This window comes from Shewanella sp. NIFS-20-20, assembly GCF_019209865.1.
Taxonomy (GTDB): Bacteria; Pseudomonadota; Gammaproteobacteria; order Enterobacterales; family Shewanellaceae; genus Shewanella.
In genome coordinates, this window is the sequence record NZ_JAHUTT010000007.1 from 57672 (window position 1) to 115342 (window position 57671).

The 57671-nt window shown below is 44.3% G+C and carries 55 protein-coding genes (2 of these 55 cut by a window edge); 45 read left to right on the plus strand and 10 right to left on the minus strand.

Annotated features, from left to right (window positions below):
• The 9 genes from KU855_RS03855 to KU855_RS03895 form a co-directional block, all read left to right on the plus strand.
• Positions 1-178: the final stretch of a chemotaxis protein CheA gene (locus tag KU855_RS03855; protein WP_218529037.1), read on the plus strand. 1952 nt of this gene lie to the left of the window's left edge; only the last 178 of its 2130 coding nucleotides appear in the window; its start codon lies off the left edge, out of view; it ends in the stop codon at positions 176-178.
• A 24-nt stretch (positions 179-202) separates the two neighbouring features.
• On the plus strand, positions 203-1336 hold the full coding sequence (locus KU855_RS03860) for a chemotaxis response regulator protein-glutamate methylesterase (protein ID WP_218529038.1): 1134 nt from the start codon (positions 203-205) through the stop codon (positions 1334-1336).
• Positions 1329-1967: a hypothetical protein gene (locus KU855_RS03865; protein WP_218529039.1), complete on the plus strand. Its 639-nt coding sequence runs from the start codon at positions 1329-1331 to the stop codon at positions 1965-1967. The genes KU855_RS03860 and KU855_RS03865 overlap by 8 nt, the downstream gene beginning before the upstream one ends.
• A gap of 22 nt (positions 1968-1989) precedes the next feature.
• Positions 1990-2781 (plus strand): ParA family protein, encoded by a 792-nt coding sequence (locus KU855_RS03870; RefSeq protein WP_218529040.1) that lies wholly within the window; start codon positions 1990-1992, stop codon positions 2779-2781.
• Positions 2765-3766, plus strand: coding sequence for a chemotaxis protein CheW (locus KU855_RS03875; RefSeq protein WP_218529041.1), 1002 nt, complete (start codon positions 2765-2767; stop codon positions 3764-3766). The genes KU855_RS03870 and KU855_RS03875 overlap by 17 nt, the downstream gene beginning before the upstream one ends.
• A gap of 7 nt (positions 3767-3773) precedes the next feature.
• On the plus strand, positions 3774-4265 hold the full coding sequence (locus KU855_RS03880) for a chemotaxis protein CheW (RefSeq protein WP_218529042.1): 492 nt from the start codon (positions 3774-3776) through the stop codon (positions 4263-4265).
• Between the two features lie 192 nt (positions 4266-4457).
• Complete coding sequence (locus KU855_RS03885; RefSeq protein ID WP_218529043.1) at positions 4458-4859, plus strand: DUF2802 domain-containing protein; 402 nt, start codon at positions 4458-4460, stop codon at positions 4857-4859.
• Between the two features lie 569 nt (positions 4860-5428).
• Positions 5429-6154, plus strand: a complete 726-nt coding sequence (locus KU855_RS03890; protein ID WP_218529090.1) for a VacJ family lipoprotein — start codon at positions 5429-5431, stop codon at positions 6152-6154.
• 250 nt (positions 6155-6404) lie between these two features.
• Positions 6405-7505: a response regulator gene (locus KU855_RS03895; RefSeq protein WP_218529044.1), complete on the plus strand. Its 1101-nt coding sequence runs from the start codon at positions 6405-6407 to the stop codon at positions 7503-7505.
• 70 nt (positions 7506-7575) lie between these two features.
• Here the strand turns inward: KU855_RS03895 and KU855_RS03900 are convergent, their stop codons facing one another.
• On the minus strand, positions 7576-9081 hold the full coding sequence (locus tag KU855_RS03900; protein WP_218529045.1) for a peptide MFS transporter: 1506 nt from the start codon (positions 9079-9081) through the stop codon (positions 7576-7578).
• Positions 9082-9302: 221 nt separating this feature from the next.
• Between KU855_RS03900 and KU855_RS03905 the strand changes: the two genes are divergently transcribed.
• From KU855_RS03905 to KU855_RS04005, 21 genes are all read left to right on the plus strand, one after another.
• On the plus strand, positions 9303-9611 hold the full coding sequence (locus tag KU855_RS03905; protein ID WP_218529046.1) for a hypothetical protein: 309 nt from the start codon (positions 9303-9305) through the stop codon (positions 9609-9611).
• The gene (locus tag KU855_RS03910) at positions 9608-10183 is read left to right on the plus strand and encodes a transcription termination/antitermination NusG family protein (RefSeq protein ID WP_218529047.1); all 576 of its coding nucleotides are present in this window, start codon (positions 9608-9610) and stop codon (positions 10181-10183) included. The genes KU855_RS03905 and KU855_RS03910 overlap by 4 nt, the downstream gene beginning before the upstream one ends.
• A 901-nt stretch (positions 10184-11084) precedes the next feature.
• Positions 11085-13871, plus strand: a complete 2787-nt coding sequence (locus KU855_RS03915) for an SLBB domain-containing protein (protein WP_218529048.1) — start codon at positions 11085-11087, stop codon at positions 13869-13871.
• Positions 13872-14474: 603 nt separating this feature from the next.
• Entirely contained in the window at positions 14475-15446 is a 972-nt protein-coding gene (locus KU855_RS03920) for a Wzz/FepE/Etk N-terminal domain-containing protein (protein ID WP_218529049.1), read from the plus strand.
• A 107-nt stretch (positions 15447-15553) separates the two neighbouring features.
• Positions 15554-16669 (plus strand): dTDP-glucose 4,6-dehydratase, encoded by a 1116-nt coding sequence (gene rfbB, locus KU855_RS03925; protein ID WP_218529050.1) that lies wholly within the window; start codon positions 15554-15556, stop codon positions 16667-16669.
• A complete protein-coding gene (gene rfbA / locus KU855_RS03930) occupies positions 16669-17544 on the plus strand; it encodes a glucose-1-phosphate thymidylyltransferase RfbA (protein ID WP_218529051.1) in 876 nt (291 codons plus the stop codon). The genes rfbB and rfbA overlap by 1 nt, the downstream gene beginning before the upstream one ends.
• A gap of 7 nt (positions 17545-17551) precedes the next feature.
• Positions 17552-18433, plus strand: coding sequence for a dTDP-4-dehydrorhamnose reductase (gene rfbD / locus KU855_RS03935; RefSeq protein ID WP_218529052.1), 882 nt, complete (start codon positions 17552-17554; stop codon positions 18431-18433).
• Positions 18434-18437: 4 nt separating this feature from the next.
• Positions 18438-18983, plus strand: a complete 546-nt coding sequence (rfbC, locus tag KU855_RS03940) for a dTDP-4-dehydrorhamnose 3,5-epimerase (RefSeq protein WP_218529053.1) — start codon at positions 18438-18440, stop codon at positions 18981-18983.
• Between the two features lie 11 nt (positions 18984-18994).
• Positions 18995-19414: an FdtA/QdtA family cupin domain-containing protein gene (locus KU855_RS03945; RefSeq protein ID WP_218529054.1), complete on the plus strand. Its 420-nt coding sequence runs from the start codon at positions 18995-18997 to the stop codon at positions 19412-19414.
• Positions 19395-19862 carry an acyltransferase gene (locus KU855_RS03950; RefSeq protein ID WP_218529091.1) on the plus strand — a complete coding sequence of 156 codons (468 nt, stop codon included), beginning with the start codon at positions 19395-19397 and terminating at the stop codon, positions 19860-19862. Before KU855_RS03945 ends, KU855_RS03950 begins: the two co-directional genes overlap by 20 nt.
• Positions 19855-20967, plus strand: a complete 1113-nt coding sequence (locus tag KU855_RS03955) for a DegT/DnrJ/EryC1/StrS aminotransferase family protein (protein WP_218529055.1) — start codon at positions 19855-19857, stop codon at positions 20965-20967. Before KU855_RS03950 ends, KU855_RS03955 begins: the two co-directional genes overlap by 8 nt.
• Positions 20968-20981: 14 nt before the next feature.
• Positions 20982-21914 (plus strand): glycosyltransferase family A protein, encoded by a 933-nt coding sequence (locus KU855_RS03960; protein WP_218529056.1) that lies wholly within the window; start codon positions 20982-20984, stop codon positions 21912-21914.
• Positions 21911-23179, plus strand: coding sequence for an oligosaccharide flippase family protein (locus tag KU855_RS03965; RefSeq protein WP_218529057.1), 1269 nt, complete (start codon positions 21911-21913; stop codon positions 23177-23179). Before KU855_RS03960 ends, KU855_RS03965 begins: the two co-directional genes overlap by 4 nt.
• Positions 23139-24317 (plus strand): glycosyltransferase, encoded by a 1179-nt coding sequence (locus KU855_RS03970; protein WP_218529058.1) that lies wholly within the window; start codon positions 23139-23141, stop codon positions 24315-24317. The genes KU855_RS03965 and KU855_RS03970 overlap by 41 nt, the downstream gene beginning before the upstream one ends.
• Positions 24307-25182, plus strand: a complete 876-nt coding sequence (locus tag KU855_RS03975; RefSeq protein ID WP_218529059.1) for a glycosyltransferase — start codon at positions 24307-24309, stop codon at positions 25180-25182. Before KU855_RS03970 ends, KU855_RS03975 begins: the two co-directional genes overlap by 11 nt.
• Positions 25183-25549: 367 nt before the next feature.
• The gene (locus KU855_RS03980) at positions 25550-26368 is read left to right on the plus strand and encodes a hypothetical protein (RefSeq protein ID WP_218529060.1); all 819 of its coding nucleotides are present in this window, start codon (positions 25550-25552) and stop codon (positions 26366-26368) included.
• Positions 26365-27378, plus strand: coding sequence for an acyltransferase (locus tag KU855_RS03985; protein WP_256260866.1), 1014 nt, complete (start codon positions 26365-26367; stop codon positions 27376-27378). The genes KU855_RS03980 and KU855_RS03985 overlap by 4 nt, the downstream gene beginning before the upstream one ends.
• Before the next feature lie 28 nt (positions 27379-27406).
• The gene (locus KU855_RS03990; RefSeq protein WP_256260867.1) at positions 27407-28336 is read left to right on the plus strand and encodes a glycosyltransferase; all 930 of its coding nucleotides are present in this window, start codon (positions 27407-27409) and stop codon (positions 28334-28336) included.
• Positions 28324-29241 (plus strand): NAD-dependent epimerase/dehydratase family protein, encoded by a 918-nt coding sequence (locus tag KU855_RS03995; RefSeq protein WP_218529063.1) that lies wholly within the window; start codon positions 28324-28326, stop codon positions 29239-29241. Before KU855_RS03990 ends, KU855_RS03995 begins: the two co-directional genes overlap by 13 nt.
• Complete coding sequence (locus KU855_RS04000) at positions 29238-29786, plus strand: sugar transferase (RefSeq protein WP_218529064.1); 549 nt, start codon at positions 29238-29240, stop codon at positions 29784-29786. Before KU855_RS03995 ends, KU855_RS04000 begins: the two co-directional genes overlap by 4 nt.
• 165 nt (positions 29787-29951) lie before the next feature.
• Positions 29952-31886: a nucleoside-diphosphate sugar epimerase/dehydratase gene (locus KU855_RS04005; RefSeq protein ID WP_218529065.1), complete on the plus strand. Its 1935-nt coding sequence runs from the start codon at positions 29952-29954 to the stop codon at positions 31884-31886.
• Positions 31887-32339: 453 nt separating this feature from the next.
• On the opposite strand, the gene KU855_RS04010 is transcribed toward KU855_RS04005, so the two are convergent.
• Complete coding sequence (locus tag KU855_RS04010; RefSeq protein ID WP_218529066.1) at positions 32340-33800, minus strand: MBL fold metallo-hydrolase RNA specificity domain-containing protein; 1461 nt, start codon at positions 33798-33800, stop codon at positions 32340-32342.
• A gap of 304 nt (positions 33801-34104) precedes the next feature.
• Between KU855_RS04010 and KU855_RS04015 the strand changes: the two genes are divergently transcribed.
• The 3 genes from KU855_RS04015 (at position 34105) to KU855_RS04025 (ending at position 39861) form a co-directional block, all read left to right on the plus strand.
• A complete protein-coding gene (locus tag KU855_RS04015; RefSeq protein ID WP_218529067.1) occupies positions 34105-35271 on the plus strand; it encodes a nucleotide sugar dehydrogenase in 1167 nt (388 codons plus the stop codon).
• A gap of 111 nt (positions 35272-35382) precedes the next feature.
• On the plus strand, positions 35383-36387 hold the full coding sequence (locus tag KU855_RS04020) for an NAD-dependent epimerase (protein WP_218529092.1): 1005 nt from the start codon (positions 35383-35385) through the stop codon (positions 36385-36387).
• Positions 36388-36636: 249 nt separating this feature from the next.
• Positions 36637-39861 carry a DEAD/DEAH box helicase gene (locus KU855_RS04025; protein WP_256260868.1) on the plus strand — a complete coding sequence of 1075 codons (3225 nt, stop codon included), beginning with the start codon at positions 36637-36639 and terminating at the stop codon, positions 39859-39861.
• Between the two features lie 55 nt (positions 39862-39916).
• On the opposite strand, the gene KU855_RS04030 is transcribed toward KU855_RS04025, so the two are convergent.
• Positions 39917-40402 (minus strand): copper resistance protein NlpE, encoded by a 486-nt coding sequence (locus KU855_RS04030; protein ID WP_218529068.1) that lies wholly within the window; start codon positions 40400-40402, stop codon positions 39917-39919.
• 138 nt (positions 40403-40540) lie between these two features.
• Here KU855_RS04030 and KU855_RS04035 point away from each other — a divergent pair, with 138 nt between their 5' ends.
• Positions 40541-41287 carry a phosphatase gene (locus tag KU855_RS04035; RefSeq protein WP_218529069.1) on the plus strand — a complete coding sequence of 249 codons (747 nt, stop codon included), beginning with the start codon at positions 40541-40543 and terminating at the stop codon, positions 41285-41287.
• Positions 41288-41368: 81 nt separating this feature from the next.
• Here the strand turns inward: KU855_RS04035 and KU855_RS04040 are convergent, their stop codons facing one another.
• Entirely contained in the window at positions 41369-42832 is a 1464-nt protein-coding gene (locus KU855_RS04040; RefSeq protein ID WP_218529070.1) for a capsule assembly Wzi family protein, read from the minus strand.
• Positions 42833-42995: 163 nt separating this feature from the next.
• Here KU855_RS04040 and cysQ point away from each other — a divergent pair, with 163 nt between their 5' ends.
• The 4 genes from cysQ to KU855_RS04060 are packed head-to-tail and all read left to right on the plus strand — an operon-like array spanning position 42996 to position 46168.
• Positions 42996-43814, plus strand: coding sequence for a 3'(2'),5'-bisphosphate nucleotidase CysQ (gene cysQ / locus KU855_RS04045; protein WP_371316320.1), 819 nt, complete (start codon positions 42996-42998; stop codon positions 43812-43814).
• Positions 43814-44704: an ROK family protein gene (locus tag KU855_RS04050; protein WP_218529071.1), complete on the plus strand. Its 891-nt coding sequence runs from the start codon at positions 43814-43816 to the stop codon at positions 44702-44704. The genes cysQ and KU855_RS04050 overlap by 1 nt, the downstream gene beginning before the upstream one ends.
• A gap of 27 nt (positions 44705-44731) precedes the next feature.
• Positions 44732-45472 carry a YdcF family protein gene (locus tag KU855_RS04055; RefSeq protein ID WP_218529072.1) on the plus strand — a complete coding sequence of 247 codons (741 nt, stop codon included), beginning with the start codon at positions 44732-44734 and terminating at the stop codon, positions 45470-45472.
• Positions 45473-45499: 27 nt separating this feature from the next.
• A complete protein-coding gene (locus KU855_RS04060) occupies positions 45500-46168 on the plus strand; it encodes a DUF2982 domain-containing protein (protein WP_218529073.1) in 669 nt (222 codons plus the stop codon).
• A 134-nt stretch (positions 46169-46302) separates the two neighbouring features.
• Here KU855_RS04060 and KU855_RS04065 read toward each other — a convergent pair whose 3' ends face one another.
• The 4 genes from KU855_RS04065 to galU form a co-directional block, all read right to left on the minus strand.
• Positions 46303-46710 carry a polymer-forming cytoskeletal protein gene (locus KU855_RS04065; RefSeq protein WP_218529074.1) on the minus strand — a complete coding sequence of 136 codons (408 nt, stop codon included), beginning with the start codon at positions 46708-46710 and terminating at the stop codon, positions 46303-46305.
• Between the two features lie 131 nt (positions 46711-46841).
• Positions 46842-47324 (minus strand): ferredoxin-type protein NapF, encoded by a 483-nt coding sequence (napF, locus tag KU855_RS04070; RefSeq protein ID WP_218529075.1) that lies wholly within the window; start codon positions 47322-47324, stop codon positions 46842-46844.
• Between the two features lie 46 nt (positions 47325-47370).
• A complete protein-coding gene (gene galE / locus KU855_RS04075) occupies positions 47371-48381 on the minus strand; it encodes a UDP-glucose 4-epimerase GalE (RefSeq protein ID WP_218529076.1) in 1011 nt (336 codons plus the stop codon).
• A complete protein-coding gene (gene galU, locus KU855_RS04080) occupies positions 48381-49289 on the minus strand; it encodes a UTP--glucose-1-phosphate uridylyltransferase GalU (protein WP_218529077.1) in 909 nt (302 codons plus the stop codon). The genes galE and galU overlap by 1 nt, the downstream gene beginning before the upstream one ends.
• A gap of 321 nt (positions 49290-49610) precedes the next feature.
• Between galU and phhA the strand changes: the two genes are divergently transcribed.
• The 5 genes from phhA (at position 49611) to maiA (ending at position 54328) form a co-directional block, all read left to right on the plus strand.
• On the plus strand, positions 49611-50405 hold the full coding sequence (gene phhA, locus KU855_RS04085; protein WP_218529095.1) for a phenylalanine 4-monooxygenase: 795 nt from the start codon (positions 49611-49613) through the stop codon (positions 50403-50405).
• Positions 50406-50417: 12 nt separating this feature from the next.
• Positions 50418-50756, plus strand: coding sequence for a 4a-hydroxytetrahydrobiopterin dehydratase (locus KU855_RS04090; RefSeq protein ID WP_218529078.1), 339 nt, complete (start codon positions 50418-50420; stop codon positions 50754-50756).
• 162 nt (positions 50757-50918) lie between these two features.
• Positions 50919-52460 carry a transcriptional regulator TyrR gene (gene tyrR / locus KU855_RS04095; protein WP_218529079.1) on the plus strand — a complete coding sequence of 514 codons (1542 nt, stop codon included), beginning with the start codon at positions 50919-50921 and terminating at the stop codon, positions 52458-52460.
• 167 nt (positions 52461-52627) lie between these two features.
• Entirely contained in the window at positions 52628-53614 is a 987-nt protein-coding gene (locus tag KU855_RS04100) for a fumarylacetoacetate hydrolase family protein (RefSeq protein WP_218529080.1), read from the plus strand.
• 57 nt (positions 53615-53671) lie between these two features.
• Positions 53672-54328 (plus strand): maleylacetoacetate isomerase, encoded by a 657-nt coding sequence (gene maiA, locus KU855_RS04105; RefSeq protein ID WP_218529081.1) that lies wholly within the window; start codon positions 53672-53674, stop codon positions 54326-54328.
• A gap of 1 nt (position 54329) precedes the next feature.
• On the opposite strand, the gene KU855_RS04110 is transcribed toward maiA, so the two are convergent.
• Positions 54330-55214 (minus strand): LysR family transcriptional regulator, encoded by an 885-nt coding sequence (locus tag KU855_RS04110; RefSeq protein WP_218529082.1) that lies wholly within the window; start codon positions 55212-55214, stop codon positions 54330-54332.
• A 98-nt stretch (positions 55215-55312) separates the two neighbouring features.
• Between KU855_RS04110 and KU855_RS04115 the strand changes: the two genes are divergently transcribed.
• A complete protein-coding gene (locus KU855_RS04115) occupies positions 55313-56515 on the plus strand; it encodes an MFS transporter (RefSeq protein ID WP_218529083.1) in 1203 nt (400 codons plus the stop codon).
• On the opposite strand, the gene KU855_RS04120 is transcribed toward KU855_RS04115, so the two are convergent.
• The gene (locus tag KU855_RS04120; RefSeq protein WP_218529084.1) at positions 56516-56743 is read right to left on the minus strand and encodes a hypothetical protein; all 228 of its coding nucleotides are present in this window, start codon (positions 56741-56743) and stop codon (positions 56516-56518) included. It abuts the gene before it with no gap.
• Positions 56744-57029: 286 nt separating this feature from the next.
• Here KU855_RS04120 and gltX point away from each other — a divergent pair, with 286 nt between their 5' ends.
• Positions 57030-57671 carry the beginning of a glutamate--tRNA ligase gene (gltX, locus tag KU855_RS04125; protein WP_218529085.1) on the plus strand. Its footprint extends 768 nt past the window's final position, so only the first 642 of its 1410 coding nucleotides appear in the window; it begins with the start codon at positions 57030-57032; its stop codon lies off the right edge, out of view.

The following is a 57671-nucleotide window of genomic DNA, read 5'->3' on the forward strand; positions in this document are numbered from 1 at the left end:
GCTGATTGGCTTTGTTGTCGATGCGCTTATCGGTCAAGAGGAAGTGGTGATTAAGCCGCTTGGCAAGTTATTACAAGGAACACCTGGGATGTCGGGGGCCACAATCACCTCGGATGGCGGTATTGCTTTAATTCTCGATGTGCCAAGTATGTTGACTCATTACGCCAAGAAGAATTAAAAAAAATGCCAAATAAGGACTTAAATGGCTATCAAAGTATTAGTGGTCGATGACTCAAGCTTTTTTCGTCGTCGCGTAAGTGAAATTGTCAATCAAGATCCTAGTTTAACCGTTATTGGCACCGCCAATAACGGGGTAGAAGCCATCAAAATGGCTAAAGAACTGCAGCCTGATGTGATAACGATGGACGTTGAAATGCCAGTGATGGATGGCATAACCGCAGTGCGTCAAATTATGAGCACGCAGCCCATGCCAATTTTGATGTTTTCGTCGTTAACCCATGACGGAGCAAGAGCGACCCTCGATGCCTTGGAAGCTGGAGCATTGGATTTCCTGCCGAAGCGTTTTGAGGATATTGCCACTAATAAAGACGATGCAGTGTTATTACTGCAGCAACGGATTAAAGCCATTAGTCGGCGGCGGGTGACTCGCACTATGCCAGCGCACTCGGCTGTCCCCGCGGTGGCTCGGCCTGTCGAACGTCCCAATGTCAGTAGTGAGCCGCGCAATGCTCAAATGCCGGTGAAAGCCCCCAGCCGCGAACCCGCGGTGCGCTCGTCGACCGTTCGGGCCTCAGGTAAGCAGTATCGCTTGTTATTGATTGGGACTTCTACCGGTGGGCCTGTGGCCTTGCAACAAGTGCTAAGCTGTTTACCGGCCGATTATCCGCACCCGATTTTGCTGATCCAGCATATGCCGGCCGCGTTTACCCCTGCGTTTGCTTCCCGCTTAAACGGCTTATGTAAAATTGAAGTCAAAGAAGCAGAAAATGGCGATGTGCTGCGCCCAGGTTGTGCATATTTAGCCCCAGGTGGCATGCAAATGTTATTGGAGCGGGGTGGCACTTGTGGCCGTCTCAAAGTCATGCCCGGGCCGAGTGAGCTCAATTATAAGCCCAGTGTCGATATCACCTTTGCCTCTGTGGCTAAATTATTCGGTCGAGACTGTTTGGCGGTGGTGTTGACGGGCATGGGCGCTGATGGCCGCGATGGTTCACGGCTGATCAAAGAGGCCGGTGGTGAGATTTGGGCTCAAGATGAAGCCTCTTGTGTGGTGTATGGCATGCCGCAAGCTGTTACGAGTGCGGGTTTATCCAGTCATTCACTGTCGTTAAATGACATGGGGCCGGCGATCTTAAAAGAGACGTACCGTGGCTAATGCACATCGAAGTTTGATCTTGTGGTCTGTGATTGGCTTACAGCTATTTGCTCTATTGGTACTGCTGGCTTTTGGTTGGCAGCAATGGCAATTAAGTCAACAACTTGCGCAAGAAGTACAACAGTTAAAAGCGTCGCAAACCTTGATTGTCGTCGGCGATGAACAAGCGCAAGATTTTGCCGATTGGTTGACTGCCAATCCCCAGCAGCTAGACGAGTTGCTCGCCAGTAGTCAACAGCTGCCGGCAGAGGCGCGCCGTGACGCTAATCATTCCCTGCTGGCGGGGGATAGCGCCCGCATTCATCCGCTGACTGAACAAGCCATGTTAGCTGGTGAGCAGCAAGATACCGTTGGCGCCAATGACCCTAGGGCGGCGCAGCTGTTAGCGGCGGATACACCTGAGTTAACGCAGCAAGCACAAGGCCACACTCAAGCAGATATAACCACCTTGAAAACTATTGAAGCCGCGAGGGATGACGGCGCGGTAGTGGCACGCAATCCATTGAGGCAACCTATCGCTGCGTCGCAGCTACCGACTCAGCCTGTGGTGATGTCACAGGATGAACAAGGGGTAAAAGTGATTTTGCTGCCTCATGGTGGCATTCGAGTTACCACTCGACAAGATAACTAAAATAACACTGTTGGGAGATAGCGTGAAAGTTTGGACTATTGCCAATCAAAAAGGGGGGGTGGGTAAAACCACCACAGTGGCTACCCTTGCCGGTTTACTCAATAAGCGCCAACGACGGGTGTTATTGATTGATACCGATCCCCATGCCTCTCTTGGATATTATCTGGGGATTGATCCCGAACAGGTGCCGGGTTCTCTGTACGATATTTTTATGGCGCATAAAGAGTTAACTCATGATCTTGTGCGGCAGTATATCGTGCCCACGTCAGTGGAAGGATTAGATTTATTACCCTCGACCATGGCATTGGCCACTTTAGATCGCTCCTTAGGGCACCAAGAAGGCATGGGCTTAGTGTTACGCAATGTCTGCCGGTTATGTGAGGCTGATTATGACTATGTCTTAATTGACTGCTCACCGGTGCTGGGGGTATTGATGGTCAATGCTCTAGCGGCCAGTGAGCATATTGTGATCCCAGTGCAAACAGAATTTTTGGCCATAAAAGGGCTGGAGCGGATGATCAAAACCATGGAAATCATGGGGCGTTCTAAAGCCACCCAGTATAGCTACACCATAGTTGCTACCATGTACGATAGAAGAACAAAAGCGTCGCCCTTAGCGTTGCAAGCCTTGAGCGAGCAATATCCGCAACACTTATGGCCAGATGTTATCCCTGTAGATACTAAATTTCGTGACGCAAGCTTAGCTCATTTGCCTGCGCCTCATTATGCTGCCTCTTGCCGTGGGGTTAAAGCTTATGAGAGATTAGTTGAATACCTTTTTGCTGGAAATTTAAAACATGCGAAAGTCAGTTGACGACACAGTATTTGACTATTTCAATCTGCTGTTAACCGAACCCAAAAACGCGACACCCGCCAGCATAACCGAACGCCCCTTTGAGCGTCAGCGCGCCGCAAACCCCATTCATGAGGAGGTGATCGCCCTCGCTGACGGCGATGAGCCGAATGCACCCCCCCGCCACTATCGGCCTGATGTGAGCGTTAAGCGCCGTGAAAGCCCAAAGGAAGCCTCAAAAACGCCTTTTGCCGTCGACTTTAACGATGAGGTCATGGATAAAGCGGCATTAGAAAAATTATTGGCCCCTTTGCTTATGCCTGAGGTGCCAGCACCGGTACCAGTAGCAAAACCTGAACCCACAATGATGCCTGAGCCTGAGCCTGAGCCTGAGCCTGAGCCTGAGCCTGAGCCTGAGCCTGAGCCTGAGGCGCGAGTCGACTCGCCTGACGCAAAGGTGATAGTCAATACCGAGACAATGATTGCGACCTCATTAGCGACCCAAACCGGGATGTCTCCCCCTAACGATATAAAAGATTTAGCAGAATTACTCGAAAATGAATTTCAGGTACTATTCTTTAAAGTAGCCGGTCTAACGTTAGCAGTACCTTTAGTGAATTTAGGGGGTATAGTTCGGTTAGAGCGAATTAATCATATTTTCGGCCGTCCGGATTGGTATCTTGGGGTGCAAGCTCAACGGGGTAGTCAGTTGAATGTGGTCAATACCTGTGCGTGGGTGATGCCTGAAAAGTATGATGATAATTTAGCTCAAAGCACAAACTATCAATATGTTGTATTATTAGAGGACAGTAACTGGGGATTAGCGTGTGAATCACTGGTTAATGCTTTAAAAATTGATAAGTCACAAATCAATTGGCGCAACAAGCCGGGTAAGCGGCCATGGTTGGCTGGTGTAGTGAAGGAGCAAATGTGTGGCATTTTAAATGTGCCAGTATTAATACAAATGCTCGATGCAGGTTTAGGTTGTCAGGATCCGTTAGGCTGAGGTAATTATGTCAGAAACAAGTAATGTAGCAGCCATTGCTGCCAAGGATGATGCAGTTTTACAGTGGGTCACCTTTCATTTAGATAATGAAACTTATGGCATTAATGTCATGCAGGTGCAGGAAGTGCTGCGTTACACTGAAATCGCTCCCGTACCAGGTGCTCCGCATTATGTGCTCGGTATCATTAATTTGCGTGGCAATGTTGTGACCGTCATTGACACGCGTTCGCGGTTTGGATTGCAGTCATCTGATGTTGATGATTCTACGCGGATTGTGATTATTGAAGCTGAAAAGCAAGTGATTGGTATTTTGGTGGACAGTGTGGCTGAGGTGGTCTATTTGCGCCGTAGTGAAATCGACAATGCACCCAATGTCGGCACTGAAGAAAGCTCTAAGTTCATTCAAGGGGTAAGCAATCGCGACAATGAACTACTCATCTTGGTCGATTTAGATAAGTTATTATCGGAAGATGAATGGAGTGAAGTGCAGGAAATTTAATTCGCCCGTTCGGATATTTTTACGCACACTAACGACACATAAACCGCGAGTTTATGTGTCGTTTTTTTTGCCAAATTCCTGGAAATACTCAACCCAGCAAATGAGATGTTGGCTTGATTATTGCTTTAAATGAGTTACTTAGATTTTTTTGACAGTACGAGTCGTATTGTAAACTGGTGTTGAGAGGTAAACATGGAGGATCTACTCCAAATAATCACCCTGACGTTGAGCATCACTGCCATCGGTATCGCAGTAATTTTGTGTTGGTATGTCAAGCGGCTGACTGTTCGTGTCGATGCGCTCGCGAAGGTATTAAAAGCCAGTGACAAGCAAAAAGATGACATGAAACGCGATGTCTCTGAATTACGCAGTGGCACCATCGGTGTTGGTCGCAGAGTGCTAGAGTTAGAAAATACCCTCAGTCAACAAGCCATGAAATTAGCCGAAACTCAAGAACATGATCCACAGGCGAGATTATATAGTCGCGCCACTAAAATGGTGTCATTAGGGGCCGACATCACGGAATTAATGGCTGAATGCGAACTTCCGCGTGCAGAAGCCGAATTATTACTGCGCTTACACCGACAAGCCTAAATGACCGCGCTGGTGTCCCGGTCGTGTAAGGTCGGGTGCCAAGTCTTGGAAGCGGTAATTCCCTCGACTCATTTGAGTCAACTCAACGTGCGTCAGTTACCGATAAACGCTGCTGTGCTCATCACGGTGAGCGCGCAACAAAAGGGGGCAGGCAGAAACGTTAGCCTATTTTGTTAACAAGTATAAGCAGCAACAGCCGGCCCATAATGGCCGGTGGCAATGACGTTTGGTTTGATAACAACTGTAAAATTAATGGGTTAAAAATAGCTGAGACAACAAGAGTTAAGGCCATTTTGATAAATATAAGAATTATATTTGGCTGGCAAGCAATAATTCACCTTTTATCACTGTTTTTATGTTGCTAACCGCTAGCGCATTGGTATTCTATTTCGTCATTATTTTGGCGTTGCTTGAACTAAGTCGCAAAATCCCCCGTATACTTAGATTTTAGACATCGCGCTAATACCTATTTTTGAATTCAAATAGATGGTTGAGAGATAACAATGAAAGGACTGGCTATTAGGTGTAACCCTGTGTGGATTTTAGCTTGCGTGAGCTCGCTGACGGCGATGGCAGCCGACGAGCCTGTGAGTAATGAAACCAAGGCGCCGATGACGGCCACAGTGACCTACAATGATCCCCGCGATCCATTTGAGTCTTTTAACCGTTCGATGTGGCATTTTAATTACCAGATCTTAGATCAATATCTGTATCGTCCGGTATCGCACGGCTATAAAGAGCATGTTCCTTCGCCAGTGAAAACCGGCATAAGTAATTTTGTGCATAATCTAGAAGAACCCGCTAGCCTAGTCAATAATACCTTGCAGGGTAAATTTGGTTGGGCGGCTAATGCGGGCGGCCGCTTTATTGTTAACTCAACCATTGGTTTGCTCGGTTTAATCGATGTTGCAGATATGATGGGGATGCCGCGTAAGCAAGATAGTTTTAATGAAGTGCTTGGTTTTTATGGCGTCCCTGATGGTCCTTACCTCATGGTGCCAGTATTAGGGCCTTATAGTACGCGTAAGATAACGACAGACTGGGTAGATGATCTATACTTTCCTTTATCTGAGCTAACTTTAATACAGTCAGCCATGAAATGGGGATTAAAAAATCTTGATGCTCGTGCCCAAGCCATTGATCAAGAACGCTTAGTGGATAATGCACTGGATCCTTATACATTTGTCAAAGATGCCTACTTCCAACATATGAGCTATAGGGTGTATGATGGAAATGTTCAAAAAAATCAGGATGATGATGAACTTCTCAATGAGTATTTGCAGGAGCTAGATTAATTGCTAATCGGCTTGGTTACCTAGATTTAATGATTGTTTTCGGCTGGTGGTACCGCTAAACCCATAGCGTGATGACTTTTTTATAGCGATTGTCATGGTTAAGTCAATGTCACCCTTGGGTGAGTTAGAGTAGGGGGATGCGCGGTTTTAGGTTGTTAGCCTTGGGCTTTCATCCCTGAGTGAGCCTATTTAGACAACATCTACAACCCTTGCAGCTTGTTGAGAAGTCATAGGACTTAAGGGTAACTATATGTCGTTAAAAGATGTTTCAGTATTACTGGTGGAGGACGATCCAGTTTTTCGCAAGCTAGTTGCTGATTTTTTAGTGAAACGTGGCGCAACAGTGATTGAAGCCTGTGACGGCGCGCAAGGTCTATTTGCGTTTGACAAACACAGTATTGATATTGTTCTGGCTGATTTGAGTATGCCCAAAATGGGGGGGCTCGACATGCTGAGGGCAATGTTAAAAATAGACCCTGGTTTAAACTCTATCGTGATATCAGGCAATAATGTCATGGCCGATGTCGTCGATGCGCTGCGCATTGGCGCTAACGATTATTTAGTGAAACCCGTGGTTGATTTATTTGTGATTGAAGAGGCCATTCAGCAGTGTATTCGGCCACTGAGCAATACCAGTGAACTGGCCGAGCTCAATCAGTTGTCATACTTAGAACTCTCTGAAAATATGGCTTTATTACAAAAAAATACCGCCGCGGCGGTGCATGTCCAGCAACAACTCTTTCCTGCAAGTGAAATTGAATACCCTCATGCGAAGGTTGAATATAGCTTATTTAATCGTGGTGAAATCAGCCCTTATTTTATCGATTCCGCCTTGGTCGATAACCAGCATATGATCATGTATATGGCCCATTTTTATCCTGAGGATAATCCAGCCGCTTTTGCCAGTGTGTTACTGAGAAGCTTTATTAATCAAAAGCTCAAAGAATATCGCAACAACCATAATCAAACCGTGATCGCGCCCAATCAGATGCTTGTGTATTTGAATGAGCGATTACTGAATTCGGGCTTAGATATCGTGACTGACATCGTTTATATCAGCATCAATGTTGAAAATTACCGAGCGCAAGTCAGTCAGGCGGGCCATGGATTGCGCTGTTATTTACGTAACCAAGAGGGTTTAACACCGCTGGCGTTGGCTGACTCTATGTCGTTGGGTTTATTGGATTGGGGTAAGCCCACTGCGCAATACCGAACCTTATTACCGCATGAAAAATTGTGCATTGGCAGTACCGATCCCCGCCATCAACAGCTATTACTGGCGGATCAGTTTATGGGATTGCAAAGTGACCCCGACATCCCCGCTGGCGGTTTTATTCAGCTCAGTTGTTAAACAACGTTCACTGAAAAATAGCCATAAAAAAACCGACAATTGTCGGTTTTTTTAGCGTATTGAAACATGATTAACGTTTTATGGCTTCATGTTCCGCGGTGACAGCTATTTCTTGCTCTAACGCTTGTTCTTCGCTGTCTGATTTTGATTCAGCACCATGCATCCAATCGACAAGTTTGTCGGCCATAAAGTAAAGGATGACGGCTGACACTGTGGCCGTAATGGCAATACCAGCAAAGATAGACATCGCATTGGCGAGTTGTTCTTCTTTACCACCACCGTGACCGATAAACGAACCAACCACACCAGCAACCTTATTTGCCATCGCAATGAACAGGAACCAAGCCCCCATCATTAATGAGGCAATACGCAGAGGAGCCAGTTTAGTCACCATAGATAAGCCAATAGGAGATAAACATAACTCACCCATGGTATGGAAGAAGTATGCACCGACTAACCACCACATGCTTGATTTAGCATCAGGGCTACCGTCCATTTGCACCACAGCACCGATCATGAATAAGAAACCGATAGCCAATAAAAACAGACCTAAGGCAAATTTGACCGGTGAGTTGGGTTCACGCTTACCTAAACGGATCCAAATTGAGGCCACGACAGGGGCAAATAACACAATAAAGATTGCGTTAAGGGATTGGAAATAGGTGGTTGGCACTTCCCAAGTCCCGATATAGCGATCGGTAAACTCGTTAGTGAACAAATTCATCAAACCACCGGCTTGCTCAAAACCTGCCCAGAAAATAATAGTGAATAAACCGAGCACCATGATGACTTTAATGCGGTCACGTTCAATTTTGGTCAATGGTTCTTTACGCGTTTGTCCAAGTTCGGCTTGACGTTCGCGCTCAAGCTTGGCCGCAGGCACAGTACCAATATCGCCTAACAGCTTTTGAGCAAATAAGAACTGGATAATCAGTGATAAGATCATACCCACACCAGCACAGAAGAAACCGGCTTGCCAGTTGTTCACAAACACTTCTTGACCATTGATTATTTCAGTATGGCCAAAACTGGTATAGGCCCATGCGACCACAAAACCAGACAGTGCCGCACCTAAGTTAATACCCATATAGAAAATGGTGAAGGCGCCATCTCGTCTATGGTCGCCTTCTTCGTAAAGATCGCCCACCATAGTAGAGATATTTGGCTTAAACAGACCATTCCCTAAGATCAGAGTGCCTAAGCCAATATAGAATACAGTGGTTTCTGCCCCTGGAAACCAGGCATGGGGGGCCGCTAACATAAATTGTCCGGCAGCCATTAAGGCACCACCGAAATAAATGGCTTTGCGCTGGCCAAGATAATTATCAGCCAACCAACCCCCAATTAACGGGGTTAAATAGACTAACGCCGTGAAGGTACCATAAAGAGACAACGCATCAGCCTGAGTCCAACCTAAACCACCACCGCCTTGCTTGTCGACTTGATCTACCAGATACAGCACCAAAATAGCGCGCATCGCATAATAACTGAACCGTTCCCATAATTCTGTTGTAAACAGTAGGAACAAGCCCTTGGGATGCCCTAGCATCGTACCCTGGGGTTTTGTTACGCTCATTAAATTCACCTTCAGCTTGTGATTGTCTCGTAGAAAAACTACGAAAGGCGCGCTCCTGTTAGGTATTATCCTTGCTGATCCAGCATTTGCTGTTGCAGCGACTTCAGAGTCAACGCTTACTATTATTGTGTCATTTTATTGTAAAAGCTTTTAAACGTTAAAAAGCCTACCTTATATACCCTTTAACGTCGGCATAAGTCAACGCGAGTAATGAGTTTGTCTTGGGTGTGGATTTAGTAAGTGTTGGTAAATCAAACAAAATCAAGGTGACCTTTGCTAACCTGCACGCCTCTTTTACGATTAAGCATGATGAGGAGGGGGATGCCTTGCAGGCTTTTTATGGAAACCTTATAAAAAAGGACAAAATGACATTTTTTACGCGTCATAAAGTGTGTATTGCAAGGGGTTTAGTACTTTTTGGCAAAAAACTCAGCAAAACCGCGACTTTTAGTCTATTGCTATCGAGTTTCATTTTGTTATCATCTAATGCCAGAAATGGATGTCGTCTTACCACAAAGAGGTTGTTATGAATGCATGGTATTTGCTGTACTGCAAAACTCGAAATGAATTACGAGCGCAGCAACACCTCAATCTGCAACAAATAGCAACCTACTTACCGATGCTGCAACAAAAAACTAAAAATAGTCGTGGCAAAGAGTCGATAAAATCCACCCCGTTGTTTCCTGGCTACCTATTTGCTCGGTTTGACCCCGAAGTAACCTCTGTGGTGACCATCAAAAATACCCGTGGTGTTGCTGGCATTGTTGATTGCCGAGAAAAAATGCAGCCATTATGCCATTTGGTCTATAGCATCAAACGCCAAGAGCGTGCCCTTGGTATCATTGACCTGACTGATTCTGCTTTGCCAGTAACAAACACAGCGATTGACGATGAAGATTATCTGCCGGTGAATTATTCTGAGGGCGACAGAGTCTCATTTATTGATGGCCCGTTTGAAAAGTTAGAGGGCATTTTTCAGCAGCAAGACGACAAGACCCGTTGCACCATACTGATGGAAGTGTTAGGGCGAATGCAGAAGGTTAAAGTGAGTACTCGGGTGTTAACGCCGGCGTCAAAGCCGAAGATGAATTCAAACAATTGAAAGATAGCCATTCACACAGAAAAAAACTAACTATTGATCGCCCAGAGTCCTAAAGATTGTTTATATTTGGCCATAATTAGTCCGTTGTCGTGTAATTTTGTGTACTCACCTCACCGTCTCATCAGCCGTTTTGTGGGCGTTGACCAGCTTGAGTAAATTGACTGCAGTCGTTACAAAATAATGACAAAAAGCTGGGGATGGCGCCAACAAATCAGTATAATATTGGATTGCTGTGATGAGTGGTCATTTGCGCCGGGATGCGGCTAAACCGCGATAGAAAACGGTCAGTGGGTAATGCCCACTCGCAGCACGATTTTAGTCGCACAATTTATCAATTGTGAGTGGGTAGCACTGGCAAGCGAGTTCAGTAAACTTACTTAAAAACAAGTTACACAACAAGGATTTCCGAGTCACGGAGGGCAATTTAGGAGCCGCAACCTATGGGCGGTAGCGTGCCTGAAAGGGTGAGGAACTGCAGGTTGAGTTATCGAACGTGAGGCCGGATGCCGAGCTGGCCGTTGATATAGGGACATACTTTCGAATGAAAAGTTTCATTCGTTTAGCGTTAGCCGCAAATAATTGCCGGGAGCAATTATTAACAGCTTTAGCTGACCCGAAGGGTGATTTGTAGGATGTAAATTATAAAGCCTCTGGCCGCCACGCGGACCGGTAGCGTGCCTAAATGGGTGAGAAACCGCAGGCTAACCGCTCGAACGTGAGGCAGGATGCCGAGCTGGCCGTTGATATAGGGACATACTTTCGAATGAAAAGTTTCATTCGTTGAGCGCTAGCATCGCCACATTCTAACGTCTAGAACCTTCTTCTTTACGAATAAAAAATCCTCGCCTTGGCGGCAACCATACTTTGAATTTACTTGTTTGATTTTCCATGGAGATATTGGGTGTTAACGACTTATAAAAAAATCATCATTGCAGGCGTCAGTGCGCTGTTACTGATGACGGGGCAGGCGCAAGCAGTGACTCCATCACCACAGATGATAGAGCAATTTAAAAAGCTTCCGCCAGCAGAGCAACAACGAATTGCTAAGCAATACGGTATCGATCCATCCATGCTCAGTGGGGCTGGCAGCTCAGCAAGCCAAACCTTGGACAATCCGAATTTAGTGAATGCTCGTGGCCAACAAACGGCGAATGGTCAATTTGACGCCACTGATGATGCCAACCAAGGGACCAACAATAGCAAAAACAAGCAAAAAGAATTCAACTTCGAAGACGGCCAAGATAAGCAAGAACTGAAACGATTCGGCATAGAATTATTTGCGGGTGAGCCGACCACGTTTGCGCCAGTGTCTGATGTGCCCGTGCCATCCACCTATGTGGTGGGGCCTGGCGACCACATCAAAGTGCAGCTGTATGGCAAAGAAAATAAAGAGTTTGACCTGATGGTTGGCCGCGATGGCAGCATCGAGTTTCCTGAACTCGGACCTATCAGTGTGGCTGGGTTAACCTTTGCAGACATGCGTCAATCATTGTCTAAGCGGATTGAAAAACAAATGATTGGTATGGAGTCGAACATCACCATGGGTGAGTTGCGCTCGATACGCATTTTTGTTGCCGGTGATGCGTATAAGCCAGGCTCATATACTGTGTCTAGCTTATCAACGGTAACGCAGGCGCTATTTGTTGCTGGTGGGATTAACGACATTGGTTCGCTGCGTAACATTCAGGTAAAGCGTGATGGCAAATTGATTGGTCGCTTTGACTTATATGATTTACTGATGAAGGGCGATGCCTCTGGCGACATGCGCTTACAATCAGGTGATGTGGTGTTTATCCCGGCGGTCACTGACTTAGTGCGAGTGAACGGTGAAGTGCGCCGCCCTGCGATTTATGAAATTCAACAAGGTGAGACTTTAGGTGATGTTCTCACCATGGCCGCGGGATTGCGGGCGGGTGCCTACCCGAAGAGTAGCTCTGTTGAGCGCTATAATACCGATGGTTTACGCACCATTAAAAACGTTGATTTAACCGCAAAAGCGGGTCAGTCAGTGAAGGCACAAAATGGCGATTTTATTCGAGTAAAAACCGCTTCAAGCCAATTTGATAAAGCCATCACCGTGGTTGGCGCAGTCGTTCGCCCAGGTAAGTATCAGTGGTATCAGGGGATCCACATCAGCGACATCATTCCCTCGTTGTGGGGTGATTTAGCCATTAGTGCCGACCTTGATTATGCCATTGTGGTTCGTGATGTTGATCAGTTTGGCAATGTCGAAGTGCTGCAGTTTGCCCCTGGTCTTGCCGTTGTCAATAAAGGCAGTGCTCAGGACTTAGCGCTACAGGCAAGAGATAAAATTATCATTTTTAATTTTAACGATGAAACCCAAAATCGTTATCAACTGAATAAACTGGTGAAAGATAGAGTTGAAAAAATCACTGACTTAACCGGTGACAGCATGCTTGGCACTGATTTATTTAAGGCTGGTTTTGCGCAATTACAACAGCGAGAAATCAACCAACGCAGCGAAATTGGCGGTGTGGTTGTTAGTGATACTGATAGTGGTCTCAATGCAGAACAACAAAAGCTGATCACGGGTGAAGTCAACCGGATGTTGGCTAACTTGTTTGAGGATGACGATTTAATCAAGCTCAGCGGTCAGATGAACCGGGGTGAATTGTTATACCCAGTGATTATTAAACTTAATAGTCAAGGCCGCGCCGGCAACGGGGTACAAATTGTCGCGGTGAACGGTGAAGTGCGTTTCCCCGGGGTTTACCCACTGACAGTAAATGGTGATGTTAAACAGTTAATTACTGCCGGTGGCGGTTTAAAAGAGGGTGCCTATACCGAACGCGCCGAATTAACCCGCACTGTCGTACTAGCAAGCGGTTCAAGTATCGAACATAAGACCATCGCCCTGTCGCAAGTGTTGGCTGGTAACATCGAAGCCAATACTCGCCTTGAAAGCCGCGATATTTTAACGGTAATGACTACGCCGGATTGGCAAGAATATCAATCGGTTGAAATCCGTGGTGAAGTCAAATTCCCCGGCGTATATAACATCCGTCGCGGGGAGACGTTAGAAGATGTCATTTCTCGCGCCGGTGGCTTTACTGATTACGCTTACTTGCCATCCGCTGTGTTCGTGCGCGAATCAGTCCGTAAACAAGAGCAGTTAGAAATTAAAAAACTGGCGGATCAACTGCGCCGCGATATTGCAACACGTGGGGTTTCGAAAGACGGTAACGTAGTTAACTACAGTGACGCGCAATTAATGTTGGCTGATTTAGAAAACATTAAAGCTGTTGGGCGTTTGGTGGTTGATTTACCGGCTATTTCTGTTGGGGTTAAACAGGCAGATATTCAGCTTGAAAACCAAGACATTTTATACGTGCCATCAACAGTACAAACCATTGCCGTGATGGGCGAGGTGCAACATGCGGCCACGCATCGATACAAGGGGGGCTTAACCGTTGATGATTATATTGAAATGTCAGGTGGCGATCGTCGCCGTGCTGATAGTGGCCGCACCTATGTGATTAAAGCGGATGGCAGCGTGATGATGCCAAGCGGCTCACTGTGGTACAGCAATCGCGATGAGTTAATCCCAGGTGACACCATTATTGTACCACTCGATACCGAGTACAAAGATAACCTCACCCTATGGTCGCATATCACCCAAATCATCTACAACAGCGCCGTTGCCTTCGCCACCGTCGCAAATCTTTAACCACAAAGCGGTCTTAGAACGCCGTTGGCTTGCTAGAACGTTTGCAGGCTCACGGCGTGCAGCTAGAACGGACTTCATCCAGCTCTAAAGTCAATGACTGAAAGCAACCTATTTGTCCGCGTTAGGCTTTTTCTTGTATGGAAACAAGCGAAGCACTCTAACCAGCCGTAGAGCAAGCCAACGGCTGCTCAGACGACTGAAAGAAGTGACTCCAATGCGATTCGAGCAACTCGATGTTTGGAAAAGAGCCTCAAGGTTAGCTTGTGAAATATACAAAGCGACTGAAACGATAAAAAAATTAAACAAGAACCCGCAGTCAACCCGAGCAAGTAATTCTTGCTGTTATAGCAGCAAAGCGATCTAGCCGTGCAAAGCACGACCTAAAATCTAGACTCTTAACTCATGAGTGTCTAGACAACAGAAATGAATACCAGAGCGAGTATCAACAGCTACCAGCACGTAATAGAAGCGCACTAGAATCTGCTTTACATTCTAATCGCGAACCATAAATTTACTTAAAAAATTTAAGCCGAAAGCTTTGCTCGTATAGCAGCGTAGCGCTCTAGCCGCGAAGCGTCCTAGCATCTAGAATCTGAAGACACTATGAACAAAGAAATACAACCCCAATATCAAGACGCACAATTTTCTACTATGCAGCGACCCGCTGACGACGAGATTGATCTGCGCGAGCTGTTTTCGGTCATCTGGCAAGGCAAGTGGCTCATTCTTGCTATTACTGCCGGATTCGCGATTGGCTCGGTATTATTTGCCCTCAGCCAACCCAACATTTATAAATCTGAAGCCTTACTAGCGCCTGCCGAAAGCGAAAGTGGCGGTGGCGGTTTAGCGGCACTAGCTGGGCAGTTTGGTGGCCTAGCCAGCATGGCGGGGATTAACTTAGGCAGTGGCGGCGGGGTTGATAAAACCCAACTGGCGATTGAGGTGATGAAGTCGCGCCAGTTTATTAGTGAATTCATTCAAAAACACCAAATACTGCCGGAACTGATGGCCGCTGAAAAATGGGACATGGCCACCAATACCGTAGTCTATAATCCCGAATTGTTTGATGCAGCCACCAACACTTGGGTGCGTGAAGTCAAAGCGCCATTTAAGCCAGAACCCTCCATGCAAGAAGCGTATAAAGCATTCAGTAAAATTTTTAGCGCCAATAGCGCGAAAGATACTGGCATGGTCACTATTTCTGTTGAGCACTTATCCCCATCTATCGCACAACAATGGGTCAACTGGTTAGTGCAAGACATTAATGAAGTCATGAAAAAGCGCGATGTGATGGAAGCCGAACGCGGCCAAGCCTTTTTAGAACAGCAATTACGTCAAACCAACATCGCCGATATGCGCTCAGTATTGTATCAACTGATGGAACAAGCCCAAAAAACCATTATGTTTGCCAATGTTCGTGAAGAATATGTGTTTAACACCATTGATCCTGCATTAGTGCCAGAAGAAAAAAGCAAACCAAAAAGGTCATTAATTTGTATATTAGGGACGCTATTTGGTTTTGTAATTGGTTTGGTTATAGTCTTTGTTAGGTACATATTTAATAGTAAACGCTAGTTTAGATATAGTTTTAGTTTTTGAAATTATATATTGTGAATATAAGTAATGACTGCTAAGTGTAAATAAAAATTAAATTTATAGCTTATTATATTTTGAGAGTAAAAATGAAGATATTGGTTACAGGTGGTGCAGGATTTATTGGTTCTGCAGTTGTGAGATACATTATTAATAATACCAAAGACAGTATAATTAACGTCGATAAACTCACTTATGCAGGTAATCTTGAATCACTTGTAAGTATTGATGGAAGTGAAAGATACTTATTTAATCAAATTGACATTTGTGATCGTGCGGAGCTTGATAGAGTCTTTTTACAGCACCAACCTGATGCGGTGATGCATTTAGCTGCAGAATCACATGTTGATCGTTCTATTACCGGCCCGGCAGATTTCATACAAACCAATATCGTAGGCACCTATACGCTGCTTGAAGCCGCCCGCCAATATTGGATGCAACTCGATGCTGAACGCAAAGCTGCATTTCGTTTCCATCACATTTCAACCGATGAAGTCTATGGCGATCTACCACACCCTAACGATATTGAAGGTGGAACAGAGCCCTCAGCGAATAAAAAGTTACCACTATTTACAGAAACGACATCATACGAACCTTCAAGCCCGTACTCTGCATCTAAGGCAAGTTCAGATCACCTTGTTCGTGCTTGGTTAAGAACCTATGGCCTACCAACGATAGTAACAAACTGTTCAAATAATTATGGCCCATATCACTTCCCTGAAAAATTAATCCCACTTGTTATTTTAAATGCATTAGAAGGAAAGCCATTACCTATTTATGGTAAAGGCGACCAAATTCGCGATTGGTTATATGTTGAAGACCACGCTAGAGCACTTTATAAAGTAGTGACTGAAGGTGTGGTTGGCGAAACCTACAACATTGGCGGCCATAACGAAAAGCAAAACTTGGAAGTTGTCCAAACAATTTGTGAAATTTTAGATTTATTAGTGCCAAGAGAAACTAAGTATGGCGAACAAATCACTTATGTAACCGACAGACCCGGCCACGACAGGCGCTATGCGATTGATTCTAGTAAGATGCAACGTGAACTCGATTGGACACCACAAGAAACTTTTGAAACAGGTTTACGCAAAACCATTGAATGGTATCTGGCAAACCAAGAGTGGTGTCAACATGTGCAAGATGGCAGTTATCAGCGTGAGCGTTTAGGTGTAGAGTCACCGACGACAAAGGAAGAAATGTAATGAAAGGTATTGTATTAGCCGGTGGCAGTGGTACGCGTTTATACCCATTAACACGAGGAGTTTCTAAACAACTTCTTCCAATTTATGATAAACCGATGGTGTTTTATCCTATATCTACATTAATGTTGGCTGGTATTAAAGACATTCTAATCATTACTACGCCTGAAGATAATGCAGGCTTTAAGCGTTTATTAGGTGATGGCTCTGATTTTGGTATTAATCTCGAATATGCGGTTCAACCGAGTCCCGATGGCTTAGCGCAAGCCTTTATTATTGGTGAAGAGTTCATTGGCAATGATCCTGTTTGCTTAGTGCTTGGCGATAATATTTTTTACGGCCAGTCTTTTTCAAGTACATTAAAAAATGCTGCTTCACGTAAATCCGGAGCAACTGTTTTTGGCTACCAAGTTAAAGATCCTGAGCGTTTTGGTGTGGTTGAGTTTGATGAGGATATGAAAGCGTTATCCATTGAAGAGAAGCCAGATTCACCTAAATCAAACTATGCAATTACAGGCCTTTATTTCTACGACAACCGCGTTGTTGAAATGGCAAAAAAAGTTAAACCTTCTCATCGTGGCGAGCTTGAAATTACCACGTTAAATGCAATGTACCTTAATGATGGCTTATTGAACGTTGAGTTGTTAGGTCGTGGTTTTGCGTGGTTAGATACTGGCACTCATGAAAGTTTGCATGAAGCCTCCTCTTTTGTCCAAACCATTGAAAATGTTCAAGGCCTAAAAGTTGCCTGTTTAGAGGAGATTGCCTGGCGCAATGGCTGGTTGACTGATGCAGAGGTTTTAGCTCTTGCAGCACCCATGATGAAAAACGAATATGGGCAATATCTTACTCGTTTAATTAATCACAAAAGAAAGTGAGTTACTGATGCGAGCCTTAGTTACTGGATGTAATGGTCAAGTTGGATATTGCTTGGCGACATTACTGGCTGACGATGACAATGTTACATTGTTAGCAGTAGACAAAGAAGCACTTGATATCACAAATCAAGATCAGGTGATTGAAGTCGTTAACGATTTTAAACCTGATATCATCATTAATGCTGCTGCATATACCGCAGTAGATAATGCAGAGCAACAAGTTGAACTTGCTTATGCTATTAATCGCGATGGTCCGAAATTTCTAGCAGAGGCTGCACAAAATATTGGTGCTGCAATACTGCATATATCGACTGATTATGTATTTGAAGGTAATAAATCAACTGAGTATAATGAGTTAGACATAACAAACCCTCAAAGTATTTACGGAGCTAGTAAGTTAGAGGGAGAGATTGCCGTAGCTAAAGTATGTGAAAAACATATAATTTTACGAACAGCCTGGGTGTTTGGTGAACACGGTAATAACTTTGTAAAAACCATGTTGCGCATAGGCGCTCGTAGTGATGAATTAAATATTGTGGGTGATCAATATGGTGGTCCAACTTATGCCGGTGATATTGCAATAATACTCATTGATATTGCAAAACGAATTTCAAATCATGATTTTGTTGAGTATGGCATATATCACTATTCCGGCTTACCACATGTCAGTTGGTACGAATTTGCGGATTTGATATTTAATAATGCTGTTGCTGCAGGAGTAATAAGCAGAAAACCTAAGCTTCACAGAATCCCTACTGAACAGTATCTAACACCAGCCAAACGTCCAAGCAATTCAAGATTAAGTACCTGTAAAATCACTGATAACATGGGGTTTATTGCCAGTGATTGGCAGATGGCACTCACCAATATCGAAGCCTTTATGGAATAAATACATGAAAGTCATCAATACTCGAATACCAGATGTAAAGATTCTAGAGCCAAAGGTGTTTGGTGATGAGCGTGGTTTCTTTATGGAAACATGGAATCAAGTAAAATTTGAAGAGTTAGTAACAGGTAAACCAATCCGATTTGTACAAGATAACCATTCTAAATCTAAAAAAGGGATCTTAAGGGGTTTACATTACCAAACTGAGAATACACAAGGGAAATTGGTTCGCGTTGTTTCTGGTGAGGTCTTCGACGTTGCAGTGGATATCCGCCGCAACTCCAACACATACGGTAAGTGGGTTGGAGTTTACTTATCTGCTGAAAATAAGCGGCAACTGTGGATCCCTGAAGGCTTCGCTCATGGGTTTTATGTTACGAGCGAAGAGGCGGAGTTTGTTTACAAGTGCACTGATTACTATAACAGCGCTTCAGAAATTTCGATTCGATGGGATGACCCAGCTATCGCCGTCGAATGGCCTATCTCCGCAACACCGCAGTTATCTTTGAAAGATAACAATGCGATTAGTTTATGCGATGCTCCGACAATTTAAATGGTGCGCTGATGTCAATAGTTAAAATGTTACAGTTCAACGCTCTTGGCGATGAACGTGGTAGTTTAATTGCTCTCGAGCAAAATAATAATATCCCATTTGAAGTTAGGCGAATTTATTATCTTTTCGATACCAAACCAAATGTGGTTCGTGGTCTACATGCGCATAAAAATTTGAAGCAGGTGGCAATTGCTATTAAGGGTAGTTGCCGCTTTGTACTGGATGATGGAACGAGTAGGCAAGATGTATGGCTAAAGTCGCCAAATGAAGGATTGCTTATCGAATCGTGTTTGTGGAGAGAAATGCATGACTTTAGTGAAGATTGTGTCTTAATGGTAGTTGCAAGTGAGAAATATGATGAAAGTGACTACATTCGTAACTATGAAGACTTTTTGAAAGAGTGTGAAACTAATGATACATCCGCTAAGTGATGTCCAAACAGACAATATTGGCCAAGGAACGAGAGTCTGGCAATTTTCCGTGATTTTGGCAGGGGCTAAAATAGGAAGTAACTGTAACATATGCGCTCATACATTAATTGAGAATGATGTTTTAATTGGTGACAACGTTACGGTAAAATCTGGGGTATATATCTGGGATGGTATAACAATCGGAAATAATGTTTTCATTGGCCCTTCAGCAACCTTTACTAATGATAAAACTCCAAGGTCAAAGGTTTATCCTGAACAGTTTTCAAAAACAATCGTTTGTGATGGTGTGTCTATTGGTGCCAATGCAACAATACTACCAGGCATCAAGCTTGGACATCATTGTATGGTGGGAGCAGGCGCTGTCGTAACAAAAGACGTACCGCCAAATGCAGTCGTTGCCGGTAATCCCGCGAAAATTATTAAGTATTTAGAGAAACAAAATGATTAACTTCCTTAATTTAAAATCCATAAATAGCCAATACAGTAACGAGTTAAAGAACGCATGTGCAAGAGTCATCGATTCTGGCTGGTATATAATGGGGCCGGAATTAGAGGCATTTGAATCCGAGTTTGCTCAGTATTGTGGGACTGAATATGCCATTGGTGTAGCAAATGGCTTGGATGCTTTGATATTAACAATACGCGCCTGGAAAGAGCTGGGGAAATTGAATGTTGGTGACGAGGTGATTGTTCCTGCAAATACGTATATAGCCTCAATACTTGCAATTTCTGAAAATGGATTAACACCCGTTCTGGTTGAGCCTGATGAAGAAACATTAAATATTTCACCAACAAATATTAGGGAAGCAATTACAGAAAAGACTAAGGCTATACTACCAGTTCATCTTTATGGACTAATTTGCCCTATGCCTCAAATCATGGATATAGCCCGGGAATATGAACTGCTGGTATTGGAAGACTGCGCACAAGCTCATGGCGCAAATATAGATGGCAAGAAAGTTGGAAACTGGGGACATGCCGGCGCGTTCAGTTTTTATCCAGGGAAGAACCTTGGGGCACTCGGCGACGCTGGAGCAATCGTAACCAATGACAGTGAATTGGCAAATGTTTTAAGGGCGCTAAGAAATTACGGTTCGCACCGAAAATATGAGAACCAATACAAAGGTGTTAATTCACGTTTAGATGAGATTCAGGCAGCGATGCTGAGGGTTAAACTGAAACACTTGGATGCCGAAGTTTCTCGAAGACAACAAATTGCGGCTAAATACCTCAATGGACTAGCCTCTGTTGAGCAGATCAAGCTACCGACTGTAAATAATCAAAATGAACATGTATGGCATTTATTTGTTATTCAAACTGGTTGTAGACAAGATTTGGCAGACCACTTGCTGAACTTAGGCGTTCAAACATTAATTCATTATCCTATCGCGCCTCATGCTCAACAGGCATATGCCAATGAGTTTTTTGGATATGAACTTCCAATCACTGAAAATATACATTCACGGGTTTTGTCTTTGCCGATTGATCCTACTATTTCCGATTCCGACGTAGAAGTAGTTATCAACAGCATTAAGCAGTTTTATAAATCGTAGCAACGGGAAAGATAATGAAGCCTAGATTCTCCATCATAATTCCACTTTATAATAAAAAAGGACTAATAAGTAAGACTATAGACAGTGTATTATCTCAAACTTACACTAATTTTGAGATTATCGTTATCGACGACGGTTCAACGGACGGTTCTTTGGAGTCGATTTCAGGATTGAATGATGAACGTCTTAAGTTATTTAAAAAGGAAAATGGTGGAGTTTCTTCTGCAAGAAACTTTGGTATAAATAAAGCACAAGGGCAATATGTGGCTTTTCTTGATGCTGATGACAAGTATGAATTTAGTTTTTTGGAAAATGTCAGTTCAGCCATTGATAAGTTCTCATCCGCTGATGCCATTTGTACTGCTTTTTTTAGAGTTAATGACAATATAAAGATGCCATCTTATATTCCAGATATAGAAAGTGGCTCTCCATTTATCGTTACGGATTTTTATAGAACCTGGGCAAGTGATTCATTCTTCTGTGCTTCATCAATTGTAGTAAGAAGGGAATACTTTTATAGCCATCAGAAATGGTTTCCAGAAGGTGAATCGCTCGGTGAGGATCAAGAAGTATGGTTTCACATTGCTGATAATGGGCAATTTGTTTACATCCCAAAATTGCTTTCTAACTATACTATAGGGATCGTAGATAGCTTGAGTTCGTCTTCAAACTTAAATTTAGACGAACTTCCCTTTGTAACACGTCTTAAGCAACGTTCACTAAATGAAGGCATTAATTCACCAAAATGGTACTTTATTTTTAAATACAATTTAGAAAGAGCTATTTTAAATGCTCTAAATGGTCAAAAAATCGAAGCGATTAAAATTTTTAGAAGTAGCAGATTTTATTTATCATTTATGAAATATCAAATTTTGCTTTTCTTGTTACTTTTAACACCAAGTTGGCTTGTTGCTTTGGTTCGGAAACTCCGAAGAGGGTGTAGATGAAACCTGGTTCGCATTTTTTAAATCTAATCTGGGCTCTCTCTGAAAAAGTAATTACCATCTTATTAACATTAGTCACAACCGCAGCTATAGCGAGATATTTTGGAGTTGAGGTTTTTGGTGCTTATCAGTTTGCTATGTCAGTGCTTTTTGTAGCGACATCATTGACTTGGTTATGTCCAGCAGAAGCACTTTTTTCAAAGGTTAGACCTAACGGTACAATTGATAACTCGGTGATCGTGACATCAATAATATATAGATTTATAGTGTCACTAATAGTGTGGTTTGGTGTTTTTATCTATGCGTGGTTTAGTGTTGAATCCGATGTTCTACTAGCTTTTATTCTGATTTTAACCATTACGCTAGTATATTCTGAACCTCTTGGTATTTTTAGGTTTATTCTTGAGTGCCAAGGCTATTATCATCTAACTGCTAGAATTCGATTATTTTCATTAACTTTTAAAGTGGTTCTAGTTTTACTGTTTATTTATTGTGATTTTTCGCCGCAAGTTGTAATTGGGCCTGTCATTTTTGAATCTATGTTGCTTTCTTTATGTTGCATTTATTTTGCTCTACGTTTTGATAAGTCAATAAATATTACGCTGTCTGAATTTGATAAGAAAATTGCTCTTGATTTCATTTTTGACGGTCTCAAGTTGTGGTTTGGTTTAGTCTGTATGAACATTTTTTTGAAGTTAGACAGACTGTTACTTCAGAATAGTAGCTCTGCAGATATTTTTGGTTATTATGCTGCCTCATTTAGTTTTATGGAACAGATATTATCATTGTCAGCAATGATATTTGCAGTGCTGGGTCCGATTCTTATTTATCGTTCCTCGACAGAGTTACTTAAAGAAAATACCTTGAAATTGGCGTTTATAATGTTTCTTGTTGGCCTTCTCAGCGCCCTTATCAGCTATTATCTGTCCAGTTATCTCATAAGTTTAATCTATGGTGAAGACTATGCAGAATCAGTTGAAATTTTTAGAGCTTTCGCATTTATAATTCCATTTGTATTTCTCGACACAGCTCTAAATGCTTATATTATAAAAAATAAATCTTCATTGTATTTTACGTTTAAGTGGTTGTCAGCGCTGGTAACTAGCTACTTAGTGATTACATTTAACCTGAGTGAATATGGTTGGGTCGCTGCAGGATATGGATACTGTGCTGGTTTTATCATGGCTGTTGTCATCTCGTTAGTATATCTGTTAAGGCGGTCGAAGTATGTTGCAGTCGCTAAAAATCAATCTAAAAAACAAAGTTAAAAAAAATCCCTCGCTAATAAGATGTTATGAGTTGTTTTTTCATCGAGATTTAAAGAATTTTTATAATTCTGGTTTCAGTAAGCGAGTTCTAATAAGCTATAGTACTTATCATTTTAAGGCTGGTAATTCTGGATATAGCAAGCATTCTAATTATCAGGAGTCGAAAGTTATTGCGGGGATATTTCATGGTTTAGGCTATCAAGTAGATATTACCAATAATAATCGATTGACCAAATTACCATTGAATTCTTACGATATCATTTTTGGAGAAGGCTTGCCTTTGTATCAAGCTATTGAAAATGAGACAAAGTCTACCAAGATTTATTATGGTACAGGTTCCCATCCGTACCATTGTTCTCAGCAATCAATATCCAGATTGATAGACTTTTATCGGCAAAAGCGGTTTTTGGCAACAGGTTCATTAAGAACCAATGATTACCGTTGGGGAGTCGCGGCGTCTTTGGCTGATGCCGTTATATGTATTGGTAACGACGTTACAAAAAGTACATTCAAAGAGCAGGGCGCGTTAAGCGTATATACTCTTGATCCCAGTTTTCATGCGCGGGATGATGCATTAACCATTGGACAATCAAAAGACTTTGACACATGTCGACGTTCTGTGCTGTGGTTTGGTAGCTATGGTCTTCTCCATAAAGGGTTGGACTTGGCCGTTGAAGCGTTTAGAGAAAATCCCAGTTGGACACTCCATATCTGTGGTTATACCGAAGCGGAAAAAGAACTGTTAGATGCTATTAGTTTGCCCAAAAACGTAGTTGTACACGGTTTTGTCAATATATTTTCTGAAGAGTTTAGATCACTTTGTCTTGATTGTGGGTTTGTCCTGTTGCCTTCTTGCTCTGAGGGGCTAGCAACTGCGGTTATTACTTGTGTTGCCAATGGTGCGATGCTGCCAATTGTTACTAAGGAATGCGGTTTCGATATTGGAGACAATGGATTTAAAATAGAACTTTCAAAATTTAGCATTACTCGGGTTTTACATGAAGTAGATAAGCTTGAATCGAGAGTATTAAAAAGCAAGGCATTAGCTATTCAGGCTGATACTTTGGAGAGATATTCTTTGGTTAACTATAAAACAAGCCTCTTAAATAGCATTAGGGATATTTTGGATGAATGTTAATCCTTTAATAAGCATTGTTATACCAGTTTATAATCATGAAAAATATATTTTTGAGTGTTTAGATTCCGTTATTTTACAAGAATATAAAAATATAGAAGTCCTGATTTGTAATGATGGTTCAAAAGATAATTCAGAAGCTAAGATAAAAAAGTGGTTAGCTAAACACCCCGATATTAAATGTAAATATATTAGCCAGAAGAACCAAGGGGTGTGTAAAACGTTAAACACTTTGGTGAGTCTTGCGCGTGGCGAATATATTACGATATGTGCGAGCGATGATAGCTTAACTTCAACGAGTATATCATCCCGATTAGAATGCTTGATTGCTCATCCTAATAAGCTTGCCTGTATTGGTGATGCCACAGTAATAGATCAACATTCTTCGGTTGTCTCGGATAGCGCGATGAAGTCTCTATATCATTCCAACAAGTCTAGACTGCAAAGAAATATTGTCGATGAATTAGTATTGCGTTGGGCAGTTGTGGGCCCCACCTTGCTTATTAGCAAAAAAGCATATGATAAAGTTGGGTGTTACAATCAAGAGCTTGCTATTGAGGATAGGGATTTTTACCTAAGATTATTAGCTCATGATTTACTGGTATTTATACCACAAGTTGTCGCTAACTATCGAGTTCACACTGGTAATCTGAGTCGTAAGAGTGTAAATGCCAGATTGGTGGTTGCGCTCGAAGTCGCAAAGTCAAACTTAATCAACAGTGATCTATATGAAGGCAAATTACGATGGTTTTTGAAAAGCCACAAATTGGATTTGTTACTCATCAACTATCGCGTTCCTAAGCTATCTTTTTTGTTGTTATCTGTATACAAAGTGATTAGGAAAGCCATCGTAAAAGTAATTATTTGATATGTGGATTTCACTGTTAGCCCTTGTTATTTGCCTTCTAGTTTTGTGTCTCGATTATTCGAGATCTGGTTATTTAATTGTTCTAAACCCATTTTTTTGGGTCGTGTTATTGTTACTTTTTTATTTTGCTATTCCTTCTTTATTCTCAGAGCAGATAAGTAATTATTATAATTGGGGGCTATTTAGGGCTGACATATTGTATTCAAGATTATTAACACTATTGGTGACGGTATACTTTTCTTTTTTATTATGCTTGTTTAGCTCAAAAAATATCGGACCTATAATTTTAGAAAGAGATAGACACTCACCTGTCTTAATTTGGGTTGTTTGGTTAGTAATTGTTAGTTATATTTTTTGGTTGTTCAAGTTGAAATTATCTGAAGGTGTATTCTCTAACGCCTTCTTATATGATGCTGATGCTGCAAAGGATCCATATAAACTTAAAAATATTGCATATTTACTGATACCAGTATCAATATATTTGTTTTTTGATAGGTTCCGCTTTTGGGTATTTATTCCTAATATTTTAATAGTTTTGCTAGACCTACTGCATGGTAGTAGAACAACTGCGTTCATTTGTCTTATTCCTATACTTATATGTTTTATAATTAGACATAAGAAGCTCTACCTAACTCAGCTCTTGATTTTATTTGTGATGATGCTGGCTATTGGAATTATCCGCAGTGATAACGTCGTTCAAAATGTACCTTGGTATATCTCAGCTATCGGTGAATTTAGGGAAACATATATTACATTGCCTCTCTATATAACAGATGTCGATTATGTAGGGAATGGTAGTTTTATAACATATATTGGTAGTCTTTTATTCGGTATTGTTCAGCCGTTGAGAGAGTCAATTTCAAGTGCTTATATGTTGCCAGGCACATTCATAGCAAGGGATGTTGCTCGTGGTTATGGTTTAGGTTCGAACTTCCTGATTGAATCTTTATACTTTGGTTTCTATGGTCTGATAGCGTCTATAACACTACTAACATCATTCATGTTTTTTTTGTATCGGCAAGTATACAAACTAAAAAGCATAAATTCGGTTTTGTTGATTACTCTTTTTATTGTATTTTCTAGACTTATTATAAGGGAAGGAGTTCCTGTTAATGTTGGCCTGTATTTTTTTATTCTCATTTTTTATATACTTCCAATTTATCTGATGAGGAAAGTCAAGCTTTGATATATAGCATACACTTTTTGAGAGGAGTTGCGGCGTTATTCGTTTTCTTTTATCATGTTTATCATATAGTTCGAATATACACTGATATTACACATCCTCGGCTTGAGTTTTTTCACATTGGCGTAGACATCTTTTTTGTAATCAGTGGTTTTATAATGATTGCGGTATTGTCAAGGGTTAAAGTCTTCGACGCTAAGTACGTCGTTAAATTTTTGAAAGCAAGGTTTATTAGAATTATTCCTCAGTACTTCCTTGTAACATTCGTAATCTATATTGGGTATGTTTATATATTTAATAACCCTCGAGAGTTGGATTATAAGGACTTGCTGACTAGTTTGATATTTATTCCTTACAAGACGGTTGATGGTGTCTATCCTGTTTTGGGGGTCGGGTGGACGTTGAACTATGAGATGTTGTTTTATGCTGTTTTAGCTCTGTCAATTCTAATTTTAAGAAACTGTTATGTATTGGGAGTGTTTATAATTTTTAGTGGTCTTGCTGTTAGCGGTCACTTTAGTTTATTTAGTTCAACTCCTCTTATCTTCTGGTCCAAACCCATTATTTTAGGGTTTTTAGCTGGGATGCTGTTAGGAATATTCTACTTTAAAAACTCAACTTTTTATTCGGTTAGGTATTTATACCTTTTTACGTTGTGTATTTTGTTGTTCGTATTTGGTTTGTATACGCAACATATGATAGTTGCGATATTAACAGTTGGCGTTTTGTTACTTCTGGAAAATAATGGCGCCGCTAGGAAGGTTTTTAAGTCAAGAGTTTTTGTGTTCTTAGGGAACACATCTTATACGCTATATCTGCTGCATCAGCCAGTATTGTCGTTGTTCGGGAAAGTTTTTGATAAACTCTACGGTTTTGAACTGCCATTTTTTATATTTTTCAGTGTGATATCTTTAGCCGTATCTCTGGGGCTCGCTGTAATATTAGATAGACTTATATCCAGAATTTCAGCTGAAGTTAAGGTGAGATTAATCCGTCAAGTGGCGAAAGAGTGATGTAGTAAGGTAATTAATAATGTGTGTAATGAATAATAGTCATCGACGAATTGCTATCCTCTTGGCTGCTTATAATGGGGAAGATTATCTTTTAGAACAAATAAGTTCGATATTAAATCAGGTGGATGTTCAATGCGATATTTATATTAGCTTGGACAAGTCAATTGATGAGTCATATCAATTATTGTTAGATTTAGCACAATGCCATGAGAATATTAAGCTGCTGAGTTATGGAGAAACCTATGGGAGTGCAGGGCAAAATTTTTTCAGGTTGTTAAAGGAAGTAGACTTTTCTGGTTACGACTACGTAGCCTTTGCTGACCAAGACGATATATGGTTGAAGGATAAGTTGTCTTCAGCAGTAACAATGCTTAATTCTCGCGGCTGTGATGGTTATTCCTCGAATGTTACCGCGTTTTGGGAAGATGGCAGAGAGAAAGAGATTGTAAAATCCTCCCCTCAATCACGGTTTGATTTTTTGTTCGAATCTGCTGGTCCTGGTTGTACTTTTGTGATGACTCGTCGACTTGCTTTGGATATCAAACAGTTTTTGATCGACATCGGCGAGCAAGTTGAGGATATTTGGTTGCATGACTGGTTTTGCTATGCGTTTGCCAGAGCACAGGGCTATAGCTGGATTATCGATTCCAATAGCTACATGCGGTATCGTCAACACAGTGCTAACTCAGTCGGAGCAAACTCGGGTCTTGACTCTTTGTTAAAGCGCATTAATAGCGTCATGAGCGGCGATGCATTTGATAAGGTGATCAAACAAGCAAGTATTCTGGGTCTCGATATACTTGAACCTATACAGCTCATACAATGTGGTTCTTTTCGCTCTTCGGCCAAACTTTTGTCTCTTGCCAATCAATGTCGGCGTGACAACAAAGATAAGGTTCTTTTTTTTATGGCGGTATTGTGTAGTAGCTTCGGAAGGAGCAATCAATGTCGAGATTGATGGTCACCGGCGCTACAGGGTTTGTTGGGAGACATTTGTGTCAAATCGCAGGAAATTGCTATCGGGTTATCCGTCATAAGCCCACGGAGGCTGACGGTTCATTTATTGTTGTCCCAGAACTTGATGGTTCAGTCGATTGGGCTCATCTGATTCCAATGGATGTAGAGTGCATAGTTCATTTGGCTGGCATTGCCCATAACACCAGCAGCGATGAGGATTATGTCCGTAGAATTAACGTCGACGGTACATTGCATTTAGCTGAACAAGCCGCGCTTGCGGGTGTTAAACGTTTTGTATTTGTAAGCTCGATTGGGGTAAACGGGCAGCAAACGGTGGAAGCGCCTTTTACTCCCACTGATCGGGCATCGCCCTCTAATGCTTATACTCGGTCAAAACATGAGGCGGAGTTAGACCTGCAGAACTTATCCGAATCTATGGGGTTCGAACTGGTTATCGTTCGACCTACTTTGGTATACGGGCCTGATGCTCCTGGTAACTTTGGGCTTTTAGCCAATTTGGTTAAGCATGTACCGCTGTTGCCTTTTGGTTCCATCCATAATAGTAGAGATTTTATTACCGTACACAATTTGGCAGACCTGTTGGTAACTTGCTCAACTCACAAAAATGCCCCTGGTCATATTTTTTTAGCTTCAGATGGTGAAACGGTTTCAATTAAAGACTTCACTAATGCAATTGCTAAAGGATTAAATAAAAAGTTAATTCAGCTACCTGTTCCCGTTAGTCTTATGTATTTAGCGGCTCGTATTGTCGGTAAACAAGCAATGGCAGAACAGCTTTTAGGAAACTTACAAGTTGATTCTTCCAATGCTCAAGACGTTTTAGGTTGGGTTCCACCTTACACAATGGAGCAAGTAATGGCTTCACTTTCTGAGAATAAAAAATGATCCGTATTATTGATTTTTGTGCTGCCTTCTTAGGCCTGTTGTTTCTTTGGCCTATTTTACTGATTGTCACCATTATCGGAATGTTTGATACTGGCTCGCCGATTTTTGTTCAAACTCGTGTCGGCCGACATAAAAAGCCATTTAAATTGATTAAGTTTCGCACTATGTCCGTTGAAACAAAATCAGTAGCTAGTCACTTAGCGAGCAATGCATCAATCACCAAGTTGGGTTACTTTCTACGCAAGACTAAAATCGATGAGTTACCGCAACTCATTAATGTCGTCAAAGGTGAGATGAGCTTGGTTGGTCCACGTCCAAATTTATTTAACCAAGAAGAATTGATTAAGGAGCGTGACGCATTAGGTGTTTATGATGTTCTACCAGGTGTTACTGGTTTAGCACAAGTTCAAAACATTGATATGTCTACGCCTGCTTTATTAGCTAAAACTGACAAGCAGATGATTGATAGCCTATGTGTTAAAGATTACTTCAAGTATATCTTGATGACGGTGACCGGCAGTGGCGCTGGAGATGCGATTAAATAAACTTCCAGCTTGGTTTTTGAACGGTTTTTTGTTGGTCGTTCCATGCTAACTGTCACATTGTGGTAATGTTAGCTATTGTTTAACATCGAAGGTTGTTCGATTTTATCTTACCGAATTTTTAAATAGTCATTTTGCTATTCAGTAGATGAATGCATGGGAAGCGTGATGGATGTATTACAGAGTATTTTCTCGTTAAAGCGGGCGCAAAAACGGTTAGTTTCTGTGGCTATTGACTCATTGATGTTGGCATTTGCCTTTTGGTTTGCATTGTTAGTGCGACTTGACACTGCCACCATTTTTATTGACAAAACCTATTGGTTGTTAGCCGCTTTTACCATTCCGGTAAGTATTTTCGCTTTTACTAAGCTGGGCTTATACCGCGCCGTATTGCGTTATATGGGACTGCAAGCACTGACAGCCATCATACTGGGCGCTATAGTATCCACAATCGTATTGGTGCTTGGCGCGTATTATTTAGATTCAAGCTTACCGCGAACTGTACCCGTGATTTATTTAGCTTTTGCCTTAGTGTTAATTGGTGGTTCGCGCGCGATTGTGCGTTCTCTGGTTGGCTCAGGCATGAAGCGCGTCGGCGAGCCGGTCATTATTTATGGTGCCGGCGTTAGTGGGCGCCAACTCTTGATGGCCTTGGCGCAGAGCCATGAGTATTCACCTTTTGCTTTTGTCGATGATGATAGCAGTTTACATGGCACTGTGATTCAAGGGGTACACGTTCACTCGCCGTCGATTATTCGTAAACTGATTAAGCAAAAAAGCGTGACTAAAGTGCTATTGGCGATGCCCAGCGCATCCCGCGCATGTAGGCAAGCCATTTTGGCCAAATTAGAGCCGTTAGCGGTGCAAGTGTTAACTCTGCCGGCGATGGCAGAGCTAGTCAGTGGCACTAAACTCTACACTGACATTAAAGAAGTCGAAATTGATGACTTACTTGGTCGCGATTCTGTCGCGCCGAGAGCAGATTTAATGGCAGCCAATATCAGCAACAAAGTGGTGATGGTAACGGGGGCGGGCGGTTCAATTGGCTCAGAATTATGTCGGCAAATCATTAAACAAAAGCCTGCTAAATTAATTTTATTCGAGTTATCTGAATATGGCTTATATGCGATTGAAAGAGAGCTCAATGCCTTAGCACTTGAAGCAGGCATTGCCGTTGATATTTACCCTATGCTTGGGTCTGTGCAGCGGGAGAATCGCTTAGAAACCGTGCTTAGCTCGTTTGGTGTACAAACTTTGTATCATGCGGCAGCCTATAAACATGTACCATTAGTTGAGCACAATGTGGTTGAAGGTGTGCGTAATAATGTGTTTGGCACGCTTTATACCGCCAGAGCGGCTATCGCGGCCAACGTTGAAACCTTTGTGTTAATTTCTACCGATAAAGCGGTGCGCCCAACCAATGTGATGGGGACCACTAAGCGGATGGCAGAACTGGTGTTACAAGCTCTCTCTAAAGAGTCACATGCTACCCGTTTTTGCATGGTCCGTTTTGGCAATGTCTTAGGCTCGTCTGGCTCTGTGGTGCCATTGTTTCGCGCTCAAATTGCCAATGGCGGCCCTGTGACGGTGACTCATCCTGAAATCACCCGTTTTTTCATGACCATCCCCGAAGCCTCACAGTTAGTGATACAGGCTGGCACTATGGGTAAAGGCGGCGATGTATTTGTGTTGGATATGGGGAAGTCAGTCAAAATTGTCGATTTAGCAGCGAAGATGATCCGCTTAAGTGGTTTTTCTGTTAGAGATGAAAATACGCCAGAAGGTGACATTGAAATCCAGTTTAGCGGCTTACGCCCTGGTGAAAAACTCTATGAAGAGCTGCTGATTGGTGATGATGTCACAGGAACAGAGCATGAGCGTATCATGACCGCCAATGAATTGTTCTTGCCTTGGGTTGAACTTGAGAAAATTCTTAATCGCTTAGATAAGGCTTGTCATGAATTCGACCATGAGCGTATTCGTGAGATTTTGCTGACGACCCCAACCGGTTTTAATCCCACCGATGGTATTTGCGATCTTGTTTGGCAACAAAAGGCCAATAACGACAGTGCGTCATCTAAGATCGTCAATTTGGTGTCTTAAAAAATTACTTATTACGCTTGAACTCGATCTGTTTTATAGTAAAAACTATAGTTTCTTAGCTGTTATTAATCTAGACGGGTCTGCGGCTCACTATATGTTAGTGCCGTTGCCGTCGCTGGCTCACAGCGAGGCATAAGCAGACTCTAGATGCCAGGACGCTTCGCGGGGAGAGTGGCCTGCTAGAGCAAAGACTGGCCCTAGGGGGCGAGGTCCTCAAAAAGGCAAGGTCTTAGGGAAAACCTGATTTTTTGGGAATTAAGGTTATAGGGGGTAAACGTTGCTAGTCAATACTATCTGCGCAAGTACACTGCCAAACCTAGAACCTAGAACCTAGAACCTAGAACCTAGAACCTAGAACCTAGAACCTAGAACCTAGAACCTAGAACCTAGAACCTAGAACCTAGAACCTAGAACCTAGAACCTAGAACCTAGAACCTAGAACCTCCTTGGCTTTTACGTTGCTATCTCAACGTGACAATCCTTAAGCAATGATTGCAGCGCGGCTTTTAATGTGTGTTTTGCTGCGGTATCACCGTGAACGATGAGAATATGCTGAGGCTTAATTTTCATCTGCATCACAAACCGAATTAAGTCGTGCTGATCGGCATGCGCTGAATAGCCCGATAGCACATGGACTTTGGCGTTGATGATTATTTTATTGCCATTCAATAAAACCCACCCACCTTTGGGGCCGTATTCTATAATCTCGCGCCCCGCTGTCCCCTGAGCTTGATATCCGACAAAAATGACATCAGTTGTTGCTATGGGTAAAAAGCGCTCCAGATAATTCACAATCCTCCCCCCGGTACACATGCCACTGGCAGCAATCACGATGGCAGCTTGTTTGCGGCTTGCTAAGTAGTTGATGACGTTGAGATGATCCTGATGGCTATCAATGGTGGTTAACTGCGCAAAGTCCAATGGATGCCGCTGTGCATTGAGTCTGCGCTTGGCTTCATTGTCCCAATATTGGCTCAATGCTTGGTAACTTTCGGTAAATTTAGCCGCCAGTGGTGAGTCGACAATAATATCAAGCTGTGGCCACTGTGAGCCTGGGCTGCGGCGATGCCGATATATAATCGACTCAATCTCGTATAGCAGCTCTTGGGTTCTCCCTATGCTAAACGCCGGAATAAGCACGACACCTTGATCACTCACTGCGGTATGTAGCAGGTTCTCTAACTGGTTCCGCCGTTGCCTGCGCCCGTGATGCAGGCTATCACCATAGGTGGACTCAATAATTAAGGTATCGGCACGATAGGGGCTTTTAGGGGCCGGTAATAATGGCGTATATCTGGCGCCTAAGTCGCCTGAAAACACAATTCGGTGCTTATTGCCCTGTTTGCTTGTGGCTGGTGTCATTGCGTTGGGCTGCTGCGCTTTTTGCTTTTCGGTAATGTTATAGTCGCTTAATTCGCATTCAACGTAGGCCGAACCCATAATATGCCCAGCGACTTGCAAGCGGATTTTCGCTTGTTGCCAGCCAGACGGGCTCGATGATATATCTAGCATGTGCCATTGGTTATATTCCAATGGCACCACTTGCTGGGCTAATCGTTTCAGCACACCGTTAATGAGCTTTTCATCGCGGCTGATCCCAACCTTTACTGCATCTTCTATTACTAATGGCAATAATAAGGCACTAGGCCTTGAAGCATAAATTGGACCATCAAAGCCTGCTGCCAATAAGTAGGGGATTCGGCCAACATGGTCTAGATGACAGTGAGTGACCACTAACGCCTTGATGTTATTAATATCAAAATCAATCGCTAGCGCTGTTTGCGAGCTTTTACCTGAGATTTCATCGCCCTGAAATAACCCACAATCGATGATAATTGCTGAGTTGTCATTGATAGTTAACTGGTGGCATGAGCCAGTTACGCCGTTAACGGCGCCATGATGGATTATTTGCATCACTCTCTCCCGTGTTCTGCAGAGTTTAGAACCAACAGGGCCAGGCTGCTAGGCATAAGCAGACTCTAGATGCTAGGACGCTTCGCGGGGAGAGCGGACTTTGGTCTGTGATAAGGTCAAAAGTGATGCTGTTTCGCGGTTGTCTTTGGATTGTATCGAGTCGAGCAGGCGCTCAGAGACGCTCTAGGTTGCCAAGCCACATGCTAGACCCTTCTTAACTTGCGGCACATTGACGGGGTTTCACTTTATTTTATGGGGTATATCTGGCAGAGTGAGCCGTCTTGTGTTTTTTTGGATATACCTGATGAAATTTGCAGTGGTTGGTACAGGTTATGTTGGTTTGTCGAATGCGGTGTTGCTGGCGACCCAACATCAGGTGGTGGCGCTGGATATTAACCCTGAGCGGGTTGAACGACTTAATCAACGGCAATCCCCGATTGAAGATCGCGATATTGAGCAATATTTAGCAACACGAGAGTTAGATTTAACCGCAACATTGGATAAACGGGGGGCTTATAATGAGGCAGATTATGTCATTATTGCCACTCCGACAGATTATGATCCGACGACAAATCATTTTAATACCAGCAGTGTTGAGGCAGTTGTCGCTGATGCGTTAACTTACTGCCCTGATGCGGTGATCGTGATTAAGTCGACTGTGCCGGTGGGCTTTACTGAGCAATTACGCCAACGCTTCAATGTGACTCATATCCTATTTTCTCCCGAGTTTTTACGAGAAGGTCAGGCGCTACACGATAATTTATACCCGTCGCGAATTGTGGTGGGTGAATGCTCCGAGCGCGGTCAGGCCTTTGCCAATATTATGCGCTCTTTGGCGTTAAAACCCGAAGTTGACGTATTACTGACCGATGCGACCGAGGCCGAAGCCATCAAGTTATTTGCCAATACGTATCTTGCGATGCGGGTGGCATTTTTTAATGAGTTAGATACCTATGCTGAGAGCCATGGCTTGGACTCGCGCCAAATTATTGATGGTGTCAGCTTAGATCCCCGCATTGGTCAACATTATAACAACCCCTCTTTTGGTTATGGTGGCTATTGTTTACCCAAAGACACCAAACAATTGTTGGCCAATTATCATCGTGTCCCCAACAATCTTATTCGCGCCATTGTTGATGCCAATACTACCCGCAAAGATTTTATTGCCGACGCCATCATTGCGCGCCATCCTAAAGTCGTGGGGGTTTACCGTTTAGTGATGAAGTCGGGTTCTGATAACTTTAGAGCCTCGGCAATCCAAGGGGTAATGAAGCGCATTAAGGCCAAAGGCATTGAAGTGATCGTGTATGAACCGGTATTAACGGATGCTGAGTTTTTTAAATCGCGGGTGGTGACTAGCTTTACTGATTTCAGTCGTGAGGCGGATGTGATTATTGCCAATCGCATGGTGGATGAATTGGCGCCGGTGGCGGATAAAGTCTATACCAGAGACTTATTTGGTTCGGATTGAGCAAAGGCCAAGGTTGTGCTGGCACAGATAAAGCGTTCATAAACGCACGGCTAAACACTGTAATTTGCTTAGCATGTATGCGGTATATTTTATGTTTAATAAGAGAATATGATGAAATTTTTAGTCACTGGCGTTGCTGGATTTATTGGCTCAAAAGTCGCTGAGCGTTTATGTGCTCTCGGTCATGATGTGGTTGGGATAGATAATCTTAACGAGTATTATGATGTCAATCTCAAATTGTCGCGCTTAGCGCCATTGCAAACGATGGCGCAATTTCGTTTTATTCAGTTAGACATTGCTGAACGTGATGCGATGGCGACGTTATTTGCCAAAGAGCAATTTCAGCGAGTGATCCATTTGGCTGCCCAAGCGGGTGTGCGTTATTCTATTGAAAATCCAATGGCTTATGCCGACAGCAACTTGATTGGTTTTTTAACCGTGCTCGAAGGCTGCCGTCACAATCAGGTTGAGCATTTAGTGTTTGCCTCGTCATCGTCGGTATATGGCTTGAATCAAAAAGTGCCTTTTGCAACGTCAGACAGTGTCGACCATCCGGTGTCGTTATATGCTGCCAGCAAAAAAGCCAACGAGCTCATGGCGCATAGTTACGCGCATTTATATCAATTGCCGGTCACTGGTTTGCGCTTTTTTACTGTGTATGGTCCTGAAGGTCGCCCCGATATGGCGCCCATGTTGTTTGCTCATGCGATAACTGAAGGCATGCCGATCAAGGTCTTTAATCATGGCGATATGAGCCGTGATTTTACCTATATTGATGATATCGTCGAGGGGGTTATTCGTATTCAAGACAAACCGCCAATAGCTAACCCAACATGGTCGGTAGAGCAAGCGTCGCCGGCAAATAGCAGTGCACCTTATCAGGTGTTTAATATTGGCAATGGCAGCCCGGTGGCTCTAATGGACTTTATTGCTGCCATTGAAAAACACCTTGGCAAAACCGCTGAAAAAATCATGCTACCGATGCAAGACGGTGATGTATACCGAACTTGGGCCGATACGGAAGATTTATTTACGGCGGTCGGTTATCAACCGACAACCGATATTGAGACTGGCGTGGGGCACTTTATTCGCTGGTTTAAACGGACTTATTGTTAACATAATCAGCACACTCATCTGCTGGCGCCCCTTTTAGTGGTTTTTCTTCACAGAATGTTGCTATCTCGCGGCGATGTATTTTGCTTATCTTGTTGCCGGCGTGGCGTTTTTGATGCAGCGCTAACCCCCGCTAGGCCCTCTTCGCTGTTGTTTTGAGCGCCCGCCATCAAACCTGTGGTAATCACTGGCATTTGAAAACAGAAGTCAGTAGCATTAATCCTATTTTCTCGTGTGTTATCCAGGTGTCTCTTGTCCAAAACCTTGCACTCAGCGTTTCACTCCTCTGCTCATTTGCCGCTGACAGTCGCTAAAATCACCGGCGCGTTTACGCCGCAGTCCATGGTGCGGGCCTATGAATATGTCCGACTGGGCAAGGTGTTAGAATGCGAGGCCAATGCCGATTTTAGTAGTATTACTGGGGTGGTTGCTGGCAGTCATGCCGCGGTGTATGAGCAAGAGATTTCTATCTATCACTCTTCCAATAAGCCGATTATTAACGGTTATTGCTCGTGTCCCGTTGGCCGCAATTGTAAGCATGTGGCGGCGATACTTATTCGGCTTATTCATAGCGCTCATTCAGGAGTAACCACGGAGTTATCTCCGCTTGATGTGTGGTTAAAACAGTTGCCTTCTAGTACTCAGGTTGGGGATGAGGAGTCAGGTAAAGAGCTTATCTTTATCTTGAGCTGCGATAGCCTTGGTGCGCATATTGAGCTGCGACGCACTAAGCTTGGCAAAAAAGGGTTTTACGGCAAAGGCAGTAAGTTGAGTTTGAGCGAATTCAGCTACTACCTACCACATTGGTTAGATACACAAGATAAGCAATTGATCCAAATGTTGCTTGCTGCGGTGACAACCAAGGGGCGGTTACCGATAGAAGATGATTTCGGGATGTTTATCTTACAGCGCCTAGCGGCAACCCAACGCTTGTTTTGGGAGCATACTCGTGAACCCTTGGTTTTTGGTAGTGACAGCCAACTCAAGCCACAATGGCACGCAGTGGAAGAGCTGCAATACCAATTGAAGTTAACGTTGGAGCAAACCGAAACATGGGAGCTGATTGCCACTGAGCCGCCATGCTTTATCGACTTAAATCGCAATACACTCGGCATCATTAACACGCCAATTAGTGCGCAGATGTTATTGCTATTAAGCCAGATGCCTGCGGTTGCGCGGCAAAAGCTAACTGAGGTTGGCTTAGCCCTCAGTAAGCACCTGCCAGTCGCCGCACTTAATTTGCCCGTGGCAATTAAGCTGGTGGAAGTCCACTCCCCCATGCGGCCGCGCTTAATCTTGACTCAAGAACCAAGCCCGCTTAATAACAATGCGCCTGATTTGTCGCCGAAACCGCAGCCGCTGGTGATGCTGGATTTTATCTATGGCGAGTATCAAGTATCCTCAGCGGCTATGGTTGAAGCCATCAGCCAACAAAAGCATGGACGGCGTCATGTCCAAATTCATCGACAATTAGCCGCCGAGCAGCAATGTATTTTGCAGCTGCTGCAGTTGGGATTACACCCGACATTAAATGCTGCTGGCCATCATGCTTATTTTAGTCTTGGCTCAGTACCGGCAGCCGTTGAGGCTTGGTTAACGTTTACCCAGCAGCATATTCCCGAATTAATCGCCGCGGGTTTTGAGGTGATCACAGCGCCTGAGTTCTCGCTACATTTATTGAAGCCTGAGTTACACCTTACCCTCGATGAAGAAACCAGTGATTGGTTTTCGTTGGCATTAAGTGCCGAGATCAATGGTGCTGAACTTGATTTAATGCCCTTAATCAAGCGTTGGATCAGTCAACATGGTGAGCCGCAAGATAATCAAAGCTTGTTGTTAGAAACGCGAGAGGGTGAGTTACTGCAAGTGGCCGCTAGCCAAGTTAAACCCTTGATTAATATTATGCTCGAGTTGCTCGACCGTGCCGATGCGCCATTGAAGCTGCCCATCAGTCGAGTGGATCTTGTTCGCGATTTGCAGTTGAACAATGTACAAGTCAATTACAGTGAGCGGGTCGGGGCGTTAATCGATAAGCTGCGCTCGTTTGATGCCATCGCCACGGTTGACGCGCCCGCAGGTCTGCAAGCTACTTTGCGTGATTATCAGCAAACAGGCTTAAATTGGCTTTGTTTTTTAAAGCAATATGGCTTTGGCGGTATTTTGGCTGACGATATGGGCTTAGGTAAAACCTTACAGGCCTTGGCCTTTATTTATCGTGAGCAACAGCTTAACTCAGCCAATAAAACTTTAATTGTTTGCCCAACGAGTTTACTGGGAAATTGGCAGCGGGAAGCTCAGCGTTTTACTCCGGACTTAACTGTGTTGGTGTTGCATGGTCATCAGCGTAAGCGTCAATTTGAGGCCATGGCGATGGCCGATGTGGTGATCACCAGTTACCCGTTAATTCAGCGTGATAGTGAGCGCTATCTTAACCAGCACTTTGATCATCTGATCTTAGATGAGGCGCAACACATTAAAAATGCGAAGGCCAAGGTCACGCAAACCTTAATGGCCATGCCTGCCACCATGAAGTTATGTCTTTCTGGCACGCCGATGGAAAATCATATAGGCGAATTAAAATCCTTAATGGATTTTGTGCTGCCAGGGCTTTTGGGCAATCAAAAAACCTTTAATCATTACTTTAAACACGCCATTGAAAAAGAGGGGGATGCTCGCAAAGCCCAAGAGTTAGGGCAGCGAGTCGCGCCTTTTTTATTACGCCGCACTAAACAGCAAGTGGCCAATGAGTTGCCTGCTAAAACTGAAATCACCTGTTTCTTACCGCTCGAAAAAGATCAACGTAACTTGTATGAAAGCATCCGGGTGTTGATGGAAAAGCGAGTGAGGCAATTATTTGCGGATAAAGGCATGGCCAAGAGTCATATCGAGGTATTGGATGCTTTGTTAAAATTGCGGCAGGCATGCTGTGATCCGCGACTGGTGAAGTTACAACAAGCGCAAACCGTGAGTTCTAATGCCAAATTAGCCTGGTTGAGTGACCATGTACCAGAAATGGTGGAAGAGGGGCGGAAGATCCTGATCTTTAGTCAATTCACCAGCATGCTGAGCCATATTCAAGACTGGCTTGATAACGCGGCGATCCCTTATAGCAAATTAACCGGCCAAACCAAGGCTCGCCAAGAGCAAATTGATCAATTTCAGCAGGGAAGTGCCGCCGTCTTTTTGATCAGTTTAAAAGCTGGGGGTACGGGACTGAACCTCACCGCAGCGGATACAGTGATTCATTTTGATCCTTGGTGGAATCCGGCCGCCGAACGTCAAGCCACCGATAGGGCGCATCGCATGGGGCAAGATAAACCTGTTTTTGTGTATAAATTGATTGCCGAAGATACGGTGGAAGAAAAAATCCAAGCCATGCAAAATCAAAAACAAGGCTTAGCTGACAGTATTCTCAGTGATGATATGTTGGGATTGTGGCAAGGAAATCGAGATGACTTGTTAGCATTGTTCAATTAATGGCTGAGCCGATGTCATTCATTGGCATCGGCTAGTTTGCGCCAGCACAAATGACTCACTCCTGCTTAGCTAACTCATAATCGCTGGCTAAATCACCTTGGATCCGCTGGCCATCTTGATTCAGCATCAGTAAACGATTTTCCCCGACTAAGTATTGATTACCATTGGTAAGTGTGATGGTGTTACCGGCCGCATTCCAGCTAAATTTGCCGTGCTCGTCAAATACCACAGGATCGCTGCCCTGATAGGTCGAGGAAATTTGATAGCGGTCATTAGATTGTAGGGTGATCACTGTCAGTATGCCTTCGCAACTCGCACAAGGCAGGGTACCTCGATACTCACCTGGCCAATCGAGCGAGGTCTTGCTGCTATCGCCTATGCTGACGTGAACCGTCGCATTTGTCTGTGGGCTCGCCGTCGGTTTATCGGCAGTGGGCGCGGGATTATCGGCGGGGTCACTGGCAGGTTGACAGCCACCCAACAATAAGCCGCAGCAAAGCACGGCAACAGATACCACACCGAGATGGTGACGCTTTTCCATAACAGACCCCCTTAGTTAACTTAAATTATCATGATGAGATCTTGCGCTAAATACCAGTATTTTTTAACCGCTTACTCTCTAGTCAATCAATTGGATAAGCGTATTATATGAAGACGATTTGGTGTCCAAGGATTGATCATGCAGTATCCCGTCGATATACATAGCCATACCATAGCGTCAACTCACGCCTACTCGACCATAAGTGAATATTTAACGGTTGCTCAGCAAAAAGGGCTGAGCTTGTTTGCCACCACGGATCATGGGCCCGCGATGGCTGATGCTCCCCATTTTTGGCATTTTGTTAATTTACGGGTCTTACCTAGGATCCATCATGGGGTCGGCCTATTAAGAGGCATTGAAGCTAACATTCAGAATATGGCCGGAGAGATTGATTTTTATGGCGATTACTTGCAAGAGCTCGATATTGTTTTGGCAGGCTTTCATGAGCCAGTCTTTGCCCCAACAGATTGTTTAACCCACACCAAAGCCATGATAGCGACAATAGAAAGTGGCTTAGTGGATGTGATCACTCATCCTGGTAATCCCGCCTATCCGATTGAGATAGTTCCCGTGGTAACGGCCGCGGCTGCCCATAATGTTGCCTTAGAGATTAATAACTCCTCGTTTTTAACCTCACGCTCAGGCAGTAAACCAACTTGTTTAGCCATCGCCGAAACGGCGCGCGATGTCGGTGCCAGCTTGGTGATGGGATCTGATGCTCATATCGCCTTTGATCTTGGTGGATTTGAGCGTAGCCGCGCTTTATTGGATTTGGCTCAGTTTCCCGAGGCGCGTTTATTGAACCGCAGTGTCAGCGCGACGCTCGATTTTTTGATCGCCAGAGGCCACCGTCATATCGATGATTTTGCTTCATTGCGAGAATAATGAACCTCGGTTGGTGATGTATTAACGAGACAAACAAAATTAAGGCCGCCTGATGGCGGCCTTGGTGCAAGCGTTAGCGAATTAAAACTGGCGCTGCCAACTGACAAACACACGAGAATCCCAGTCATGGTTCAGTGAGCTGCGTGGCCACTGGCGTAAACTAATGTCAGCCCCTACGGCTAGTTTTCCGTGCCATAATGGGCGCTGGTATTCGCTATAAAGTTGATAACCGCGCTCGTACTGACCTAATGAAACCGAATTACCGCCAGGTAGCGCCGCGTCGTTACCATCGACATTTAACCTGAGCCAGCGCAGCTTGGTGATCAACTGTTGCTGCTGTCCCAGTTGGCTGATGGCTCCTAAGGTTAATACCATGGCATCATTATCGAAGGTCGATCCGACACTTTGGCCATAATAGCGGTAGCCATCTTTATAAAAGCCATGCTCATACATACAGTTATATAGGCTTGAATCTGGTGTGCAGGCGGCCTTGGTATCACTGTATTCCACATAGACTCGAGATTGAATTGCGCTCAGATACATATCAATGCCGCCAAGGTTGCTCGCATTGATAAGGCGTTTTTTCTCACGATGATAATCTTCATGGGTGCGTTCATAATAAATGCCATAAGGCACACCTAACAGAGTATCGGACCAGCGAAAATCATAGCCAGCTAGCATGTTTTCTTGGCCATTTTCGACCGCCGACTCATCTTGGCCACCATTGAATAAGCCATCCCACCAATCTGATAGAGTATTACCATAACCTTGACCGCCCCACATCATGGTCCATGATGCGCCCATTTCTAATTGCGGAATGGGTCTTATTGTTGCGCGAGCGCCCCAATGTTTGGCCTCGGGTACATACCTATTCGACTCAAACTGTTTAAAGGCAGTAGTGAAAGTCCAAGGGCCTATCCAATGGATCCATGGGCTCTCAAAGGCTTGACTGTTATGACGGCTAAAGCTGATGCCTTGCAATGGTCTGGCGTTATTGGACTGAATTAAGCCCGACTCCCAAGATGGCCCCCAGTAAGCGGGGATCGCACCATAACTAACGATCCAGTTTGCTAGTGTCGCCGCCACAAAGCTGTCATCGAGGCGGCTATCATTGCCGGCTTGGGCGTCAGCATGATAATTGACGCTCAGGCGGCCACTGAGGTATTCGCCGGTAATGCTGGCATCGACCTTAAGTTGCGCTTTATCGGTCACGGTATCGCCAAAGCTGGTAAAGCGTGCCTGTTGGTTCGCTAGCGAGATTTGGGTCTCGAGGCTGGTCGCGGCCATATCGTGTTGCCATGCGCGCTGCACTTGGGCATAGGCTTGTTGGGCTGCTGGCGTTAATTGGCTGATGTCGGTTTTATCTAACTCTTTTTTGATCCCAGCCCACATTAATGGGTAAGTGGTGATGGGTTGAGTAATGATGCCTAGATCTGACAGTAATTGAATATCGGCTCGCAAAACGAGATCGTTAGGTTCAATCCACCAAGCAGCCTCGCTCGGCATAGCAAACAGCATGAGGCTTGCAAATACGGTTTTTTTCATGACAGCTCCTTGTTTAACCGCGCATTTTAACGACCATCATGGGGGAGCACAAGCGCAATACCACCGCAGAAACTGAGCCTAAGGCTCAGGATATTTAGTCGAGGCTCATGTTAATTTGTTATAAAAAAATCAGCGTGATACTGGCATAATAATGGGTCACTCACTGACTGAGATGCTCATGGCGATTGAATCGATTGATAAACCATTGATATTGCAACTGGTGGCTCTGGCAAAAAATGCTGGCGAGCGGATGATGCCTTTTTATCAAAGTACCAACTTAGCGATTGCCGATAAAGCGGACACCTCGCCATTAACGGCCGCTGATTTAGCCAGTCATGATTGCATTGTGGCTGGATTGCAGGCGATTAATTGCCACTGGCCCATTTTATCGGAAGAGTCTGACTTGCCGAGTTGGAGTGTGCGCAAAGGGTGGTCTCGGTATTTCTTGATTGACCCGCTGGATGGCACCAAAGAGTTCATTAAAGGCAATGGTGAGTTTACCGTTAATATCGCGGTGATCGACAACGGCCAAGCGATAGCTGGCGTTGTTTATGCGCCAGCGAAAGGCCACTGTTATTTCGGGGCGTTAGGGCTTGGAGCTTGGGTTCAAGCCGATGGCATGATGGCGCAACCCTTAGGGCAAGAACGGCAGCATTCGCAAGCGTGCCCAGTGATCGTCGGCAGTCGCTCGCATCCAAGCCCAGAGTTAGCCGGCTATTTAAGCCAGTTTAGTGATTATCAAGTGCTCCCAGTGGGCAGTTCATTAAAATTCTGTTTGTTAGCAGAAGGCCGTGCGGATATCTATCCTCGTCTTGGCCCTACCAGTGAGTGGGATACCGCGGCGGCGCAAGCTGTCCTCGAAGCCGCAGGTGGGCAAGTCCATGACAAAACCACGGGTAAGCCTTTGCGTTACAACCAAAAAGACAGCATTCGTAACCCGCACTTTATCGCTTATGCCCGCCAGTGGTTGGTGTCAATCTAATGCGTATCGGCATTGATCTAGGCGGCACTAAAACCGACATCATCGTCTTAGATGACGCCGGGCAAGTAAGGTATCGTAAACGCTGTGCCAGTGGTCAACATTATGCCGCGACCTTGGCAACCTTGGTTGGCCTCATTCATGAGGTCGATGCCCACTTTACGCAGGCATTTACGGTTGGCATTGGTATACCTGGGACTGTGTCTCGGCGACACGGCACCATCAAAAACGCCAATTCCACATGGTTAATCGGTCAGTCATTAGATGCAGATTTACACGCGGCGATAGGCAGGCCGGTGCGCTTAGCCAATGATGCCAATTGTTTTGCATTATCTGAAGCTTGCGATGGCGCGGGTCAAGGGTTTGAACTGGTGTTCGGCGTGATTTTAGGCACGGGTTGCGGGGCCGGCTTAGTGATCAATGGCAAGGTTCATTCTGGCATCAATGGTGTGGCAGGCGAGTGGGGCCATAATCCATTACCTTGGATGAACTCCCATGAGTTCCAATCTCGTGCTTGCTATTGTGGCCGTCACGACTGTATTGAAACCTATATATCAGGCACTGGATTGAGTGAGGATTTTTATCAAGCGACCCAACAGCGCTTGTCGGGCCCTGAGATTATTTCATTGATGCAGCAGCAAGATAGCGATGCACAGGCCGCATTTCATCGATATTGTGATAGGCTATGTCGCGCTTTAGCTCATGTCGTCAATCTTGTTGACCCCGATATCATAGTGCTAGGCGGCGGAATGTCGGATATCGCTGAAATATATCCTTACGTTAATCGTCACTTAGCTGCTTATATCTTTGGTAAAGAATGTGAAACTAAAGTGGTGCCAAACCAGCATGGAAACGCATCTGGCGTCAGAGGTGCTGCGTGGTTGTGGCCATAACGCTCATTTTTACTAGGATAACCATGGATGTTCGTACTTAAAAAAATCATCAGCCAGTTTATGATGCCTATTCCGCTCACGCTATTATTGCTCTGTCTGGTGGCATGGATGCTCAGGCATCGTCGTGGCCATTGGCGTTGGCCACTCTTGTTGGCCGTGAGCCTGTTAGTTTTTGTCAGCAGTAATTTTGGCAGTCGTTTATTATTGGAGCCTCTCGAGCAACAATATGCCTATCAGCAACAGCCCATAGTCAATGACTGTGTGGTGATGGTGCTCGGTAGTGGTCATGATGATCATTTGGCGGTCTCCGCGCTGCAACAATTATCGCCGACGGCCATGATGCGCTTGCAAGAGGGGCTGCGTCAAACTCGCTTTGGCCAAAACTGTCTGTTGATCACCAGTGGCTTTGCCGGTAGCAATAACCAACGCGCCCATAGTGATGTTATGGCTGATGCTGCCACTGAGTTAGGCTTCCCGCGCGAGCGGATCATTTCTTTGCCGTTAGCGAAAGACACCATTGAAGAAGCGCAGTATTTACGCTGGGAGATTAATCAAACTCCGTTTAGGTTAGTCACCTCGGCGAGTCATATGCCTAGAGCCATGGCCATTTTTGAGCAAATAGGAACGCAGCCGCAAGCCGCCCCGGCCGATTATATGGCGCGCCAAGGAGTATGGTGGGCGCTAAGTGCCGATAATTTACTCGGCTCGCAACGTGCGATTCATGAATATATTGGCCAAAGCTGGTGGTGGATAAAATCACATTGGTAAATAGACAGTAACCAAGGAATTGACTCAATGTTGGACACCCATGTGGCGATGCGCCCGCAGGCTAAGCGTAACGGCATCACCTTAAGCCTTGTTGGCGCCATATTATTGGTGGTGGGTTTATGCTTGTTTGTTATGACCCCTCATTGGTTTGGCCCTGCATTATTAAGTTTTACTTTTGGGGTGCTGGGGTTAGTGATTGGCTTGAGTAAAGTGCGTGAGCCTGAGGTGAGTGTGGCATTATCGGCCGAGGGCTTTACCTTTTATCACCGTCGGGGGCAGGTGTTCGTCGCTTGGAGCAATGTGCAGCGACTCGACAGTTTACGGGTATCTCAAGCAATGACGCTCGTCGAATTGCCTTATCTTGGCGTCAAGCTGAAACGTATTAACCCAGTGTTGGACAATATCTCGTTAAGATTAGCGACAGGGTTGTTGTCAGAGCAGCGGCCGTTATTAATGACGGCGGCGACACAAGATGAAGATCTCAGTGATTATGAGCAACAAGTTGCCCTAGAATTTACGCCATTAGTGGTGGATGGCGAGCGTTATCGTGGGGTACTCGCCATGTTTGGTCATCGTTCGATTAAGTTGCAACAGGTCTTGGGATATCATTTATATCTTCCTGCGGACAGTTTTGATAGGCCTTTGCCTGACGCGATCACCTTATTGAAGCAATATCATCAGCAATATTCAGGTTAACAGTCCGCAGCGCTGGCCTTGATCACGGCTTATACCGTTTAGAGTGCCACCGTGACCTCCATCTCATGGCGCGGTGAAACTCTAGCGGTATTAACCTTGGATTTTGATGAGGGATATCCAAGCCAAAATTATGATTATGCCTCTGATAATGTTTGTAGTTTTTTTAATTTTTCATCATCAAATAATGAAGTATTTTCTAGCAAGTTGATGCTTTCTTTGATGCGCATCCCAATAAATTGGCCGCCTTCTAGAATTTCCATTTGATTACTCGCCACTTCACCGTCGAGCGTACCCGTGCCCATGATGATGACTTTTTCACAGCTTAATTTGCCGCTAAAATGACCCGCAATGCGCATTTCATGACACTGGACCTGTCCTTGGATGGTGCCTTCATGCTCAATGGTAATTTGTCCTTGCGAAATGACTTGGCCCTTGACGTCCCCACCAATTAAGGCGTCACCAGCGAATTCAGTTTCACCGCTGATACAAGTGCCTTTAGCAATATAAGTTAACTCAAGAGTCGTATTTTTTCGTTTAAACATAGTTTTATTATCGTTATCGCCGACAGGTAACTTGATGTTACCTTGTCTTTATTCGGTTTCAAACCACAAATATTTGGCGCTGGCGTCAGGATTTCGTCTTTGCCGTTTTGCTGGTCAATTTGACCATTAAACTAGCGTGTTTGTGGCATAATTTGAATCGCTTGGCTTGGGCATGGTGCCACGCAAGCGCCGCAACCGGTGCATAAGTCGGCTACAATCTCTGGTGTTGGGGTTGATTGAGCGCGATAGCTGAATTTAATCGCACTGGCATCGCAATGATCTCGACACGTTTGGCAGGTCACTCCGGCCAACGTTAGACAAGCTGGAGCAACCACGGCGATTTGTGACCAGGCTTGCGCTTGAGATTTATCAAACACCGGCGCTTGACATACTCGCTGGCATTGGCCACAAAAACTACACTCAGCGCGACTAAAATCCAGGGCGACAAAGCCACCATCAGCCACCTTAATAATGCCAGTATCACAAGCGGTTACGCATAAATGACAGCGGGTGCAAACATCGGTAAAGTCGACATCTTGGCGGCTGAAGGGGGGACGGATCGTGGCGGGGCTATGCCGTTTAAATAACCGTCGGCGTTGTTGATCTATAGCCATATGCTTCTCATGTGTGCGGGGGCATAGCGCCCCCTCGCTCTAACGATTATTGGTAGCCGTTGGGGTTGGTCGATTGCCAATGCCAACTGCTGGTGGCCATATCTTGCAGACTATGGTTAGCTTGCCAATTTAGCTGCTGACGCGCGTTAGTCGGATCGGCATAGCAAGCGGCAATGTCGCCCGGACGTCTGGCCGTAATCGCATAGTTTATGGTTTTACCGCTGGCATGTTCAAACGCCTTGACCATCTCCAATACGCTATACCCTATGCCTGTGCCTAAGTTAAAGGTTACTAATCCGCAGTTTGTGGCGAGTTTTTCCAATGCTTTGATATGGCCCAATGCTAAATCAACCACATGAATATAGTCGCGAACCCCGGTGCCATCGGCCGTATCGTAGTCATCACCAAATACGCTCAAACAATCACGTTTCCCCACCGCTACCTGAGCGATAAATGGCATGAGGTTATTGGGAATATCGTTAGGGTCTTCACCAATCAAGCCGCTTTTATGAGCCCCGACGGGATTAAAATAGCGTAAGCGCGCGATATTCCAGCTCGGATCGGCATGATGCAGATCTGCCAGGATGTTCTCGACCATCAATTTTGACTGACCATAAGGATTGGTCGCGCCCGTAGGGAAGTCTTCAGTGATCGGCAAGCTGGCAGGATCGCCATAGACAGTGGCTGAGGAACTAAATACCAGATCCTTGACTTGATACTCGGCCATGACCTCACATAACACTAATGTACCCGTGACATTGTTTTGGTAATAGCGCAGAGGCTGAGCCACTGATTCTCCCACGGCTTTTAGTCCAGCAAAATGGATGACTGCTTGAAATTGATGCTGGCTAAATATTTGTTGAAGCAGGGGCTTATCAAGAATATCACCTTGATAAAAAGTTACTTTTTTGCCAGTAATACTTTCAACGCGAGCTAAAGACTCGGTGCTGGAATTGGACAAATTATCCAGCACGACCACATCATAATTGGCGGTTAATAGCTCGACCAAGGTGTGGCTACCAATATAACCAGCCCCACCTGTGACTAAAATTGTCATTAATCCATATCCTTAACTAATTGCTTTAAATAGTTTTTAAATGCACCACTAATTTCTGGGTGATGCAATGCGTATTCAACATTGGCCTGCATATAGCCAAGCTTGTTGCCGCAATCATGGCTTTTACCACGCATGTAATAGGCATTGACCGTTTGCTTTTCCATGAGCATCGCGATGGCATCGGTCAATTGTATTTCATCACCGGCACCAATGGGGGTCTTGGCTAATAATGGCCAGATATCGGCGGGCAAAACGTAACGACCAACTACTGCAAGGTTGGACGGGGCCTCATCAATATCGGGTTTTTCCACTAATTCAGCTAACGGGCAAAAATCACCGGGATGGAGGGGCACGCCATTGACATTAGCAATACCATATTGATTAACCAATGCCGGCTCAACGCCCTCGACCATGATCTGACCGCAGTTGTCTTCATCAAAATGCGCCACCATTTCGGCGAGATTATGTTGATTGAGATCGCAACTGGTTTGGTCAATGATGACATCTGGCAATAACACTGCGAAGGGTTCATTACCAACCACAGAGCGCGCACATAAAATAGCATGTCCTAAGCCTTTGGCTTGGGATTGACGCACACTGATCACTGTGACCCCTTTGGGGCAAATCGACTGCACATCATTAAGCAATTGACGTTTTACCCGGCGCTCTAGCTGAGCCTCAAGTTCAAAACTGGTATCAAAATGATTTTCAATCGAGTTTTTACTGGCATGGGTGACCAGTACAATTTCTTTGATACCGGCAGCGATGGCTTCACTGACGACATGCTGAATTAGGGGTTTATCCACTACGGGCAGCATTTCTTTGGGAATGGCTTTGGTGGCCGGCAGCATGCGTGTGCCGAGCCCTGCCACAGGAATGACAGCTTTCTTAATTTTTTGAGACTTCATTGAATGTCCACAATCACTTAATCACTTTTGCTATTGTAAATCAGCCGCTTGAAAAAGACAGGTTGTAGGTCCAATTTCTCCACTTCTCTTGGTTTTCGAGACGGGTTTGTGGGCGATAACACGCTCAAATGGAAGCGAGTGGAATGTAAGTTTTACTTTTTAATTGCATGATTTAACTCAATTATATTTATCGTTGTAAACTCTGGCTTACAAAGGGATTGGGCCGGTGAGCGATTATTTATGATGGCAATGATTAACAAACTAACCGGAATAGCACACTATGAAGTTGTGATGTTTCTGTTAATTTTATAGAGGGTAATGATGACAACCAGTTATATTGCCAGAGAAGCTGATGCTGATGGTTTTATTCACTATCCCGACCATGAGCACCAAGTGTGGCAGCAATTGTATGCCCGCCAAGCGGTTAACCTGCCGCAACGCGCTTGCAACGCCTATATGGATGGACTTGACGCGTTGGCATTACCGACAGACAGGATCCCGCAACTAGCTGAAATCGATTCAGTATTAATGGAGTCCAGTGGCTGGCAAACGGCGGCAGTTCCGGCATTGATTTCATTTGGGCGTTTTTTTGAACTGCTGGCCAATCGTCGCTTCCCGGTCGCGACATTTATCCGCAGCCAACAAGAGATGGATTATCTGCAAGAACCGGATATTTTTCATGAGATTTTTGGTCATTGCCCATTATTAACTAACCGAGCTTTTGCCGATTTTTCGGCACATTATGGCAAGCTAGGTTTGGCAGCCTCGAAAGAAGAGCGAGCTTATTTAGCCCGATTATATTGGTTTACGGTGGAGTTTGGTTTATTACAAGCCAATTCGGTTGATGGGCGTCGGATTTACGGCGGTGGAATTTTAAGTTCGCCTGCTGAAACCATGTATGCGCTGAGTGATGATGCGGTATGTGAGCCGTTTGACTTGCTTAACGTACTGAGAACTCCCTATCGAATTGATATCATTCAACCCATCTATTTTGAAATTGAAAACATTGATTTTTTAGGTGAAATAGCCAAGATGGATATCATGTCTAGTGTGACCAAGGCGCGCGAGTTAGGCCTGTTTACACCGCGTTTTTCACCTAAGACCCAAGCCGTTTAACAAGGAGTATTTATGTCTGAATTAGCGACAATGAGTTGCGAAGCTTGCCAAGTTGATGCACCGAAAGTTTCCGAGACCGAATTAGCGGAACTCATTCGCTCGATCCCCGATTGGCACGTTGAAGTGCGCGATGGCATTATGCAATTAGAGCGCGTTTACAAATTTAAGAACTTTAAGCTTGCACTGGCCTTTACGAATCGTATCGGTGAGTTAGCTGAAGCCGAATTTCATCATCCCGGCATTCTGACTGAGTGGGGCAAGGTGACGGTCACTTGGTGGTCACACTCAATTAAAGGCCTCCATAAAAACGATTTTATTATGGCGGCCAAAACCGATTTGTTATTGGATTAACTCTGCCTTTAGGTACGCTGCTTGTCTTGAGGCAGCGCACCTACCTGTAAACAATACTTGCCACCCTCACTGAAACCCTCTAACGTATACTCACCATGACAAAATGGACTCCGACTGACGGTGGGATGCCGACAGGGACTCGTATTAATGAGGATGTAAACTATGCGCTTGGTCGTTAGTTGCCATGACAGGGTAGGTTTGGCTAAAGACATTTTGGTTGTGCTAGAGCAATATGGCATTAATTTAATGGCCATTGATGCCAGTAACAAAGGCTTTTTATATTTACAATTTGCGCAGGTGAGCTTTGATACCTTAAGTGCGCTAATGCCGCAGATCCGTAAAGTAGAAAGTGTCAGCGATGTGCGCACTGTGTCGTTTATGCCTTCCGAGCAAGAACATTACGCCCTGAAAACCTTATTAAAAACCCTCCCTGACTGTGTGTTTTCTCTCGATGCCAAAGGGCGAATTCGTATTATTAATGAATCGGCGCTCGTCACCTTGGCGATGTCAGAATTAGATGTCATTGATGAACCGTTGAACCACTGGGTGCAAGGGGTCAATTTTAATCGGTGGTTAAGTGAGCCTCAGGTTTTAGCTCAAACCGCGAAAGTACAGATTGGTGAACGCGAGTTTCTTGCCGAAATGCTGCCTATTTATTTGCCTGATGATCAAGATAAACATATCTTGGCTGGTGCGGTAGTATCACTCAAGTCATTGGCTCGACTTGGCAAACAATTCAATGCATTACAGAATCAATCTCAAGGTTTTGAAACCGTATTAGCCGTCAGCGATAAAATGAAACTGGTCGTAGGGCAAGCAAGACGAATGGCGCAATTAGATGCACCATTGTTGATTACCGGCGAGACGGGTACAGGTAAAGAATTGATGGCGCGAGCCTGTCATGATGCGAGTTTAAGGCGAGATCATCCTTTTATTGCGATTAATTGTGCTGCATTACCAGACAGTGCCGCCGAAGAAGAGCTATTTGGCTTTGTCAGCCACGGGCAAGTAGTCAAACGCGGCTTTTTTGAGGAAGCGCAAGGAGGGACGGTGTTTCTGGATGAAATCGCCGAAATGTCCAAGGCGGCTCAAGTGAAGTTATTGCGTTTATTGCAAGATGGCTGCTTTCGTCGCATTGGTGGTGATGAAGAGGTTAGGGTCGATGTGCGAATTATCTGCTCGACGCAGAAAAACTTGGCCGATTTGTGTCAGCAAGGCAGTTTTAGGGAAGATTTGTATTATCGAATTCATGTTTTAAGTTTGCATATGCCCGCACTGCGTGAGCGACGTGTTGATATTATTCCCTTAACTGAGATGTTCTTAGAGCATTATAGCCAGCAATTATCTAGCCCGTTACGTCGTATTTCGGCCAGTTGCCGTGATCACCTATTGACGTATGCTTGGCCTGGCAATGTTCGCCAATTAAAGAATGCGGTGTTTAGGGCCGTGTCGATTTGGGACGGCAGTACCGAACTCACCGTTGAGCAACTTAAATTGCCCTCATATGCCGAAGGTTTTGGCTATTTCGATAATGCCTTTGAAGGTACATTAGATGAAGCGATGAAACAATTTGAGTCTAGTTTGCTCAGGCGCCTCTATCCAGCGTTTCCTAGTACGCGTCAATTAGCAAAAAAACTCGGGGTCTCGCATACGGCCATTGCCAATAAGCTCCGCGATTACCAGATAAGTAAACCCAAGTCATAGCAACGTAAGCGAATCTTTACAAATATGATAAGCGTGTATTTGCTCTTGAATTGGCGCTTGGCATTTTCTTCCGTGACCAGTTACGGTAGATATGTAGCCAGACAAGAGGCAGATGCCATCACTGAACCAGTCATTGACTGGACAGAGCACAAAGGATAGGAGCAAATATGAAGTTAGCGAGTTATCGGAATGGTCGCAAAGACGGCCAGTTAGTCTTAGTTAGTCGTGATCTAACCCGTGCTGTGGCCGTGCCTGCAATTGCCCATACCATGCAACAACTGATTGATCAGTGGGATTTATTAGTTCCTCAGTTGCAGGAATTATACGATGCTTTAAACGCCGGCCAAATTGATAATGCTATCGATTTTGACCAGCGGTTATGTTTATCGCCATTACCCCGTGCTTATCAATGGGCCGATGGCAGTGCCTACGTGAATCACGTGGAATTGGTGAGAAAAGCACGCGGTGCCGAAATGCCGGAATCATTTTGGACCGATCCCTTGGTGTATCAAGGCGGATCAGATAGCTTTATTGCACCAACGGATCCAATCCCACTTGCGGATGAAGCTTGGGGCATTGATTTTGAATCCGAAATTGCCATCATTACCGATGATGTGCCTATGGGGGTATCGGCACAAGATGCGGGCGAGCATATTAAATTGCTGATGTTAGTTAATGATGTCTCTTTACGTAATCTTATCCCGGGTGAATTAGCTAAAGGCTTTGGATTTTTTCAATCTAAGCCATCTAGCAGTTTTTCACCTGTTGCCATTACTCCTGATGAATTGGGCGATAAGTGGCAAGCATCGAAAGTTCATTTACCTCTGATCACGCATTTAAATAATGAGTTATTTGGCCAACCCAATGCTGGGGTGGATATGACATTTAGCTTTGCTGAGTTAATTGCGCATGTTGCCCGTACACGTCCGTTAGGGGCCGGTGCCATTATAGGCTCTGGTACTATCTCTAATTATGATCGCAGTGCTGGCTCAAGCTGCCTAGCCGAAAAGCGTATGCTCGAAGTGATTGCCGAAGGCCAAGCGGTGACACCATTTATGGGATTTGGTGATACCGTACGGATTGAAATGCTTGATGACGCTGGCGTCAGTATTTTTGGTGCCATTGATCAGCAAGTGGTGCAGTACCAACCATAAATTGTTCATTGATTAATTATCGGGGCTCAGCCCCGATTTTTGATGTAAGGAGGCAAGATGTTAACGTTATACGGGTACTGGCGCTCGAGTGCGGCCTATCGAGTCCGCATCGCCTTAGGGCTAAAGTCTTTAGCGGCTGAGCAAATTTCTGTGCATCTTGTCAAAGATGGTGGTGAGCAACATAAGTCAGATTACCAAGCTCTCAATCCGCAACAGTTGGTGCCAACCTTAATGGTGAAGCAAGCAAATCAACCCGCGGTGGTATTAACTCAGTCGCTCGCCATCATCGAATATTTAGAAGAGTGTTATCCTGCCAATCCATTGTTGCCTGCCAATGCAGTCGATAGGGCTCATGTTCGTGCCATGGCGCAGCTCGTAGCATGTGATACTCACCCCCTTAATAACTTACGTGTTCTCCAATACCTAGAGCATGAGATGGGGCAGGATAGCGACGCTCGTAAGCAGTGGTACCATGCATGGATACATAAGAGTTTTAAAGCGTTAGAAACGCTTCTGAGTCAGTCTCCTTCATCTTGTTGTTTTGGCGATACTCCGACCCTAGCTGATATTTGTTTAATTCCGCAAGTGTATAACGCTAAACGATTTGGGCTTGATATGAGTCGCTATCCTCATATATCCCGCGTTAATGATCATTGCTTAAGCTTAGCCGCATTTATTCAGGCGATTCCTGAGAATCAGGCGGATGCTAACTAAGTTAGGTGGCATTGTTCAGTAGGAACTCGACGAAGGCGGTATCGGCACTGCTGAGAGGTTTTCCTTTTTTCCAAGCAATATAGAGATCTAAACTAATGGGGGGGTCAAAAGGGATAGGGTGGATCTTATCTTCTTGATTCACCGCCATATTTAGCACACTACTAATGGCAAATCCTTGAGAAACTAATTGTTTAATTAGGTTGATCAAATTGGTTTCAAACGCAATTTTCGGAGTGATATCAAGTAGTTTCGCTTGCGCTAATAACCATTCTCGATGGAAGTAGCCGGTTTTAAACATCACTAAATCATGCTGTAAAAATTGGCTTAAACTGAGGCTACTGTGTTCTGCCAGCGGGTGATCCCAACCAACGGCGGCGACCATTTGCTCTTGTAATAAAAAATGGCCATCGAAGTGATCTTGCATATCGTGACCTGTGATAATGGCGATATCAACTTCTTCTTGATTTAGCATGCGCAATGTATCCCGAGTTCCCCCTTCAAATAACGACAGTTTGATATTGTCATGCAGATGCCTAAATGCCATTAGCCGCCGTGGTAAATAGAAAGAGCCGAGCATGCCCGGCACAGCAATGCGAACTTCTCCCATACTCAATGAAGCCATGCTGCGAATATGGTGCTCAGCCTGTTCCATTTGTCCAAGAATAATTTTGGCATGTTGGTAAAGAGCTTCACCTTCAGCGGTCAGACTGATGGATTTATCAGATTTACCGGCGCTTCGATTCACCAGTTTGACATTGAACTCAGTTTCGAGTTTTTTCAAACTTTGGCTTAAGGCCGGTTGAGCAATCTGTAAATGCATTGCCGCAGTGGTAAAACTGCCATGTTGGATCAAACTACAAAAATGCTGTAACTGCCTAAAATCCATAATATAAGCCAAATCAATATTTATCGCGTTAAATATATATTATTTTTATTTTTAATGGCTTGCTAGTCTAATGGGGAATAAATTGATTGGATTGGCAGATGTTTACTGTTTTTTATGGCGCTGAGAGTCGCGATGGTCTTCGCGGGTTAAAGCTTATTCTTGCGCTAAGCCTAGCGTCACTGGCTCTTTATATAAATCTTTATGTGTTCCAAGGCATGTTGCCTGCCATTGCAGAGCAGTTTGCTGTGTTGCCCAGTCATGCCAGTCTATTGTTGTCGATTGGTACTTTGAGTATGGCCGTCTCATTGCTGTTTGTTGCTATCTTGTCAGACAAATTTGGCCGACGTACTCCCATTATGCTGAGCCTGGTCGCTCTGCTGGTCGTCGATCTCATGTTTCTTTTTGTGACTAGTTTCGAGCAATTGCTATGGGTGCGGTTACTCCAAGGCGTGACCTTAGCAGTACTTCCTGCGACTGCGATGGCGTTGTTTAAAGAGCAACTCGACACTAAGCAGTTACTTGTGGCTGGTGCGGTATATATTGCGATGAATAGTCTTGGCGGGATTGGCGGGCGTATCTTAGGCGGATTGTTTTCACAATATTTATCGTGGTCGGCAAGTGTGTGGGGATTAATGTTAGTGACCCTAGTATTAGCGGCGCCAGCATTGTGGTTACTGCGAGAAACAACCGCGGGTTTTATCCCGCCTCCTCATCATGCCCAAAAAAGAGATATGTTGACCGGTTTTTGGCTGCATTTGTCGCATCCAAGTCTCCGATTAACCTATGTTGTTGGCGCATTAGCATTTTTAGTGATGGTCAACCAATTCAGTTTTATTCAGTTACATTTGATGGCGTCGCCTTATAACTTAAATAGATTAGAGGTGACCTTAATATTCTTATGTTACTTAAGCGGGACTTGGGTTTCATTTCATTCTGTCAAAGCGATTAATCATTTTGGCCATAAACGCTTATTGCCGATGGGCGCTTTAATGATGTTGTTAGGGACGAGCTTAACTTGGTTTGCTCCTATCACTATGATCATACTCGGCTTTTTGTTGTCATCGCTGGGTTTTTTCTTGATCCATAGTGCGTGTAACAGCTATGTAGCTGTCACGGCACGTGAGCATAAGGCGAAAGCCACCTCATTATATTTATGTTGTTACTATCTGGGCGCCGCCATTGGCGGCCCATTACTGATGCCAAGTTGGTTAGCCTTGGGGTGGCATGGCGTCGTCTATACATCAAGCTTAATCTTACTGGTTTTGTTCGGTGTTAGTCGTCATTTAGCACGCATTAAGTAGCTATTTAACTTGAGTGATGCGCTTGAGGATGGCATCACTTGGCAGTAAGGATAAATGACCTTGCTCATCAAAATACCAGCCAGTGATATACCCCTTATGACGCATGTCCACTAAGTTGTGCATGATTTCTTTGGCTTCATTTTGCGCACTTTGGTCATCGTAATCGTTAACCTGTTTGAGATAAGCGATAATGCTGGATAGTGATGCTGATTGACTGACGTGGGCCATGTTTGTGACTCCTGACAGTTGCGGGTGATCATTAGTCAAGCACAGTAAGGGGCCGAGGGCAAAAACCGATTCGATTTATATTTGCCTTCACTCGGTATTCGGGCGAGGTGGTTTTTATAGAGTTTTAGTCGCCATCGCTGTCATATTTCATCTGAAATTTATCGTTTGGCGCAGCAGCAAGCCTTTTTAGAGTTAGCTTAGGCTGCTAGAATGTAGCCACAGTATCGTTCTGATACAGCTTTTTACTCTTTAGCTGTAAATCTCAATCTATAAAGGTCAGTGTCCGATGACAACTAAAACGCGTTTTGCTCCAAGTCCAACGGGATTTTTACATGTAGGCGGTGCCCGTACGGCATTATATTCTTGGCTACACGCTCGTGCTAATCATGGCGAGTTTGTATTGCGTATTGAAGACACAGATATTGAACGTTCAACTCAAGAAGCGTGTGACGCTATTCTTGAAGGCATGGAATGGTTAGGTTTGACTTGGGATGAAGGCCCATTTTATCAAACTAAGCGTTTTGACCGCTACAATGAAATTATTGCAAAGATGCTTGCTGATGGTACTGCCTATAAGTGCTATTGCTCAAAAGAGCGTTTAGAAGTCATGCGTGAAGAGCAAGCCGCAAAAGGCGAACGTCAGCGCTATGATGGTTGTTGTCGTGATCTTGCTCCTCGTGGATCTGATGAGCCATTTGTGGTTCGATTTAGAAATCCGTTAACAGGCTCAGTGATTTTTGACGACCATGTTCGTGGCCGTATTGAAATCTCTAACGAAGAATTAGACGATTTGATCATTGCTCGTACTGACGGTGTACCTACCTATAACTTCTGTGTGGTGGTCGATGATTGGGATATGGGCATCACCTGTGTTGTACGTGGTGAAGATCATATCAACAACACCCCAAAACAAATCAATATTTTAAAA

Bases quoted from the DNA above. Each gene is read 5' to 3' on its own strand.
- KU855_RS03860 (WP_218529038.1), top strand. From the start codon at position 203: ATGGCTATCAAAGTATTAGTGGTCGATGACTCAAGCTTTTTTCGTCGT.
- KU855_RS03875 (WP_218529041.1), top strand. From the start codon at position 2,765: ATGCGAAAGTCAGTTGACGACACAGTATTTGACTATTTCAATCTGCTG.
- KU855_RS03880 (WP_218529042.1), top strand. From the start codon at position 3,774: ATGTCAGAAACAAGTAATGTAGCAGCCATTGCTGCCAAGGATGATGCA.
- KU855_RS03885 (WP_218529043.1), top strand. From the start codon at position 4,458: ATGGAGGATCTACTCCAAATAATCACCCTGACGTTGAGCATCACTGCC.
- KU855_RS03890 (WP_218529090.1), top strand. From the start codon at position 5,429: ATGGCAGCCGACGAGCCTGTGAGTAATGAAACCAAGGCGCCGATGACG.
- KU855_RS03895 (WP_218529044.1), top strand. From the start codon at position 6,405: ATGTCGTTAAAAGATGTTTCAGTATTACTGGTGGAGGACGATCCAGTT.
- KU855_RS03900 (WP_218529045.1), bottom strand. From the start codon at position 9,081: ATGAGCGTAACAAAACCCCAGGGTACGATGCTAGGGCATCCCAAGGGC.
- KU855_RS03910 (WP_218529047.1), top strand. From the start codon at position 9,608: ATGAATGCATGGTATTTGCTGTACTGCAAAACTCGAAATGAATTACGA.
- KU855_RS03920 (WP_218529049.1), top strand. From the start codon at position 14,475: ATGAACAAAGAAATACAACCCCAATATCAAGACGCACAATTTTCTACT.
- rfbB (WP_218529050.1), top strand. From the start codon at position 15,554: ATGAAGATATTGGTTACAGGTGGTGCAGGATTTATTGGTTCTGCAGTT.
- rfbA (WP_218529051.1), top strand. From the start codon at position 16,669: ATGAAAGGTATTGTATTAGCCGGTGGCAGTGGTACGCGTTTATACCCA.
- rfbD (WP_218529052.1), top strand. From the start codon at position 17,552: ATGCGAGCCTTAGTTACTGGATGTAATGGTCAAGTTGGATATTGCTTG.
- rfbC (WP_218529053.1), top strand. From the start codon at position 18,438: ATGAAAGTCATCAATACTCGAATACCAGATGTAAAGATTCTAGAGCCA.
- KU855_RS03945 (WP_218529054.1), top strand. From the start codon at position 18,995: ATGTCAATAGTTAAAATGTTACAGTTCAACGCTCTTGGCGATGAACGT.
- KU855_RS03950 (WP_218529091.1), top strand. From the start codon at position 19,395: ATGATACATCCGCTAAGTGATGTCCAAACAGACAATATTGGCCAAGGA.
- KU855_RS03955 (WP_218529055.1), top strand. From the start codon at position 19,855: ATGATTAACTTCCTTAATTTAAAATCCATAAATAGCCAATACAGTAAC.
- KU855_RS03960 (WP_218529056.1), top strand. From the start codon at position 20,982: ATGAAGCCTAGATTCTCCATCATAATTCCACTTTATAATAAAAAAGGA.
- KU855_RS03965 (WP_218529057.1), top strand. From the start codon at position 21,911: ATGAAACCTGGTTCGCATTTTTTAAATCTAATCTGGGCTCTCTCTGAA.
- KU855_RS03970 (WP_218529058.1), top strand. From the start codon at position 23,139: ATGTTGCAGTCGCTAAAAATCAATCTAAAAAACAAAGTTAAAAAAAAT.
- KU855_RS03975 (WP_218529059.1), top strand. From the start codon at position 24,307: ATGAATGTTAATCCTTTAATAAGCATTGTTATACCAGTTTATAATCAT.
- KU855_RS03990 (WP_256260867.1), top strand. From the start codon at position 27,407: ATGAATAATAGTCATCGACGAATTGCTATCCTCTTGGCTGCTTATAAT.
- KU855_RS03995 (WP_218529063.1), top strand. From the start codon at position 28,324: ATGTCGAGATTGATGGTCACCGGCGCTACAGGGTTTGTTGGGAGACAT.
- KU855_RS04000 (WP_218529064.1), top strand. From the start codon at position 29,238: ATGATCCGTATTATTGATTTTTGTGCTGCCTTCTTAGGCCTGTTGTTT.
- KU855_RS04005 (WP_218529065.1), top strand. From the start codon at position 29,952: ATGGATGTATTACAGAGTATTTTCTCGTTAAAGCGGGCGCAAAAACGG.
- KU855_RS04010 (WP_218529066.1), bottom strand. From the start codon at position 33,800: ATGCAAATAATCCATCATGGCGCCGTTAACGGCGTAACTGGCTCATGC.
- KU855_RS04015 (WP_218529067.1), top strand. From the start codon at position 34,105: ATGAAATTTGCAGTGGTTGGTACAGGTTATGTTGGTTTGTCGAATGCG.
- KU855_RS04020 (WP_218529092.1), top strand. From the start codon at position 35,383: ATGAAATTTTTAGTCACTGGCGTTGCTGGATTTATTGGCTCAAAAGTC.
- KU855_RS04030 (WP_218529068.1), bottom strand. From the start codon at position 40,402: ATGGAAAAGCGTCACCATCTCGGTGTGGTATCTGTTGCCGTGCTTTGC.
- KU855_RS04035 (WP_218529069.1), top strand. From the start codon at position 40,541: ATGCAGTATCCCGTCGATATACATAGCCATACCATAGCGTCAACTCAC.
- KU855_RS04040 (WP_218529070.1), bottom strand. From the start codon at position 42,832: ATGAAAAAAACCGTATTTGCAAGCCTCATGCTGTTTGCTATGCCGAGC.
- KU855_RS04050 (WP_218529071.1), top strand. From the start codon at position 43,814: ATGCGTATCGGCATTGATCTAGGCGGCACTAAAACCGACATCATCGTC.
- KU855_RS04055 (WP_218529072.1), top strand. From the start codon at position 44,732: ATGTTCGTACTTAAAAAAATCATCAGCCAGTTTATGATGCCTATTCCG.
- KU855_RS04060 (WP_218529073.1), top strand. From the start codon at position 45,500: ATGTTGGACACCCATGTGGCGATGCGCCCGCAGGCTAAGCGTAACGGC.
- KU855_RS04065 (WP_218529074.1), bottom strand. From the start codon at position 46,710: ATGTTTAAACGAAAAAATACGACTCTTGAGTTAACTTATATTGCTAAA.
- napF (WP_218529075.1), bottom strand. From the start codon at position 47,324: ATGGCTATAGATCAACAACGCCGACGGTTATTTAAACGGCATAGCCCC.
- galE (WP_218529076.1), bottom strand. From the start codon at position 48,381: ATGACAATTTTAGTCACAGGTGGGGCTGGTTATATTGGTAGCCACACC.
- galU (WP_218529077.1), bottom strand. From the start codon at position 49,289: ATGAAGTCTCAAAAAATTAAGAAAGCTGTCATTCCTGTGGCAGGGCTC.
- phhA (WP_218529095.1), top strand. From the start codon at position 49,611: ATGACAACCAGTTATATTGCCAGAGAAGCTGATGCTGATGGTTTTATT.
- KU855_RS04090 (WP_218529078.1), top strand. From the start codon at position 50,418: ATGTCTGAATTAGCGACAATGAGTTGCGAAGCTTGCCAAGTTGATGCA.
- tyrR (WP_218529079.1), top strand. From the start codon at position 50,919: ATGCGCTTGGTCGTTAGTTGCCATGACAGGGTAGGTTTGGCTAAAGAC.
- KU855_RS04100 (WP_218529080.1), top strand. From the start codon at position 52,628: ATGAAGTTAGCGAGTTATCGGAATGGTCGCAAAGACGGCCAGTTAGTC.
- maiA (WP_218529081.1), top strand. From the start codon at position 53,672: ATGTTAACGTTATACGGGTACTGGCGCTCGAGTGCGGCCTATCGAGTC.
- KU855_RS04110 (WP_218529082.1), bottom strand. From the start codon at position 55,214: ATGGATTTTAGGCAGTTACAGCATTTTTGTAGTTTGATCCAACATGGC.
- KU855_RS04115 (WP_218529083.1), top strand. From the start codon at position 55,313: ATGTTTACTGTTTTTTATGGCGCTGAGAGTCGCGATGGTCTTCGCGGG.
- KU855_RS04120 (WP_218529084.1), bottom strand. From the start codon at position 56,743: ATGGCCCACGTCAGTCAATCAGCATCACTATCCAGCATTATCGCTTAT.